This is a genomic window from Micromonospora sp. DT15 (assembly GCF_049841475.1).
GTDB lineage: Bacteria > Actinomycetota > Actinomycetes > Mycobacteriales > Micromonosporaceae > Micromonospora.
The window spans coordinates 115,344-172,865 of sequence record NZ_JBNCKJ010000006.1; the positions used below are offsets into that span (position 1 = coordinate 115,344).

Here is a 57,522-nt window from a genome sequence, read left to right on the forward strand (position 1 = left end):
CGGTCTGCTGGTCGACCGGCTGGCGGTGACCGAACACAGCGACTGGGACTTCCACTGGACCGACACGGCGCCGCCGGCGCCGCCGGACGAACAACCAGTGGTCCGCCTCACCGCCGCCGACCAGCCGGCGCTGGCGGCACTGGTCGAAGAGTCGTTCCCCACCAGCACCTCGCGGCCGGGCGACCCACGGGTGGTCGACTGGTACGGCATCTGGGCCGACAACCGGTTGGTGGCGTGCGGCGCGGACCGCAGCCAGGGGGACATCGGCTTCCTGGCCGGCCTGACCGTCGCCCCCGACCAACGTGGTCGGGGGCTGGGCGCGTCCCTGACCGCCGGGATGACCCGGGCGCTGCTGGCACGTCACGACCTGGTCGGGCTCGGCGTCTACACGCACAACGTCGGTGCGGGGAGGCTCTACCGTCGGCTCGGCTACACCAACACCCTCCCGCTCAGCTCGATCCGCCTCGCCTGACCGGCCCGCCGTCCGGCCAGGCGAGGGGGCTATCGCTAACGGTCGGTGGCGGGCACAGGGACCGCGGTCGGCTCGACGGCCGGGGCGGCCCGACGGCCGGCCAGCCAGGCGGGCAGGTAGAGCGGGGCGGCGACGGCCAACACCACAGCGCCGACCACCATCGCGGTGCTGACGCTGGTGGCGGCGGCGAGCGCGGTGAGCACCACCCCGCCGAGCGCGCCGGCCGGTTGCGCCATCATCGAGTTCAGCGAGAGCACGCTGGTCCGGTACGGACCGTCGACCTGCCGGTGCAGCAGCCCACTGTGCAACGGGTTGGACGCGCCGTGCACGGCGTAGCAGGCGAGGTAGGCCACCAGCACGCCGACCGGCCCGGCGAACAACCCCATCCCGACCACAGTCACGCCCTGCAGGACGCGGAGCAGGGCCGCACCCGGAGCGGCGCCGAACCAGCGCAGCAGCAGTGGGGTCAGTGCCGCGCCGGCGGCCGAGGCGAGCCAGGCGGCCGAGTTCGCCGGCCCGAGCAGCACCGCGGCGCGTTCCGGATCACCGATCACCTCGGCGAGTCGCACCGGCAGCAGCGACTCGAAGGTGACCATGCCGAAGCCCCAGAACAGCTCGACGGCCACCAACGCCAGCAGCACCCGGGAACGACGCAGCAGCCCGACGGCCTGACTGATCATCCGGGGCGCCTGGACCACCGAGGCCCGCAGCGCCGCGACCCCTGTGGCCGGCCGCTCCTCGACCAGCAGCACCACGAGCGCGACGAGCGCCGCCGCCTGCGCCACGATGGCGGCCAACACGGGCACCGTGAGCGCGGTGACCGGCCCGATCGGGCCGAGCGCGATGAGACCACCGCTGACCAGCGCGCCTCCGCCGATGGCGCCGCCGACGACGGTACCGGCGTAGCCGAGGCCACGCTCGTACTCGGCCTGCGGATCGGCGGCCAGGGTGGCGTCGACGTACCAGGACTCCAACGGGCCGCTGTCCAACGCCCGGTAGATGCCCTGCAGCGCCCAGACCACGAAGAACAGGGCGAACGAGTCGGCCACCGCGAACAGCGCGAGGGAGACAAGGTTGATCACCCCGGCGGCGAGCAGCACCGGTCGACGACCGAGAGCGTCGGCGAACCCGCCGGTGGGCAACTCCAGCGCCAGCACCAGCAGCCCCTGAGCCGTGCCGACCAGGCCGATCTGCGGCAGCGACAGGCCGCGCTCCTGCATCAGCAGGATCATCACCGGGATCATCAGACCCGTGGGCAGCCAGCGCAGGCCGTAGAGCGTGAGGTAACGACGCCGAACCTGACGTACGGTCAACGCGCTCACAGTGCCTCCTCGATTCGCGACTGCTGGGCCGGCCCGACCGGCGCGCTGCTCGCGTTCACCATCGCTGGTCCAGACGCGGGAAACCGGCCAGGAAGACGTGCACGGGCTTGACGTCCGGGGCGTCGCGGACGGCTTCGTCGCGGTAGCGAAGGAGCACCGCCAACAGGTCGTCGTTGAGCGCACGCAGTCGGGCAGGGTCGAGCGGCAGCACCATGTCGCCCATCCCCGCGGCGTCGCGCCAGGCGGAAGACTGAGTGTGCTCGACGGCCATCCACCGCTCGGCCAGCTCACCCATCAGCCGCACCTGGTCGGCCTGGATCCACTGCACCGCGGCGCGGGCGTCCGGGTCGTCGTCGAAGTCGGTGGGCTCGAAGTGGCTCATGTCGTGCGCGGCCTGCCACCATCGCTGCCGACCGGCGCCCCGGTCCGGATCCTCGGCCACCAGCCCCACCTCGGCGAGTTGCCGCAGGTGGTAGCTGGTCGCGCCGGTGTTGGTGCCCAGTTTCTCGGCGAGGGCCGTCGCGGTGGCCGGGCCGTCGATGCGCAGCGAGCCGAGCAGCCGCATCCGTAGTGGGTGGGCCAGCACCCGTACCTGCCGCGCGTCCAGATCGACGCGGCGGGGCTCGGCGCGCTTGTCGGGTGGGGAACTCTCCATGAGTGCACACTATCTCTGCACACTTCTTGTGCACAAGAGTTGTGCATAAGAAGTGTGCACAGGTGCTGGGTCGGCGGGAGTGCCGTTCTCAGTACGCCAGGAGTTCGCGCACCCCGCGCAGCCGGGTTCGCAGCAGGCCGGTCGCGCGAGAGGAGTCCAGGCGGACATCCAGCGGTCGGACCACCCCGGTGGCCGCGCTGGTGGCGGTCTTCAACCCGGCCGCGTCCAGGCCGTCCCGGCCGGCGACCAGCAGACCCAGCTCGGCCCGGCTCACCGCGTCGGGACCGGCCACGTTGAGCAGACCGGCGTACGACGAGACGACCAGCTCCAGCACGGCGTCAGCCAGGTCGGTGACGTCGATCGGGCAGCGCAGCTCGTCGCTGAACAGGGTGGCCCGGCCGGCGAGCGCGTCCCGGCAGAGCTGGATCTGTTTGCTGCCCTCCCCCAGGATCAGGGAGGTCCGCACCAGCGCCGCGCCCGGGTCGATCGCCCGTACGGCGGTCTCAGCCGCCGCCTTCGCGGCACCGTACGCATGCACCGGCGTGGGTGGTTCGTCGTCGGCGTACGGCACGGGTCGTCCGGCGTGCAGCGCATCGCTGGACACGTGCACCAGCCGGGCGCCCGCCTCGGCGGCGGCGACCGCCACGTTCGCTGCCCCGTCGGCGGTGACCGCCCAGTCGCCGTACCGATACGGGGTCCCGACCACGGCGTCCGGCCGCACCTCGGCGACCATTGCGCGCACGGCGGACCGGTCGGTCACGTCCAGCCGTCGTGCCGCGACCCCCGGCACCGCGATCTCACCGGAGTGGAACGTCCCGACAACGGAGAACCCGGCGCTCAGGCCCCGCCGACAGACCTCTCGCCCGAGTAACCCACTACCCCCGACAACAAGCACCCGCATCTGAGCCCACTCCCCCGTAGACGATCAAGAGGTTTGCGTCATCTCGCGGGGCGATGATGACGCAAACCTCTTGATCAACCAAGCGAAGGGCGAATGGGGGTGCGGTCAGACCGGGTCTGCCACCGGGGCTGCGGGGCCGGCCGTTCCGGTGTGGGCGGTTGCGGCGGGCTTGGGCTTGGCGTCGATGCCGGCCTCGGTGCGCTGCTGTGCGGTGATCGGGGTGGGCGCACTGGTCAGCGGGTCGAAGCCACCCCGGGTCTTCGGGAAGGCGATGACCTCGCGGATGGAGTCGGCACCGGCGAGCAGCATGCAGACCCGGTCCCAGCCGAACGCGATGCCGCCGTGCGGCGGGGCGCCGTACTTGAACGCCTCCAGCAGGAAGCCGAACTTGTCCTGCGCCTCCTCGGGGGTGATGCCGAGCAGGTCGAAGACCCGCTTCTGCACGTCACCCCGGTGGATACGGATCGACCCGCCGCCGATCTCGTTGCCGTTGCAGACGATGTCGTACGCGTACGCCAGGGCCCGGTCCGGAGCCTCCTCGAACCGGTCGACCCACTCCGAGTTCGGCGAGGTGAACGGGTGGTGCACGGCCGTCCAACCGCCCTCGTCCGTGCGCTCGAACATCGGCGCGTCGACCACCCAGCAGAACGCCCAGGCGCTCTCGTCGATCAGGCCGGACCGCTTGGCGATCTCGACGCGGGCCGCCCCGAGCAGCTCCTGTGCCTCCCGGGTGGTGGCGCTCGCGGCGAAGAAGACCGCGTCACCCGGCTTCGCGCCGACCGCGTCGGCGAGCCCGCCCAGGTGCTCGGCGGAGAGGTTCTTCGCCACCGGGCCACGTGCCTCGCCGGTCTCCGCGTCCAGCACCACGTACGCCAGACCGCGCGCGCCACGCGCCTTCGCCCAGTCCTGCCAGCCGTCCAGCTCCTTGCGGCTCTGCGCCGCGCCGCCCGGCATCACCACCGCGCCGACGTACCCGCCCGCGTCGATGGCCCCGGCGAAGACCCGGAACTCGGTGCCGCGCAGGTACTCGGTCAGCTCGGTCAGCTCGACGCCGTAGCGCAGGTCCGGCTTGTCCGAGCCGTACCGTGCCATCGCGTCGTGCCAGGTGATCCGCGGGATCGGACGGCTGATCTCGTGCCCGGCCAGGTCCTTCCACAGCGCCGAGACGATCGCCTCACCAAGGTCGATCACGTCGTCCTCGGTCACGAACGACATCTCGATGTCGAGCTGGGTGAACTCCGGCTGCCGGTCGGCGCGGAAGTCCTCGTCGCGGTAGCAGCGGGCGATCTGGTAGTACCGCTCCATGCCGCCCACCATCAGCAGCTGCTTGAACAGCTGCGGCGACTGCGGCAACGCGTACCAGCTGCCGGGCTGAAGCCGCACCGGCACCAGGAAGTCGCGGGCCCCCTCCGGCGTCGAGCGGGTCAGCGTCGGCGTCTCGATCTCCAGGAAGTCCCGCTCGTGCAGCACGCCCCGGGCCAGCTGGCTGGCGCGCGAGCGCAGCCGCAGCGCGTTCGCCGGGCCACTGCGGCGCAGGTCCAGGTAGCGGTACCGCAGTCGGATGTCGTCGCCGGCCTCGATCTGGTCGTCCACCGGCAGCGGCAGCGGCGCCGCCTCGGAGAGCACCTCCAGCTCGACGACGGTCACCTCGACCTCGCCGGTGGGCAGCTCCGGGTTCTCGTTGCCGGCCGGGCGGCGGGTCACCTCACCGACGACCTTCACGCAGAACTCGTTGCGCAGCGCGTGCGCGTCTTCCTCGCGGAACACCACCTGGACAACACCGGAACCGTCGCGCAGGTCGACGAAGATGACCCCGCCGTGGTCGCGGCGGCGGGCCACCCAGCCGGCGAGCGTCACCGTCGAGCCGGCGTCCGCGGCGCGCAGGCTTCCGGCATTGTGGGTACGGATCACGGCTGGCAACTCCTCATCGTGGAACAGTCCTCACCCGCATTCTGTCAGGGGTGGCCGCCCCGCCTCCGGGCACCCGGCAGGCCGGCACGATTCGCTGGTGGGGTGGACCCGCGAACCCGACTCCCCCGGCAGCCGAGCCGGTTAACGTGGCGAAATGCGGCCCGTACCGAACTGGGCCGTCGCCACGGCGGCGGCGGCACCCGTGCTGCTGGTGGCTGGTTGGACGGTGGCGGAGGCCCGACAGCCCGTCGGGTACGACCCGGTCCGGGACACCATCAGCGAGTTGGCAGGACAGGACGCCACCGACGCCTGGATCATGGTGGTGGCCCTGGTGCTGCTCGGCTGCTGCTACCTGTCGGTCGCCGCCGTCCTGCACGCAGCCGGGCTGCCCAGCCGTTTCCTGCTCGCGATCGGTGGGGTGGCCACCATCGCGCTCGTCGCCTTTCCCCGGCCGCCGGTAGGCGGTTCACTCAGCCACGGCGTCGCGGCGACGGTGGCCGTTCTCGCCCTGGTGCTCTGGCCGGCCGGCTCGGCACTGCGGCTGCCGCGCGGCCACGACACCGAGCACCCCACCCGATCGGAGCCGCCCTGGGCGTTCCGCCGGGCGGTCGGGCTGAGCGCCACGCTTGTGTTGCTCGCGCTCTTCGGCTGGTGCGCGTTCGAGGTGACCAGTGGCTCCCGCACGGGGTTGGCCGAGCGGGTGACGGCGGTGGCGGTCTCCCTCTGGCCGCTGCTGGCGGTTCTCTCCGCCCGGCGGGCGCACCTCGCCTGGTCGACCGGCGGCACCGTACGCGTCGGCCCGGACCTGCCGACCATCGGCGTCGTACCCCCGGATCCCCTCGGACCACCGAGCGGGCCTGCTTCCGGGCGCCCCGACCGGCTGCCGTGAGTCGGCGGCCCGTCTGATCTTTCCGTCGCCCGCGCCTGTTCGAGCGTCCGCACCGGCGGCCGGTCAGCCCGAGCATGCGGCCCGGAAGCGGCGCCGGTCTCGCATCGTTACGATCGCCCGATGTCCACCGTTCCCCGTTGGGCCCTGCTGTCAGCCGGCGGCGCACCACTGTTCCTTGTCGGCGGCTGGACTCTGGCGCAGGCCGCCCAGCCCGACGGGTTCGACCCGGTGCGGCAGACCATCAGCGCGCTCGCCGCGACGGGTGCGGACCATCGCTGGATCATGACGGTCGGGCTGGTCGGCCTGGGCCTCTGCCATCTGACGACCGCGCTCGGCCTGGTCAGCGCCGCACCGGCGGGCCGAGCGCTACTCGCATTGGGCGGGCTGGCGACCCTGGTCGTGGGCGCGTTCCCGCAGCACCCGACCGGTGACTCGACGACCCACGCCGTGGCCGCCGGTGTGGCGTTCGGGGCGTTGGCCGTCTGGCCGGCCCTGGCGGTGCCGCGTCGCGCGAGGCCGTCTCTCGACCGCGAGCACCGCCACGCTCCGGCTTTCGTACGCCGGCTGGCGCTCGCGGCGGCGGTGGTCCTCGTCGCGCTGGTGGGCTGGTTCGCCGCCGAGCTCTTCACCGACGGAGCATGGATCGGGCTGACCGAGCGGCTGGCTGCGGCCGCCGAGGCGGGCGTACCGCTGGCCGCCGTGCTGGTCTCCCGGGGCCGACCGGGACCGTCCGGGCCCGGCTGAGTGTCGTCGTGTTCGGTGGCTGTCAACGCGACGCGGGCCGCCGGAGAGTTCCGGCGGCCCGCGAGCGGTGCGTGGATCAGAAGACGCTGACGCCGTAACGGCTGAGCGCCTCGGTGACCGGCTGGAAGTAGGTCGTGCCACCGGTGCGGCAGTTGCCGCTACCACCGGAGGTCATACCCAGGGCGGTGCCGCCGGCGAAGAGCGAGCCGCCGCTGTCGCCCGGCTCGGCGCAGACGTTGGTGCGGATCAGACCGGAGACCGAACCCTCGGCGTAGTTCACCGTGGCGTTGGTCGCGTTCACCGAGCCGCTGCGCAGGCCGGTGGTGCTGCCGGAGCGCTGCACCGACTGGCCGACCGACGCGTTGCCCGAGCCGGTGATGTCGCGGAAGCTGCCGTTGTAGAGGGAGACGTTGCCGGCGGCGTTGGCCGAGTTGCTGTGCCGCACGATGCCGTAGTCGTTGCCCGGGAAGCTGGTGCCGGTACGGGTGCCGATCAGCGAGGTCTGGCCGGAGTTCGAGTACCAGCTGGCCGAGATGTTGGTGCAGTGCCCAGCCGTCACGAAGTAGTAGGTGCTGCCACTGCGCACGTTGAAGCCGAGCGAGCAGCGCCCGCCCCCGCCGGCGTAGATGGCCTGGCCGCCGGAGATTCGGGTGCTCAGCACGCCCGCCTCGGCCTCGACCCGGACCGCGCCGTTGGCGCGCGCGGCGGCGGCCTTGACCCGCTCCAGCTTGGCCCCGGTGACGGTGCTGTCGACGGAGACGACGACCTGGTTGGTGACCGGGTCACTCCACCAGGCGGTGCCTGGGATCTTGGCGGAGCGCTCCAGCTCGGCGGTGGCCCGGTTGAGCTCGGCGGCACCGCGGGTGACGTAGCGGACGACGGCGCCGGCCTTGCTCGCCTTACTGGCGGCGGCCGCGTCGGTCACCGTGACGACGGATTTGCCGCTGGCGTCGATGTACGAGCCGGCGGAGCGGTCGCCGAGTTCCGCGGAGATCGCGGCGGCGGCGTCGGGGGACGCGGCAGGAGCGGCCTGGGCGGGCGCGCCGATGAGCGAGCCGACGACCAGGGTTCCGGAAACGGCGACTGTGGCCGCAACGCGGAATGAGGACCTCGTGGGTCGCATGTAACAAACCTCCTGGGCGGGGGAGCGGGTCTGCCGGGGGCGACTGACCCGAGGGCAACGCGGCCGATCTGGGGAAACCGGCCGGCTGAGACTGAAGTATTCACATACTTAAGATCATTAACAAGGCTTGGATTCGCCCGAATTCGTCGACCTCGGCTGGTCGCACGGCCGCAACACCCCCGACACGCTGGTGAACAGCCACCGTCACACCCAATCGGCGACCGCCGCACTTTCAGCGCGTACGGTCATCGATGTCTGCTCTGAGTCGCCGCTCAGCGTGGGGCGCGCCCTCGTCGGGTCAGGGGGTACGGCGTCGGGCGCCGGGGCCCGGGCTGGGTACCACGTCACGTGGCCGCCCCACGTCGTGACCGTCGGCGCAGCGCAGGTCGGCGCGTACCTCGGCGCCGCAGTCGCGGTGCGTGACGCGCAGCGGTGGGCCCTCCGCGTCGGCGAGGTACCGGTCGCCCCAGGCGAGGACGGCGACCAGCACCGGCCACAGGTCCAGGCCCTTGTCCGTGAGCCGGTACTCGTGGCGCAGCCGACTGCCGGGCTCCCGGTACGGCTCGCGACTGAGCACGCCCTGCTCCACCAGGGTGGCGAGCCGGTTGGTCAGCACCTGACGCGGAATGCCGGTGCGTACCCGCATGTCGTCGAAGCGGCGTACGCCGGTGAACACCTCACGGAGGACCACCAGAGTCCACCGCTCACCGAGGACCTCCATCGCGCGGGCGATGGTGCAGTTCTCAACTGACCAGTCCAGAGCCGCGGGTCGCATCCGACCAGGCTAGATCTCGTTGACAGACTCAGCAACCGGCTGACAGGCTGCGTCCATGACGCAGACGCAGGAACCAGCGCGCAGCCGTACCTTCACGTGGGCGGACCCGGCGACCAACGCCGCCCAGGTCGGTCGGCGAAGCGGCCTCGACATGCTCCGGGCGATGATCGCCGGCGAGCTGGCCGCGCCGCCGGTGATGCACCTTCTCGACATGGCCAGGATGGAAGCCGACGAGGGCCGGGTCGTCGTCGAGCTGACTCCACAGGAGTTCCACTACAACCCGCTCGGCAGCGTCCACGGTGGCGTGCTCTCGACCCTGCTGGACACCGCCGCGGCGTGCGCCGTGCACACCACCCTGCCCCCCGGGGTGGGCTACACCTCGCTGGACCTCAACGTGAAGTTCCTCCGCCCGGTCACCGTCGACAGCGGCACCCTGCGCTGCGAGGGCACCGTGCTGCAACGCGGCCGCCGTACGGCCCTGGCCGAGGCTCGCATCACCGACGCCACCGACCGCCTGGTAGCCCACGCCACCAGCACCTGCCTCCTCCTCCCCCTCCCCTGACCCCACCTCCTTCCCAAGTTGATCATGAAGTTATTGCCCCGACACGCCGACGCGAGTGGCAACAACTTCATGATCAACAGGCTGGTGACAGGGGGACAGGGTGGGGTGGGTTAGCGGAGGGCTAGGCGGGCGGCTCGGGCGTCGCGCTTCTCCTCGAAGCGGCTCGCGGCGCGGTCCAGGTTCTCCAGCTGGGCGGCGAGCTGCTCGCGGGCGGCCTCACCGTCGGCGTTGAGGCCGGTCACGTTGAAGACGTCCCACTGACGCAGGACCGGCTGCAGCACCTCGTCGCGGTGCTGGCGCAGGTCGTAGATGCCGGCCAGGGCGATCGCCACCGACTTGCGGGCGAACCCGTCGATGCCGCTGCCCGGCATCTGGAAGTCGGCCACCACGTCGGCGACGGCCCGCATGGCCTGGCTCGGGGCCAGCTCGAACGCCGCAGCGAGCAGGTTGCGGTAGAAGACCATGTGCAGGTTCTCGTCGGCGGCCACCCGGGCCAGCAGCGCCTCGCAGGTGGGGTCGCCGGTGGCCTTGCCGGTGTTGCGGTGCGAGATCCGGGTGGCCAGCTCCTGGAACGAGACGTACGCCAGCGAGTGCAGCACCTCGTCGCCGTGGGCGTTGGTGTAGCCCTCCGACATGTGCGTCATCCGGGCCCGCTCCAACGCCACCGGGTCGACCGCCCGACTGACGGTCAGGTAGTCGCGGATCGCGACGCCGTGCCGACCCTCCTCGGCGGTCCACCGGTGCACCCAGGTGCCCCACGCGCCGTCGCGACCGAACAGGGTGGCGATCTCGTGGTGGTACGAGGGCAGGTTGTCCTCGGTCAGCAGGTTCACGATCAGCGCGGTGCGGGCCACGTCCGGGATGGTGGAGTCGGTCGGTGACCACGCCTCGCCGCCGAGCGGGCCGTCGAAGGTCCGCCCCTCGCTCCACGGCACGTACTCGTGCGGGAACCACTCCTTGGCGAGCGAGAGGTGGCGGTCCAGGTTGCGGGCGACAACCGGCTCCAACTCGACGAGCAGCGCGGTCTGGCTCACTGTGGTGCTGACGGTCACGAGAAACTCCCTACGGTGGCGTAACTTACGCTACCGTAGGTCCCCGCGGCCGTCAGCGCCAGTGGGGGCGCTCAACCGACAGTGGGTTTGAGGTCTCCCGGGGGTGGCGTCCACTCCCCCGCACCGGCCGTGACCTGCTCACCGGAGCGGATGTCCTTCACCTCGTCCGGCGCTCCCTCGGCACCGGGGAACCACACGTACGGGATACCGCGCCGCTCGGCGTAACGGATCTGCTTGCCGAACTTCGCCGCACTCGGCGACACCTCGGTAGGCACCCCGCGCCGCCGCAGCGCCTCGGCCACCCGGTTGCTGGCCGTACGGTGCTCCTCGCTGGTCACCGCGACGAGCACGGCGGTCGGCACCTCCCGCGAGACCGACAGCTCCCCCGCGCCGAAGAGCAGACCGAGCAGCCGGGTCACACCGATCGAGATCCCCACCCCCGGGTACGAGACAGCGCCGGCGCTGGCCAGATTGTCGTACCGGCCGCCGGAGCAGATGGAGCCGAAGCGCTCGTAGCCGCGCAGCTGGGTCTCGTAGACGGTGCCCGTGTAGTAATCCAGCCCGCGGGCGATGCGCAGGTCCGCCACGCAGAGGCCGGGCGAGTGCTCGGCGGCGGTGTCCACCACCCGGACCAGCTCCTCGATGCCCTCGTCGAGCAGCGGGTCGCTCACCCCGAGCGCCCGGACGGCGTCGGCGAACGAGGCGTCCGGGGCGGAGATCTCGGCCAGCGCCAGGCACGCCTTGGCCTGCGCCTCGCTCGCCCCGGCAGTCTGGGCCAGCAGCTCGGCCACCTTCGCCGGGCCGATCTTGTCGAGCTTGTCCACGGCCCGCAGCGCCGCCTCCGGGTCGGTCAGCCCGATGCCCCGGTAGAAACCCTCGCAGATCTTGCGGTTGTTGACCTGGATCGTCACCGGTGGGATCGGCAACGACCGCAACGCGTCCCCGATCACCAGCGGCATCTCCGCCTCGTGGTGCGCGGCCAGGGTGTCCCGGTCGACGATGTCGATGTCGGCCTGGACGAACTCCCGGTAGCGGCCCTCCTGCGGCCGCTCGCCCCGCCACACCTTTTGGATCTGGTAGCGGCGGAACGGGAAGCTCAGCTTGCCGGCGTTCTCCAACACGTACCGGGCGAACGGCACTGTCAGGTCGAAGTGCAGGCCGAGCTGGTCGTCACCACCGGCACCCTCGGCGTCGGCGTGCAGCCGCCGGATCACGTAGACCTCCTTCGAGGTCTCGCCCTTGCGCAGCAGCTGGTCCAGCGGCTCCACGGCGCGGGTCTCCAGCGGCGCGAAGCCGTACAGCTCGAAGGTGGCCCGGATCCTGTCGAGCACGAACTGCTCGATCATTCGCTGTCCGGGAGTCCACTCCGGGAAGCCGGAGATGGGCGTGGGCTTGCTCATCGGCGTACTCCTTGCGGTCCCGCGCCGGTGGCGCGGTGGTGTCGTGGGTCCGCGCGCGGCGCGGACAGAAGATCTAGAGGCCCCGGGTGGGAGCGGCCGGCGACGTGCCAGCCACCTCGATGAGGTACGGGTTGCTGGCGCGCTCGCGGCCGATGGTGGTGCTGGGGCCGTGGCCGGGCAGCACGACGGTGTCGTCGGCCAGCGGGAGGATCTTGTCGCGCAGGCTGGTGAGCATGGCCGGCATGCTCCCGCCCGGCAGGTCGGTGCGGCCGATCGACCCGGCGAAGAGGACGTCACCGGAGAGGCACAGCTCGTCAGCCTCCCAGCCCGACCCGGCGCCCGGCAGCCGGAACAGCACCGACCCGCCGGTATGGCCCGGGGCATGGTCGACGGCGATCTCCAGGCCGGCGAGTGTGAGGGTGGCGCCGTCGGTCAACTCCGCCACGTCCTCCGGCTCGGTGTAGCTCAGCCGGCCGCCGAAGAGCGATGTCAGGTCGGTCGAGAGGCCCTTCGACGGGTCGGCCAGCATCTCCCGGTCACCGGGGTGCACGTACGCCGTGATGCCGCGTGCGCCGCAGACAGGCGCGACCGAGAAGGTGTGGTCGAGGTGGCCGTGGGTGAGCAGCACGGCGGCCGGATGCAGGCGGTGCTCGGCGAGCAGCGCGTCGAGCTGGTCGAGCACCCCGATGCCCGGGTCGACCACCACGCACTGCTCCCCCGGCGCGGTGGCAACCACGTAGCAGTTGGTGCCGAAGGCGTCCGCGGGAAAGCCGGCCACGAGCACAGGCGCTGTCCTTTCCGTCGAGCATCTGTCGTCCTGCACAGCAGCCTATCGGGCGGGCCGAGCGAGTTTGCCGCGTCCGTCCCACACGTCCCGCCAGGCACAGTGACAACCTCCGATAAGCGCTGCTCGGGATGGGGTGGACCTCGTACACCACATTCCCAGTCACTAGCCGTACACTCTGGCGGGCGTGTGGCGCGGCACACGTGACGCCCGGACGGGCCGGGGCGACCGGCCGCCGGCGACGACCAGGTAGAGGAAAGGGGAGCACCGGTGGCTTCCAGCAGGGACCGGCAGCGCAAACTGGCGCGGGCCAAGCTCGACCGGCAGTTGGCTCGCCGGGCCGCCTCGACGCGGCGCCGACGGCAGATCCAGGCCGGAGTTGGCGCCGCTCTGATCCTCGTGCTGGTCGTGGCCGGCTCAGCCTGGGCGCTCGGGGCGTTCGACTCCGACCCGAAGCAGAACACGGCCGCGGAGGACACCTGCCTCTGGACGCCGCAGGACGCGACGGCCAACACCAACCTCAAGGACGTCGGCACGCCGGCCACCAAGGATCTGCCCACCGACGGCACCCGGGCGATGACCGTGACCACCAACCAGGGCGCGCCGATCACCGCGGAACTGAACCTGACCAACTCTCCGTGCGCGGCGGCGAGCATCGCCCACCTGGCGAGCCGGTCGTTCTACGACAACACCAAGTGCCACGAGATCACCGCCGAGGGCGCGCTGCGCTGCGGCGACCCCAGCGGCACGGGTCTTGGTGGGCCGACCTACTCGTTCTACGACGAAGAGGTGCCGACCGTGCCGTCGGCGTCGCCGTCGGCCAGTCCGGCCCCCGGCCAGCCGCCGACGTACCCGAAGGGCACGGTGACGATGGTCTCCAACCCGCCGGGCAGCAACGGCAGCCAGTTCCTGATCTTCTTCAAGGACTTCACCACCGCCGACCCGAAGTACCCGGTCATCGGCCGGGTGACCGGCGGGCTTGACGTGGTGGAGAAGATCGGCGCCCTCCCGACCGTGGACAATGGGACCGGGGCGAAGGTCAAGCCCAGCACCGATGTGACGATCCAGAGCCTCACGGTCGGTGAGCCGGTCACCGGTGCGGCACCGGCTCCGTCGGCCTCCGGCACCCCGGCCAGCAGCCCGAGCGCCGGCTGACCGGGCGCCACCAACAACCCAAGCGGCACCCAGCAGCAGACAGCCAGGAGGATCCAGGCGTGACGTCCACCAGAGAGCGGCAGCGCGCGGCGGCACGCGCCCGGCTCGAGAAGGAGATGGCCGAGCGCGCGGCCAAGGCCCGCAAGCGCCGGCAGACGACGGCGATCGTCAGCGCGGCTGCCGCGCTGGTGCTCGTGGTCGCCGGCACCGTCTGGCTGGCGGTGAGCCTCGGCGGCGACGACGACGACAAGAGCGACACCGCCGCGCCGGCGGCCGGTGCGGCCGAGTGCGCGTACAACGCGCTGCCCACCGACCAGCGGCCCCCGCAGATCAAGGACGTGGGGGTGCCGAGCAACGAGCAGTCCGCCACGGGCGTGCAGACCATGACGATCGACACCAACCTCGGCCCGATCACGGCCAAGGTCGACCGGTCGTTGGTGCCGTGCACGGCGGGCAGCTTCACCTACCTCGCGGAGAAGAACTTCTTCGACAACACCAAGTGCCACCGCCTCGTGAGCGAGGGCATCAAGGTGTTGCAGTGCGGTGACCCCAGCGCCACCGGCAACGGCTGGCGGGACACCGACGGCCAGGGCGGCCCGAGCTACCGCATGGCCGAGGAGAACCTGCCCACCGACAAGCGCCCGCCGTACCCGGAGGGCGTCATCGCGATGGCCAAGTCGCAGGATCCGGGGAGCACCGGCAGCCAGTTCTTCATCGTCTACGGCGACTCGCCGCTGGACCCGGCGTACACGGTGCTGGGCACCATCACCGGCGGCATGGACCTGGTCAAGGACGTGGCCAAGGCCGGCGACGACGGGGCGTTCGCCCAGCAGGCCGGCGGCGGCCACCCGAAGAAGGAGGTCATCATCAAGGACCTCACGATGAGCAACCCGCAGGGCTGACCCCACGCGCACGACGAAGCGCCCGCCGGCTGAGCCGGCGGGCGCTGTCGTATTCCCAGGGTACGGAGTACGGGCCGCTCAGGCCCCGGAGGTGACCCGGTAGGCGTCGAAGACGCCGTCGACCTTGCGAACCGTGGCCAGCAGGTGGCCCAGGTGCTTCGGGTCGGCCATCTCAAAGCTGAACCGGCTCACCGCCACCCGGTCACGGGTGGTGGTGACGGTAGCGGAGAGGATGTTGACCCGTTCGTCGGAGAGCACCCTTGTGACGTCGGCCAGCAGCTTGTGTCGGTCCAGGGCCTCGACCTGGATGGCGACCAGGAACGTCGACGCGGAGGTGAGCTTCCAACTCACCTCGACGACCCGCTCGCTCTGCGCGCGCAGGTCCTCGGCGTTGGCGCAGTCGTCGCGGTGCACGCTCACCCCGCCGGAGCGGGTGACGAAGCCGAACACCGAGTCCGGTGGGACCGGTGTGCAGCAGCGGGCCAGCTTGATCCAGACGTCGCTGACGCCCCGGACCACCACGCCCGGGTCGCTGCTGCTCTGCCGGCTGCGGGGAGGCCGGGTGGCGACGGCGGTCTCGGCGATGTCCTCCGCCGCGCCCTCCTCGCCCCCGTACGCGGCCATCAGCTTCTGCACCACCGACTGCGCGGAGACCTGACTGTCGCCGACCGCCGCGTAGAGCGACGCCACATCGGCCAGGTGCAGGTCCCGCGCGATCGACATGAGCGCGTCGGAGGTGAGCATCCGCTGCAACGGCATGCCCTGCTTGCGCATCGCCTTGACGATCGCGTCCTTGCCGGCCTCGATCGCCTCCTCGCGCCGCTCCTTGTTGAAGTACTGGCGGATCTTCGTCCGGGCGCGAGGGCTCTTGACGAAGCCCAACCAGTCCTGCGTCGGGCCGGCCGTCTCGGACTTCGACGTGAAGATCTCGATCACGTCGCCGTTGGACAGCGTCGATTCCAGCGGCACCAGCTTGCCGTTGACCCGCGCGCCGATGCACTTGTGCCCCACCTCGGTGTGCACCGCGTACGCGAAGTCCACTGGCGTCGACCCGGTCGGCAGCGGGATGACGTCACCCTTCGGGGTGAAGACGTACACCTCCTGGCTGGACAGGTCGAAGCGCAGCGCGTCCAGGAACTCGCTCGGGTCGGCCGCCTCACGCTGCCAGTCGAGCAACTGCCGCAGCCAGGTCATCTCGTCGATGTGCGCGGGCGGGCCGACGATCTGGGTGCCCTTGTGCTCCTTGTACTTCCAGTGCGCGGCGATGCCGAACTCCGCGGTGCGGTGCATCGCGTACGTGCGGATCTGCATCTCCACCGGCTTGCCGGTGGGCCCGATGACAGTCGTGTGCAACGACTGGTACATGTTGAACTTGGGCATCGCGATGTAGTCCTTGAACCGGCCCGGCACCGGCTGCCAGTTGGCGTGGATGACCCCCAGCGCCGCGTAGCAGTCGCGAACCGTGTCGACCAGGATCCGCACACCGACCAGGTCGTAGATGTCGTTGAAGTCGCGACCCCGCACGATCATCTTCTGGTAGATCGAGTAGAGGTGCTTCGGCCGCCCGGTGGTCTCCGCCTTGATCTTGGCGGCCTTCAGGTCCGTCTGCACCTTCTGCGTCACCTGCCGCAGCAGCGCCTCGCGCTGCGGCTGGTGCTCCCCGATCAGCCGGTTGATCTCCTCGTAGCGCTTCGGGAACAGCGTGCCGAAGGACAGGTCCTCCAGCTCCCACTTGATCGTGTTCATACCGAGCCGGTGCGCCAGCGGCGCCAGGATCTCCAGGGTCTCCTTGGCCTTCTGCTCCTGCTTGGGGCGGGGCAGGAAGGTCAGGGTGCGCATGTTGTGCAGCCGGTCGGCCAGCTTGATCACCAGCACCCGCGGGTCCTTGGCCATGGCCACGACCATCTTGCGGATCGTCTCGGCCTTGGCCGCGTCACCCAGCTTGACCTTGTCGAGCTTGGTGACGCCGTCGACCAGCAGGGCGACCTCGCCACCGAAGTCGGCGCGCATCTGGTCGAGGGTGTACTCGGTGTCCTCGATGGTGTCGTGCAGCAGCGCGGCGACCAGCGTGGTGGTGTCCATCCCCAGGTTGCCGAGGATCGTCGCCACGGCGAGGGGATGGGTGATGTAGGGGTCACCGGACTTGCGGTACTGCCCGGAGTGCCACCGCGCGGCCGTGTCGAAGGCGCGCTGGAGCAGCCGGGCGTCCGCCTTGGGGTGGTTGTCCCGATGGCTGGCGATGAGCGGCTCCAGCACCTCGCTGACCTGGGAGGTCTGCCAGGGCGCGTTGAACCGGGCCAGCCGGGCCCGGACCCGCCGACCGGTGGGCGCGTTGGACAGCCCGAACCCGCCGCTGGGCGACGGGTCGATGCCGGCGTCGGTCGGGAACGGCACCACGACGCCATCGGCGCCAGGGGACGCCTCGACGCTCGGCGGGCCGCTGGTCGGCTTCACCGCGCTCTCGCCGGGAGCCCGGCCGGAGCCGTTGCCGTTGCCCGTCACCCGGGCCGGCGCGTCGCCTGTCGGGTCGGTCACCGAGCCGTCAGCGTCGCCTGTCGGGTGCACCGTGCCCTCCGCCGGAGGGACGACATCGTGGGACACCGGCCTCCTCACCGCTCGCCGGAAACACGCCGGCCGAAGATCGGCCGACCTGGTCTCGCCCGCCGGACGGGATACCGCCGGCGTCAGCAAAGGGCAATGCTACCCGCACGGACGGCCCCCTGCCGCTCCGCCGGACGGTCGGCGCCGCGTCCATCCGACCGGTCCGGGACCAAACGGTCAGCAGAGTACCGACCGGCTCAAACAGTCAACAGGGCGTGGACGGGACGCGGCGCCAGTCGCTCGCGCCCACCCAGGAAGCCGAGTTCCAGCAGCACAGTGAAGCCGGCGACGGTGCCACCGGCCCGCTCGACCAGGTCCAGCGTCGCCTCGGCCGTGCCACCGGTGGCCAGCACGTCGTCGACCACCAGCACCCGGTGCCCGGCGGTGAAGGCGTCCTCGTGCACTTCGAGGGTGGCTTCGCCGTACTCCAACTCGTAGGAGACCGAGTGCGCGGGGCGCGGCAGCTTGCCGGCCTTGCGCACCGGCACCACGCCCATCCCGGTCGCGTACGCGATGGCCGCCGCGACGACGAACCCGCGCGCCTCGATGCCGACCACCACGTCGAAGGTGTCCCGCCCGTGGTGGGCAACGATGCCGTCGATCACCTCACGGAAGACCGTGCCGTCGGCGAACAGTGGCATCAGGTCCTTGAACATGACGCCGGGCTTGGGAAAGTCGGGCACGTCCAGCACCCGACTGGCGACCAGTCGGGCCACCTCCGGGCCACTGTCCCCGTGCGCTACGGCGCTGTGGGTCTCCGTCACGGCTGTTTCGCTCTCCTTCGACGACGAACGGCGTCCGGCAACAGCATGCCGGACGCCGTTCGGGTGTTTCCTGTCGGGTCAGCGCCGCTTGGCGCCACCCGGCCGGTTGCCGCCACCACCCGGGCGACCGCCCCGGGCACCGGTGGACCGCTTGCCCGCCGGCCGAGCGCCCACCTTGGGGGCGGCACCGGCCAGCGCGGCGGCGTCCTGGTCGACCGGCTCGTCGGTCGCGTCGGCCTGGGCCACCGGGCTCGCGGCAGCACCCTTACCGGTGACCTCGCCGCGGCTGATGGCGCCCCGCCGGGTCAGGACGCGCTTGTTGTGCGCCTGGATCCGCGGGTCGTAGTTCTTCAACAGCGCCAGCAGCGGGGTGGCCACCAGGATGGAGGTCAGGAACGCCACCGCCATACCGACGAACAGCACCAGACCCAGGTCCTTCAGCGTGCCGGCACCGAGCAGGCCGGCACCGATGAAGAGCAGACCACCGACCGGCAGCAGGGCGACCACCGAGGTGTTCAACGACCGCATCAGGCTCTGGTTGACGGCCAGGTTGGACGCCTCGGCGTACGTCTGGTTGTTGTTGGCGGTGATGCCCCGGGTGTTCTCCTGGACCTTGTCGAAGACCACCACCACGTCGTAGAGCGCGAAGCCCAGAATGGTGAGGAAGCCGATGATCGTCGACGGGGTGACCTCGAAGCCGACCAGTGAGTAGATGCCGGCGGTGAGGATCAGGTTCGTGATCAGCGAGGCGACGGCGGCCACGGCCATCCGCCACTCGAAACGCAGGATCAGGTAGACCATCACCAGCGCGATGAAGATGACCAGACCGAGTACGGCCCGCTCGGTCACCTGGCTGCCCCAGGCCTCACTGACCTGGTTGTCGCTGATCTGGTCGGCGCTGATGCCGAGGTCCTCGGCGATCTGGGCCTTGACCGCGGTGGCCTGGTCGGCGCTGAGCTGCGGCGTGCGGAGCTCGTAGGAGTCGCCGCCCGGACCGCCGACCTTCTGCGTGGTGGCCACCGTGACGCCGGTGTTCTCGGCGGCGAGGGCCGAGTTGACCTCCCGCTCGGCGTCGTCCAGGGTGCCGACGCTCGCCGGGACCTGGAACGAGTTGCCGCCGGCGAACTCGATGCCCAGGCTGAACCCACGGATCGAGAAGCTGAGGATCGCGATCAGGACCAGGAGCCCGGCGACGCCGAACCAGAGCTTGCGTCGACCGACGATGTTGAGACCGGCCTCGCCGTTGTAGAGGCGGCTCGCCAGACCGTTTTGAGCCATCTCAGGCCTCCTTGGCGCGCGGGTTGCGGGGCTGAGTCGGCTGGTTGCGAGCCGGCAGTGCTCGGCCCAGACCGCTGACCCGCGGGGACAGGAACGCCTGGGTCCGGGCGAACATCGTCATGATCGGGTGCCGGAAGAGGAAGACCACGACCAGGTCCAGCACGGTGGCGAGGCCGAGCGCGAACGCGAAGCCCTTGACGGTGCCGACCGAGACCACGTAGAGCACCACAGCGGAGAGCAGGGTGATCGCGTTGGCCGAGATGATCGTCCGACGGGCCCGGATCCAGGCGCGGGGCACCGCGCTACGCGGGCTGCGCCCCTCCCGGATCTCGTCTTTCAGTCGTTCGAAGTAGATGACGAACGAGTCCGCCGCCACACCGAGCGAGACGATCATTCCGGCGATGCCGGCGAGGGTGAGCGTGAAGCCGATCTGCCGGCCGAGCACCACCAGCGCGCCGAAGACCAGCAGCGCGGAGAGGATGAGGCTCAGGAAGATCACCGAGCCGAGCAGCCGGTAGTAGAAGAACGCGTAGATGATGACCAGCAGCATGCCGATGCCGGCAGCGAGCAGACCGGCGCGCAGGTGGCTGGCACCCAGCGTCGCGGTGACGTTCTGCGCTTCCTGCTGCTCGAAGGTCACCGGCAGCGCGCCGTAGCGGAGCTGACCGGCAAGGGTGCTGGCGTCCTTCTGGGTGAAGGTGCCGGTGATCTGGGAGTTGCCGGTCAGCACGCCCTGGATCTCCGGGGAGGAGACGATCTTGTTGTCCAGCACGACGGCCACCCGGCACTTGCCGTCCTGGCCCAGGGCGGTCGCGTCGCAGGCCTGGCCCTCGTTGTTGAACGCCTCACGGGTCAGCGAGGTCCACTTGCCCTGACCGTCACCGGTGAAGTCCAGGCTGACCACCCAGGCGTTGGTCTGGTCGAGCACCGCGTCGGCGTCGGACACGTCGGTGCCCAGCACCTTGGCCTGGTCGAGCAGGTACTTCGACGCGCCGTCCTCGCAGGAGACCACCTGCTGCTTCGCGTCGGAGATCGACGCCGGGGGGCGCTGGTCGAGCTGCGCGCAGCCGATCGTCGGCACGTTGAACTGCATCTGCGCCGGCAGCACCGCGACCTCCTGCGGAGACAGCGTGCCAAACGGCTTGAGCTTCTCGGCCAGCGACGGGTCGGCGGTCAGATCGGCCGGGGCCTGCAACCCGTTGGCGGCCTGCCACGCGGCGGCGCCGACCTTCTGCTCGACGGCCTTGCGCTGCTCCTCGACGCTGGCCGGCACCGGCTCGGCACTGGCGCTGGCGCTGGGCGCGGCGGCGCTCGGCGAGGCCGTGGCGGACGCGGAGGGGGTCGGCGTGGCGCTGGGCGACGCCGGGGCCATTCCGCCCTGACCGCCGCTGGGCGACGAGGTCACCTTCGGCGAGGCGCTGCCGGACGGGGTCGCGGCACCGGACGGGGTCGCGCTGCCGGTCGGGGCGGCGCTGCCGGACGGGGTCGGCGCGGCGGCGGGCGGCGCCTCGGCCACCCCGCTGCCGGACGCGGCCTTGAGCACCTTGCGGAAGCGCAGCTCGGCCGCTTCGCCCACGTCGTCGAGGTTCCGGTTCTCACCGGGCAGGGAGATGACGATGTTGCGGTTGCCCTCGGTGACCACCTCGGCCTCGGCCACGCCGAACGCGTTGACCCGACTCTCGATGATCTCGCGGGCCTCCTCGAGGTTCTCCGCCGTCGGGGGCTTGCCGTCGACGCTGTTGGTCGCCTCCAGTGTCACCCGCGTGCCGCCGATGAGGTCCAGGCCGAGCTTGGGCTCGAGCCGGTCCTTCCAGCTGCCGCTGGCGCCGGCGAAGAACACCAGAAGATAGAGGACCACGAAGATGAACCCGAGCACGGCGAGCTGCCGCCCGGGGCGCATCTGTCCCTGAGGTGGTGCCACGGCTGTCCTGTCTCCCTGTACGGTCGCGCCGCTGTCACAGCGGCGGCGGTGTCGGGCCGGGGGTCCCGCCCGACGGGTCTGCCTTGAGCCGACGGAATGCCGACACGAGGACCGGGCGCCCCCGGCGCGGAACGCCGACGGTCACGGGAACGTGCCGACGCCCGGCGTCGACCCAACTATCCAGTTTTCACGTCTCGCCCGCTGCCCCGTCCGGGCGCGACGACCCCGGAAGCCGGCCGACCGGCCGTACGCCGCAATCGCCGCTCCCCGAGGGAAGGGGTCACTCCTTGACGGTGTCCGCGTCCTCGGTGACCGGCTCGCTCGGCAGCTCCGCGCGGGTGACGACCCGCGCGATGGCCGGGCGGGCGTACCGGGTCTGCACGCCCGGGGCGACCTCGATCAGGACGGTGTCGTCCTCGATGCCGGTGACAGTGCCGTAGAGCCCACCGATGGTCACGACCTCGTCGCCGGGGCCGAGGTTGGACTGCATCGCCTCTGCCTCTTTGCGGCGCTTCTGCTGCGGCCGGATCATCATGAAGTACATGACACCGAAGAGCAGGGCGATCATCAGGATCGGCGTGAAACCGCCGGCCCCGCCACCCGCTGCTGCCAATTGCACGGTTACTGACCTTCCCATTGGCCACCTGCCCGGCACCGGGGTGCCGGAGCGGAGGCGGATTCTCACGTCCTGTACAGACCGCGGCGAAGTCTAAACCCTGCACCTGGGAACGCCGAATGCGGCACAGATCACGTTCACATCACGGCTGATCGACGTCCAAGGAGAACAAGTCGGGCACAGGTGGACTATCCACACCAAATGTACCATTCGGTGGAGTGCGTCCCAGATGCCGCCAAGCGGCCTCGGTCGCCACCCGACCCCTGGGCGTACGGGCCAACAACCCGGCCCGCACCAGGAACGGCTCGCAGACCTCCTCGACCGTGTCCGGCTGCTCCCCCACCGCCACCGCGAGGGTGGACAACCCGACCGGGCCGCCCCGGAACGAGTCGACCAACGCGGTCAACACCGCCCGGTCCAGCCGGTCCAGGCCGAGCGCGTCCACGTCGTACACGATCAGGGCCGCACGCGCGGTGTCGAGATCGACCACCCCGTCCGCCCGGACCTCGGCGTAGTCGCGCACCCGGCGCAGCAACCGGTTCGCGATCCGGGGCGTGCCCCGGGACCGACCGGCGATCTCGATGGCGCCCTCCGGGGTGATCGGCACCCCCAGGATTCGCGCCGAACGGTGCAGCAGCGTCTCCAGATCCGCCGGCGCGTAGAAGTCGAGATGCGCCACGAAGCCGAACCGGTCCCGCATCGGCCCGGTCAACAGACCCGAACGGGTCGTCGCGCCGACCAGGGTGAACGGCTCGACGTCCAGCGGGATCGCCGTCGCACCGGGCCCCTTGCCCACCACCACGTCGACCCGGAAGTCCTCCATCGCGCTGTACAGCAACTCCTCGGCTGGCCGCGCGATCCGATGGATCTCGTCGATGAAGAGCACGTCGCCCTCGGCGAGGCTGGTCAGGATCGCCGCCAGATCGCCGGAACGCTCGATCGCCGGGCCGCTGGTCACCCGGATGCCCGCGCCCAGCTCGGCGGCGACGATGTTGGCCAGACTCGTCTTGCCCAACCCGGGTGGGCCGGAGAGCAGAATGTGATCCGGCGGCGACCCCCGCCGCATCGCGCCCTGCAACAACAGGTCGAGCTGGTCGCGTACCCGGTCCTGGGCGATGAACTCGGCCAGCCGCCTCGGCCGCACCGTGGCCTCCGCGTCCCGATCGGCGTCGCTGACGTACGCCGAGACGAGCCCTTCGGTCTCACTCATCGAGCCGCCTTCATTCGCGACTGCGGGGCTCGCAAACCCGGCTCACTCCTCGCGCTCATCGTGCCGCCCGGGCGGTCATCGGGTGCGGCCCAGCAGTCGGATGGCCTGCTTGAGCAGGACCGGCACCGGCGGGGTCTCACCCTCGATCGACTCCGCCACCGCGGCCACCGCCTGATCGGCCTGCCCGGCCGTCCAACCCAGCCCCACCAGCGCCTGCCGGACCTGGTCGGGCCAGCTGCCGCGGGTCACCCCGGCCGCCCCGTCGGCGCCGATCGGCACCGGGCCGATCCGGTCCCGTAGCTCCAGCACCAGACGTTCCGCGCCCTTCTTGCCGATCCCGGGTACGCGGGTCAGGGCGGCCGTGTCCGCGTTGGCGATCGCCTTGCGTACCGCGTCCGGGGTGTGCACCGCCAGCACCGCCTGGGCCAGTCGCGGGCCGACGCCACTCGCGGTCTGGAGCAGCTCGAACAGGGACTTGGCGTCATCGTCCGCGAAGCCGTAAAGAGTCAGCGAGTCTTCCCGCACGATCAAACTGGTGGCGAGCCGGGCGACCTGGCCGACCCGCAGCTCCGCGAGGGTCCCCGGGGCGCAGTGCACGGCGAGCCCGACCCCGCCGACCTCGATCACCGCCTGGTCCGGACCCGTCGCGGTCACCGTGCCGCGCACGCTGGCGATCATCGTGCTCCTCCTCGTCGTGCCCGGTCCGCCGCGGCGGCCAGCTTGGAGCGGGTCCCGCCGCGCCACACATGGCAGATGGCCAGGGCCAGCGCGTCGGCGGCGTCCGCCGGCTTCGGCGGCTCGGCCAGCCGCAACAGCCGGGTCACCATCGCGGTCATCTGCGCCTTGTCGGCCTGGCCGGACCCGGTCACGGCGGCCTTCACCTCGCTCGGGGTGTACGTCTGCACCGGCAGCCCGGCCCGCGCCCCGGCCAGCACGGCGATGCCACTGGCCTGCGCGGTGCCCATCACGGTACGAACGTTGTGCTGACTGAACACGCGCTCGACGGCGACGCTCTCCGGTTGATGCTCGGCCACCAGCTTGTTCAGCGACCGGTCCAGGTGCAACAGGCGCAACGCCAGGTCGTCGGCCGGGTCTGTGTAGACCACGTAGTAGGCGACCAGGGTGCAGGGCCGGCCGGGCACACCCTCGACCACACCCACCCCGCACCGGGTCAACCCCGGGTCCACACCGAGCACGCGCACGCCGCCCCCTCCCCAGCCGTCAGCAGTACGTGTGTTCGACACCCTAACCGGCGCCCTTCCCACCAGCCCCACGGGACACGCCCTCCCACACCCCCACGCCCCCAACGCCCCCAACGCCCCCACGCCCTATCCCCCGCGCCCCGCGCGCCCGCCCCCACGCCCCACGCCCCACGCCCCACGCCCCACGCCCCCAACGCCCCCGCCCTATCCCCCGCGCCCCGCGCGCCCGCCCCCGCGCCCCGCGCGCCCCGCGCCCCGCGCCCCGCGCGCCCCGCGCCCCGCGCGCCCCGCGCCCCGCGCGCCCCGCGCCCCGCGCGCCCCGCGCCCCGCGCGCCCCGCGCGCCCCGCGCCCTCGCGCCCTCGCGCCCTCGCGCCAAGATCTGCGCAACATGCTGGATGTTGCTGCCTCCGGCGCGCGAGAGACAGCAACATCCCTGATATTGCGCGGATCTTGACGACAAACGCCGCTCCGACTGACCGGGGGGGTCTGCGGGGCGGCCACCCCTCGTCAAGGTCACGCTCGATCCAGGATTTAGTGGCAACGGCGCGCCTGGATGCCACTACATCCAGGATGTTGCGCGATCTTGCGGCGCGCGGCGTGGCGGGGTGTGGCAGAGGCCGGGCCCGGCAGCGGGAGGCCCGGCATGGGCGGCGCGAGGCCCGGCAGGCCCGGAGAGACGGGCGGCGCGGGGCGGCGCGGGGCGGGGCGGCGCGCGGGGCGGGGCGCGGGGCGGGGCGGGGCGGCGAGACGGGCGGCGCGGCGCGGGATCGGGTGGAAGGGGGCGGTGGGTGGGGGCGGTGGGTGGGGGCGGTGGGTGGGGGCGGTGGGTGGGGGCGGTGGGTGGGAGCGGGTAGTAGGGGGCGGGTGGGGCCACACAGCTTTGGTACGGAGTATGTGTCGCTGGCCCATGTGCCGGGGAGCACACAGCTCGTAACTTCTTGCGCCATGACGGCAGAACCCGTGGTGGTCCCCCACGTCGTACAGCTCGACCTCTCCGGTCGGACCGCCCTGGTCACCGGGGGTGGCGGCGGTATCGGGCGGGCGTGCGCCCTGCGGCTGGGCGCGGCCGGCGCCAAGGTGCTCGTGGTGGACCGCAACCTGGAGGCGGCCAAGGCGGTGGCCGCCGAGGTCGGTGGCCGGGCCGAGGGCGTGGACCTGTCCGACGCCGCGGCGGTGGATTCGCTCGACGTGGACGTGGACATCGTGGTGAACAACGCCGGGCTCCAGCACGTCGCACCGTTGCAGGACTTTCCCGTCGAGCGGTTCGAGTACATCCAGCGGGTGATGGTGGAGGCGCCGTTCCTGCTGATCCGCCGGGCGCTGCCGCACATGTACGCGCGGGGCTGGGGGCGGATCGTCAACATCTCCTCGGTGCACGGGTTGCGCGCCTCGCCGTACAAGGCGGCCTACGTCTCGGCCAAGCACGCCCTGGAGGGGCTGTCGAAGGTGGTCGCGTTGGAGGGGGCCGCGCACGGCGTCACCGCCAACTGCATCAATCCGGCGTACGTGCGTACCGCGCTGGTGGAGAGCCAGATCGCCGACCAGGCGGCCAGTCACGGCATCGACGAGGCCGAGGTGATCGAGAAGATCATGCTGGCCCGGGCCGCGATCAAACGGTTGATCGAGCCGGAGGAGGTGGCCGAGCTGCTGGCGTACCTCTGCTCGCCGCCGGCGGCGTTCATCACCGGGGCGTCGATCGCCCTCGACGGGGGCTGGACGGCCAACTAGTGGGGCTGAGCACAATGTCGACCATGTCTTCGCCGGTGGAGTTCCTGGAGCTGCTCGCCCGAGAGGCCGCGGCGGTCGAGTTCGAGGGACCGCTGGTGGCCGCGCGGGCCGCCGGGCTACCGCCGGACCGGCTGGCCGAGCTGGAGCAGGCCAAGTCGGTGGCGTTGCGGGTCCGCGCGCTGCTGGAGCGTCGCCGCCGCCGGGAGAGCGAGCTGTCCGGCCTGTACGACACGGTCAGCGACCTGGCGGGGCTGCGCGATCTGGACGACGTGTTGCGGGCGATCGTGCACCGGGCCCGTCATCTGCTGGGCGCGGACGTGGCGTACATGACGCTCAACGACGACGAACGTGGCGACACCTACATGCGGGTGACCGACGGGTCGGTCTCGGCCCGTTTCCAGCGGCTGCGTCTGCCGATGGGTGCCGGTCTCGGTGGCCTGGTGGCCCAGTCCGGTGCCCCGTACGTGACCGCCAACTACGGCGAGGACGCGCGCTTCCACCACACCGGCGAGATCGACGCCGGGGTGGGCGAGGAGGGTCTGGTGGCGATCCTGGGGGTGCCGCTGCGGCTCGGTTCGACCTCCATCGGCGTGCTCTACGCGGCCAATCGTTCGGCCCGGCCGTTCGTTCGGGAGGAGGTGGCGCTGCTGGTGTCGCTGGCCGCGCACGCCGCGGTGGCCATCGACACCGCCCGGCTGCTGACCGAGACCCGTTCGGCGTTGGCCGAGTTGTCGGCGGCGAACACCACCATTCGGGCGCACAGCAGCTCGGTGGAGCGGGCCGCCGCGGCACACGACCGGATGACCGCGCTGGTGCTGCGCGGCGGCGGCGTGGAGGACGTGGCGGCCGCGGTGACCGAGGTGCTGGGCGGCGCGCTGCTGGCGCTGGACGCCGAGGGCCGCCTGCTGGCCCGGGTGGGTGAGATCGAGGAGCCGGACCGCGCGGACATCGTCGAGGCGGTGGCCGCGTCCCGGACCGAGGGGCGCAGCGTACGTCGGGGTCCGCTCTGGTACGCGGCGGTGGTGGCGGGCGCGGAGAACCTGGGCGCCCTGGTGCTGCGCCCGGACGACGAGTTGGTCGACGCCGACCAGCGCATCCTGGAGCGGGCCGCCTTGGTGACCGCGCTGCTGCTGCTGTTCCGCCGCACGGTCGCGGAGGCGGAGGGACGGGTGCGTGGCGAGTTGCTGGACGACCTGATCGCCCGCCCGCTGCGCGACACCGACGCGCTGCGCAGTCGGGCCCGTCGGCTCGGGGTGGACCTGGACGCGCCGCACGTGCTGGTGGCGGTGGGCGACGACGCGATCGCCGCGACCGGCTCGGCTCGGCAGCGGGTGCTGTCCTGGGCCACCACGTACGCGTCGGCGCGCGGCGGGCTGGCCGCGGCGCGCGACGGCCGGGTGGTGCTGATGCTGCCGGGGCTGGACGCGGGCGGCAGCGCCCGCGCAGTGGCCCGGGACCTGTCCCGGGTGACCGGTCGACCGGTGACCGCCGGGGCGAGTGGCCCGTCGAACACGCCGTCGGCGCTGGCCCTGACGTTTCAGGAGGCGGACCGGTGCCTGACGGCGCTGGGCGCGCTGGGCCGCGCCGGGCAGGGCGCGAGCACCGTGGAGTTGGGCTTCGTCGGGTTGTTGCTGGGCACTGTCGGGGACCGGGGCGAGAAGGACGTGACCGAGTTTCTCACCGCCACCGTCGGGCCGGTGCTCGACTACGACGCCCGGCGCGGTACGGCTCTGGTGAAGACGCTGGAGGCGTACTTCGGTGTGGGCGGCAGCCTGGCCCGGGCCGCCGAGCAACTGCACGTGCACGTCAACACGGTGACCCAGCGGTTGGAGCGGGTCGGGCAGTTGCTCGGTGTCGACTGGCAGCGGCCCGAGCGGGCGCTGGAGGTGCAGCTCGCGCTGCGCCTGCACCGACTGCGCACACCAGCCGGCTGACCGACGCCGGCCGGCGGCAGGAACGCCGCCGACCGAGCAACCAGCGTCGGCGGACAACAGCCGCCGACCGAGCACCCGGTGTCAGCGGGCGGGCAGCCTCAGCCGGGCACGAACGCGCCGACCGAGCGCCCGGCGTCAGCGGGCCCGGATGCCCTCCAGCACGGCGTCGACGACCCGTTCGGGCAGGGTCTGCTCGTCCAGGTCCGGGTTCCACTGGAGCACCCGCTGGATCAGCATCGGCCCGGTGAGCAGCGCCATCGTCACCTCGACGTCGATGTCGGCGCGCAGCACCCCCTCGTCGATGCCGCGCCGCAGCACCTCGCGCATCAGCTGCCGTCGGGGCGAGATGATGTTCTGGTAAAGCTGGAACTGGTCGGCGCTGCGGTTCACCGCGGGTGCCAGGCAGGGCATGATCTTGGCTGCTCGCGGGTCGACGTTCTTGCCGATCGCGCCGACCAGCAGCACCAGGTCGTCGCGGACGGAGTGGCCCGCCGGCTGGGCCATGACGCCCTTGAGGCGGCGCAACGCGTCCAGCAGCAACGCGTCCTTGCCGGCCCAGCGGCGGTAGATGGTGGCCTTGCCGACCCCGGCGCGGGCGGCGATCGCCTCGATCGAGAGCGCCTCGATGGTGCTGCCCTCGGCGAGCAGGTCGAGGGTGGCCTCGATGATGGCCTCGTCGGCGCGGATGCTCCGCGGTCGACCGGGCGACCGCGGAGCATCAGCAGTGGACGTCATTTCCGTCATTCTTCCCGGACCTATGCCGTGCCGGCCAACTCGGGCTCGGCGACCGGCGCCGCCGGGGCGACGCTCGCGTCCTCCTTGCCCGGCATCCAGCGCAGCACCACGATCATCCCGAGTGCGGCGATCACCGCGGACAGCCCGGCCGCCCAGTGCATGGCGGTGACGAAGGCGTCGTTGGCCGCCGAGATCAGCCCCGGCGCCGCCGGGCCGAGCTGGCCCGCCGCCGCGTACGCCCCGGAGATCGACTCGTTGGCCGCGTCCTGGGCCTGGGTGGGCAGACCGGTCAGGGCGTCACCGATGTCGCTGCGGTAGACCGCTGAGAGCACCGAGCCGAGGACGGCAACGCCGAGCGCACCGGCCACCTGGCGGATGGTGTTGCTGACCGCGGAGCCCACACCGGCCTTCTCCCGGGGCAGCGCCGACATGATCGACTCGGTGGCCGGCGGCATGATGTTGGCCATCCCGGCGCCCTGAATGAGGAAGACCAGCAGCACGATCCAGATCGGGGTGGAGGCGCCGATGAAGACGAAGGCGGCGAGGGACACCACCGTCAACCCCAACCCGACGGCGGCGACGGCCTTACCGCCGTAGCGGCGGACCATCGCGGCGCTGCGCGGCGCGAAGACCAGCTGGGCGCCGGCGAACGGCAGGAAGAGCAGGCCGGTCTGCAACGGGCTGTAGTCGCGTACGAGTTGCAGGTAGAACGAGCCGAAGAACATCGAGCCCATCGCGGCGAAGAAGACCAGGCCGACGATGGCGACCGGCGCGGCGAACCGGGGCACCTTGAACAGTCGGACGTCCAGCGACGGGTGGTCGCTGCGCCGCTCGTGCTGCACGAACCACGCCAGTACCGCGATGCCCACCAGGATCGAGCCCCAGGCCACCGGGCGGTCGAAGCCGTGCTCGCCGCCGTCGATGATGCCGTAGGAGAGGGCGACCAGGCCGACCACGGAGAGCAGCACGCCGAGTACGTCGATCCGGCCGGGCCGCGGGTCACGCGACTCGGGGACCAGCAGCGCCACCAGGACCACGCCGGCGGCGACCACCGGCACGTTGATCAGGAAGACCGAGCCCCACCAGAAGTGCTCCAGCAGCGCGCCGCCGAGGATCGGGCCGATCGCCACGGCGAGACCGACCGCGCCGGCCCAGACACCGATGGCCCGACCACGCTCGCGGGGGTCGAAGACGTTGGAGATGATCGACAGTGTCACCGGCATGATGGCCGCGCCGCCGACCCCCATCAGGGCGCGGGCCGCGATGAGCTGTCCGGGGCTCTGGGCGTACGCGGAGAGCAGCGACGCCAGGCCGAACAGCACCAGACCGATCATCAGGAAGCGCTTGCGGCCGGCGCGGTCGCCGAGGACCCCGAAGGTGAACAGCAGCCCGGCGAAGACGAGCGTGTAGGAGTTGATGGACCACTCCAGCTCGCCCTGGCTGGCGCCGAGACCGTGCACCGGGTCGGCCAGGGTGCGCAGGGCGACGTTGAGGATCGTGTTGTCGAGGACGACCACGAGGAGGCTGATCACCAGCACCCCCAGGATCGCCCACCGCCTCGGGTGTCCGGTGTTGTTGTGCAGCTCCATGCCTGGCTTTCCCCCCACGCTTGTCACCCGAGACGCAATACGATACGGGTCAGACTCGTAACGCGGATCAGCCTACGACGCGCATTAACGATACGGCACCGATCCGTATCGTATGTGGTGGGCATCACGCCCGGTCGCGACCGACAGGCAGGCGTCGACGGCCTCCGTCAACGTGCCGAGACGCACCGCCGGACCGCTGAGCGGCTCGATCCAGCCCGGCCCCGCGCCGTACACCCGAAGGCGCGGAAAGTCCCGGGCGAAGCGCACCAGGCGGTACGCGCGGCCGGTCAGCGGCGTCTGCGACCAGAGCACGACGGTGCGCGGACGGGCCCGGTACACCGCACTGGTGAGCGCGGACCAGGGCAGCGCGGGGCCAAGGTTCAGACAGCCGCGACCCTGCTCGCGCAACGCGGCGGCGAGCGCCAGCAGACCCAGGCTGTGCGCCTCCTTCTCGGCACCGGCCAGCAGCACCCCGCCGGTGCGCAGTGACCGGCCCGGCTCCCGGCGGTACGCGTCCAACCCGACCCGGACACCCTCGCAGAGGGCGTGCTCGACGACGACCTCGACGGCGGTACGCCCCGACAGCCGGGCCAGCAACGGACGACAGACCTGCTCCCAGAGCGCCGGCACGCCCCAGGCCTCGGCCAACTCCAGCACCAGCGTCGCGACGGCGGTGGCGTCCAGCTCCTCGGCCGCCAGCGACACCTGCTTGTGCGCGATCTCCACGGCCTCCGCCGGCATCGGATCGGTCAGCACCAGACGTACCCCCGGGTAGACGTTCTCTACCCGGGGGTTCGCTCGGCGGGCACCTGGTGGATGCGCCGTCGCGGAATTTCAGCGGCGGCGGGCCGCCAGCCGGTGGGCCAGCGCGGCGACGCTGCCCCAGATTCCACGCCGGAACAGCACCACGACCAGGACGAAGATGCCGCCGGTGACCAGGCCGATCGCCTCGAACCCGGAGAACGACAACCAGTCCTCCAGCCGGACCACGAGGGCGGCGCCGAGCACCCCACCCCAGAGGGTGCCGATCCCGCCGAGCACCACCACGATGACCGCCTTGCCGGAGGTGGTCCAGTGCAGCACGTCCAGCGAGACGAACCGGTGGCTGACCGCGAACAACCCGCCACCGAGGCCGGCGATGAACCCGGAGAGCACGAACGCGGTGAGCTTGTAGCGGTGCACCGGGTAGCCCAGCGCCCGCGCCCGCGCCGGGTTGTCCCGGATGCCGACCAGCACCCGACCGAACGGTGAGTGCACGATCCGCCAGGCGGCGGCGAGCCCGAGCAGCACGATCGGCAGGATCGCGTAGTAGAAGAAGTAGTCGTCGGTGAGGTCGACGCCGAACAGCTCGCGGGGCACCCCCTGGAGGCCGTTCTCGCCCTGCGTCACCGAGCGCCACTCGTTGGCGACGTAGTAGACCATCTGCGCGAAGGCCAGGGTCACCATGGCGAAGTAGATGCCGGTCCGCTTGACCGCCAGGTACCCGATCGGCACCGCCAGCACGGCCGCGGCGAGGGCCCCGGCCAGCACCGCGAGGGGAAACGGCAGGCCGACGTGGATGGCCACCAGCCCGGTGACGTACGCGGAGGTGCCCCAGAACGCGGCGTGGCCGAAGGACATCAGCCCGGTGAAGCCGAGCAGCAGGTCCACCGCCACGGCGAAGAGCGCCCAGCAGAGGATGTCCACCGCGACCGCCGGGTAGAGGCCGTTGGGCAGCCACGCCGCGACGGCCAGGCCGACGGCGAGCAGCGCGTACCGGACCCAGCCGGGGGCCCGGGCCACGGCGATCAGCCCGGACGGTGGCGTCGAACGGGACGCGTCGGTAGGAGTGTGCACGGTGTTGGTCATGCGGGGGCCTCCTCCCGACCGAACAGGCCGGCCGGGCGCCAGAGCAGCACGCCGGCCATCACGACGAAGACGATCGTCTGCGAGACGAGCGGGAAACTGGAGAGGTACGCCTCACCCCACGCCTGCACGAGTCCGATGCCGAAGCCTGCGGCGACCGACCCGAAGATCGAGCCCAGCCCGCCGATCACCACCACCGCGAACACCACGATGATCAGGTCGGCGCCCATCAGCGGGTTGACCGCGCGCATCGGCGCGGCCAGCACACCGGCGAGGCCGGCCAGCCCGATGCCGAAGCCGAAGACCGGGGTCACCCACCGTCCGACGTCGATGCCGAACGCACGGGTCAGGTCCGGCCGCTCGGTGGCCGCACGGACCACCATGCCGATCCGGGTCCGGGTCAGCACCCACCACACCGCCACGCAGAGCAGCACCGCGAAGCCGAGGATGAACACCCGGTACGTCGGGAAGTCGAACAGCCCGAAGTCGACCGACCCGCTCAACAGCGACGGCGTCTCGTACGGGCTGGACTGCACGCCGTAGCGCAGTTTCACCAGGTCCTGAAGGATCAGCGTCAGACCGAAGGTGAGCAGGAAGTTGTAGAGCGGGTCCAGTTTGGTCAGGCGGTGGATCACCGCGCGTTCCAGCGCCATGCCGAGCAGACCCAGCCCCACCGGCATGATCACCAGGGCGGCCCAGAACGGCACGCCCGCCTCGCTGAGCAGCACGTACGCCCCGAACGCGCCGAGCATGTAGAACGCGCCGTGGGCGAAGTTGACGACTCGCAGCATTCCGAAGATGACCGCGAGCCCGAGGGCGAGCAGGGCGTAGAACGCCCCACTCACCAGCCCGTTGAACGTGTTCTGCGCGAATCCGCTCACCGCGTCACATCCGCTCGTGACCGCGGGGCTCGCACAACCCGCTCACTCCTCGCACTCACAGCTTGCAGTCCGCCGAGGGCGCGCGGAACGCCTCCGCGGCGGGGATCGTCTTGAGCACCTTCACGTAGTCCCACGGCTCGGCGACCTCGGACTGCGACTTCACCTGGGCCAGGTACGCGTCGTGCACCACCCGGTGGTCCTCGGCGCGGATCTTCCCGTTGCGCAGGAAGACGTCCTCGACCGTCTTGCCCTCCAGGCCCTTGACCACAGCGTCCGCGTCGTCGGTGCCGGCGGCCTGCACCGCCTCCAGGTACTGAAGGGCCGCGGAGTAGTTGGCGGCGTGCGCGAAGGTCGGCCGGGTGCCGGCCTTCTGCTGGAAGCGGTCGGCGAACTCCCGGTTCTTCGCGTCGAAGTTCCAGTACCAGGCGTCGGTGTACGTGGTGCCGGCCAGCGCCGCCGGGGTGAGCGAGTGGATGTCGGTGAGGAACATCAGCCCCACCGCCAGGCCGACGCCCTTGTCCCGCAGCTTGAACTCGTTGTACTGCTTCACCACGTTGACCAGCTCCGCGCCGGCCTGCATGGTGCCCAGCACGTCCGGCTTCGGGTTCAGGTTCGGCGCCTTGAGCAGGAAGGTGGAGAAGTCACCGCTGGTGTTCGGGAACGGCGCCCCGTCCTTGCCGACGACAGTGCCGCCGGCCGCCGTGATCGCGGTGGAGAAGCTCTTCTCCATGTCCTGACCGAAGGCGTAGTTCGGGTAGAGGATGTACCAGTTCTTGCCGATCTGCTCGGTGGTGGTCTTTCCGGTGCCGTTGGCCAGCATGTACGTGTCGTACGCGTAGTGGAAGGTGTACTTGTTGCAGCTCTTGCCGGTCAGGTCGGTGGTCGCCGCCCCGATGTTGAAGTAGAGCTTCTTCTTCTCCTTCGCCACGTCGGCGACCTTCAGCGCGGCCGACGAGGTGGGCACGTCCAGGATCAGGTCGACGCCCTTGCGGTCGTACATCTCCTGGGCCTTGGAGTTGGCCACGTCCGGCTTGTTCTGGTGGTCCGCGGTCTCCACGGTGATGTCCTTGGTCACCGCCTTGTCGCCGTACTTCGCGGTGAAGTCGGCGATGGCCATCTCCACCGCCGCCACCGAGTTCTTTCCGGACAACTCCGAGTACGCCCCGGACTGGTCGTTGAGCACGCCCAGCACGATCTTGTCGCCGGTCAGCTTCTGGTCGCCACTCGACTGGGGGCCACCGCCACCGCACCCGGCGGCCAGCACCACCACGGCCGACGCCGCGGCCACACCCATCGTCCTACGCATGCCCACTCCATCCATTCCGCGCGGCGTCGCGCGGGTCGTCGTTGAGAACATTCAGATCCCGAGGTACGCGAGCAGTTCGCGTTCGCGCGAACGCACCTCGGAGTTGTCCATCGCCTCGGCGACCCGGCCCTCGGCCAGCAGGTAGTGCCGGTCGGCGACACCGGTGGCGAAGTGAAGGTTCTGCTCGACCAGCAGCACTGTCACCCCGTGCCGTTTGGCCTCGCGCAGCAGGTCGCCGACCTGCTGCACCAGCAGTGGCGACAGCCCTTCGGTGGGCTCGTCGCAGAGCAGCAGCCGGGCGCCCATCCGCAGCACCCGGGCCAGCGCGAGCATCTGCTGCTCGCCGCCGGAGAGCATGGTGGCCGCCGAGTCCCGTCGCGTGTACAGGGCCGGGAACGCCTCGTACACCCGCTCCAGCGACCACGGGTCGGGGCCGACGGTGGGTGGCAGCGTGAGGTTCTCGGTGACGGTCAACGTGGCGTAGCTGCCCCGGTCGTCGGGCACCCAGCCCAGCCCCAGGCGGGCCCGCTTGTGCGCCGCCAACCCGGTGATGTCCCGCCCGTCCAGCTCCACCGTGCCGCGCTGACCGGGGTGCAGCCCCATGACGCAGCGCAGCAGAGTGGACTTGCCGGCACCGTTGCGGCCGACCAGGGTGACCACCTCGCCAGCGGAGACCTCGAGGCTGACCTCGCGCAGCACCTGTGCCTCGCCGTAGAAGGCGGACAGGTTCTCAATGCGCAGCATCGGCGGCTCCCAGGTAGGCGGTGATCACGCGCTCGTCGGCGCGGACCTGCTCGTACGGGCCCTCGACGAGGACCTTGCCGGCCTGGAGCACGGTGACGGTGTCGGCGAGGCGGCCGACCACGCTCATGTTGTGCTCGACCATCACCACGGTCCGGCCCTGCCGGACCCGACCGATCAGGTCGACGGTGCGGTCGACGTCCTCCAGGCCCATGCCCGCGGTCGGCTCGTCGAGCAGCAGCACCTTCGGGTCCAGCGCCAGGGCGATGGCCAGCTCCAGGGCTCGTTTCCGGCCGTACGCCAGGGACGCCGAGGGGGCGTGCGCCAACTCGGCCAGTCCCACCATCGCCAACAGTTCGTCGGCCCGTTCGGTGTAGCGGCCCATCAGCTTCGCCGACCGCCAGAACCGCCAGCCCAGCCCGCTGGACGACTGCAACGCCAGCGCGACGTGTTCGCGCGCGGACAGTTGGGGAAAAAGACTGGTGATCTGGAACGAACGGGCCACGCCGAGCCGTGCCACCTGCTCGGGGGGCAGCCCGGTGACGTCCCGCCCGGCCAGCTCGATCCGGCCGCCACTGGGGCGCAGGAAGCCGGTGAGCAGGTTGAACAGGGTGGTCTTGCCCGCGCCGTTCGGGCCGACCAGCGCGTGCACGCTGTCCGACGCCACGTCGAGGTCGACGTCGTCGACCGCCCGGAAGCCCCGGAAGTCGCGGGTCAGCCCACGGGCCGACAGGAGCGCTTGCCCGGCCATCGCCTCATCCTCCGCACGTCGCGGCGACGGTCGGTTCGGTGACCGCGGTCACAGGCCCGTCGCGTGGACGAAACCTACGGCGGGCCTCCGGAGTCGAACCATGTCGATGGGATCCATATTCGACCCGCAGTTGACGTGCCTGAACTCCACTCCCCCGCGCCGTCGACTTGACCGGACCCCCTAGGTTGATGATCCACACAGCCCACCGGAAGGTCCCCACCCCATGCCCGTCGGCTTCACCATGGCGATCGTCTTCGCCGTCGCCCTGGCGGTCAGCGCCGTCGTCGCTCTCGTCGCTCCCGCACGGCCGCTCAAGCGGATGGCCGCCCTCGCGGCGCTCGGCTTCCTCGCCCTCACGCTGGTGGTCGGCGTCGCCTCGAGCGCCCATTCCGTGCCCATCCGCTCGGTCGGCATCGTCACCAGCTTCGGCAAGCCCACCGGGCAGGTGACCGGCTCGGGCCTGAAGTGGGTGGCGCCCTGGCAGAAGGTCGGCGAGTGGGACGCGGGCCGCCAGAAGTACGACCACATCGGCGGCAACAACTGCGTACGCGTGCGCACCGGCACCCTCGCCGACGCCTGCGTCGAGGTGCTTGTCGAATGGCAGGTCAAGCCGGAGAACGCGCCGAAGCAGTTCATGGACTACAAGGGCGACTTCGGCAGCTTCCGGGGTCAGCGGGTGGGTGTGCAGCTGGACAGCGCGGTCAACGACGCCTTCGCCGCGTACAACCCGCTGGAGAAGATCGACGCCCAGACCGGCGACCTCAACGTCGACCTGAAGCCGTTCGCCGCGAACATCAAGACCAGCGCGGAGACGCGCCTCGCCACCGACGTGGACATCCTTTCGGTGACCATCACTCGGGTGAACCACGACGACAAGACCGAGGGCAACATCAAGGCGTTCCAGGACAAGCTGGCGCAGACCCGCAACCTGGAGCAGGACCGCAAGAACGCCGAGATCTCCAAGCAGATCACCGAGACCAACGCGAAGGTCGACAAGGTGACCCGTTGTCTGGAGATCGCGGAGAAGAACGGTGCGAACCCGGGGCTCTGCATCAACCCGGGCATCGTCACCGGCAAGTGACCCGAGGCCGGCCCACCCCTGGCGGGGTGGGCCAGAGGTCGACCGAATCGCCGCCACCGGCAACTGTGGTACCGCGAACGGCGTTGTCCGGGTTAGCCTTTGCGCATATGGCTACCTTTCGCAGCGCCTCAGTGCTCCTTTCCGCAGACGGCACCAGGACCCCCGGCACCGCCGCGCTCTTCGCCGAGCCGGCCCGTAGGGGCGGAATTCCGCCCTGGGCAGGCGACTTCCGACCCGCCAACAGCGCCGGAAACGGCCCCAAGAACGCGGTCGGAAAGACCTTCACCCTGGAGCTGCCCGACGGCAGCACCGGCAAGGTCGTGGTCCAGGGCCTCAAGAGCGGCAAGGGTGGCGTCGTGCTGGCGCTGATGGGCGAGGACGCCCCACCCTTCTGACCGGTCGCCCGGCTCTCGTCGCCAGGGTGCCCAGGGTTGGCCCTTCCCGGGCCGACCCCAGGCTCCCTGGCCAGACACGCCAGTCGCCCCGACAAATCGCTGGGATGTCGATGGTCGCGTCGCGGCGGCGGTTACCAGCGTCAGTCCAGCGTGACCACCCAGCGAGCGCCCTCACCCCGCGCCAACCGGTCGAACGCCGCGGGCGCCTCGTCCAACGGAATCGTCCCACTGACCAGCACACCCAGATCCAGTGCGCGGTCGGCGAGCTCGGCGGCCAGCACCGGCACCTCCCGGTCCGGATCGGACGAGCCGTACACCGAGGAGCGCAGGGTGCGGGCGGAGTGGAAGATGTCCAGCGCGCCCAGGCTGACCATGTCGTCCTTGGCGCCCATGCCGACCACTGTCACCGCTCCCCCGCGCCGGGTCAGCCGCCAGGCGGCGCGGATGGTCGCGGCCCGACCGACGCACTCGAAGGCGTGGTCGACGCCCCGGCTCTCGGTGCGCGCCCGTACCTCCTTGGAGAGCCGGTCGTCGGAGAGCAGGAAGTCGGTCGCCCCGGCGGCGAGCGCCAGGTCCCGTTTCGCCTCGGCGACGTCGATGGCCAGGATCGTCGTGGCACCGGCCCGGCGGGCCGCGCTGAGCACGGCGAGCCCGACGCCACCGAGCCCGACGACCGCGACCGACTCGCCGGGTGCCACCCGGGCGGTGTTCCGGACCGCACCGACGCCGGTGAGCACCGCACAGCCGAGCAGTGCGGCCTGCTCGGGCGGCAACCCGGCGGGGATCGGAATGACGGCACGCTCGGGTACCACCACCGCCTCGGCGAGCGCGCCGAGGCCGAGGGTCAGGTGCAACGGGACCCCGTCGTCGGTCTCGCCGCGCGACACGGTCGGAGCCGTGGTGTCGGCGCAGAGCCACGGCTCGCCACGCCGACACCACCAGCAGGCCCGGCACGCCGGCGCCCAGTTGAGCACCACCGGTGTGCCGACGGTCAGCTGACTGCCCGGCCCGACCTCGGCCACCACACCGGTCGCCTCGTGCCCGAGCACCAGCGGGAACCTCGCGGCGAGGGTGCCGTTGACCATGGACAGGTCGGAGTGGCAGACACCGGCCGCCCTGATCGTCACCCGCACCTCGCCGGGGCCGGGCGCGGGCAGGCGTACCCGCTCGACCCGCAGCTCGGCGCCGGAGCCGCGCGCGACCAGCGCGCGAACGATGACCGGCGCGGACGCCGGCCCGGTGCCGCCACCCGGCGCGGCCGGGGACAGCTCGGGCCGGTCTGCGGGCACGGCCGGGGACAGCTCGGGATCGGTCATCGCTGGATCGCCTTCAGCTCGCAGAACTCGGCCAGCCCGTGCACGCCCAACTCCCGGCCCAGGCCGGACTGCTTGTAGCCACCGAACGGGGCGAGCGGGTTGAACGGGGCGCCGTTGATGTCGACAGCGCCGGTACGCAACCGCCGGGCCACCGCGAGCGCCGCGTCGGTGTCGGCGGACCAGACCGCGCCGGCCAGCCCGTACTTCGAGTTGTTGGCGATGGCGACCGCCTCGTCGGTGTCGGCGAACGGGATGACGGCGAGCACCGGGCCGAAGACCTCCTCCTGGGCCAGCGCGCTGTCGGGGTGCACGTCGGCGAAGACGGTCGGGGCGACGAAGTGCCCCCGGGACGGCACCGGGGCGTCGGGCCCGCCGGCGACCAGCCGGGCGCCGTCGGCGAGGGCCCGGTCGATGTGGCCACGCACCCGCTGGGCCTGGGCTGCGGAGACCAGCGGGCCGAGCCGGGTCGCCGGGTCGAACGGGTCGCCGAGTCGGTAGCCGGCCACCGCCGCGGCGATCAGGTCGAGGGCTTCGTCGTACCGGTCGCGGTGCACCAGCATCCTGGTCCAGGCGGTACAGGTCTGCCCGGAGTTGAGCAGGGCGTTGCCGACGCCCACCTTGACGGCGGTGGCCAGGTCGGCGTCGGGGAGGACCACGTTGGCGGACTTGCCGCCCAGCTCCAGCGCGACCCGGGCGATCCGGTCGGCGGCGAGCCGCATGATTCGCGCGCCGGTGGCGGTGGAGCCGGTGAAGGAGACCAGGTCGACGTCGGGGTGCCCGGCGAGCGCCTCACCTACCACCGGCCCGGTGCCGGGAACCAGGTTGAGCACGCCCGGCGGCAGGCCGGCCTCGGTGACCGCGTCGAAGAGCAGGTACGCGGTCAACGGGGTCAGCTCGCTGGGTTTGAGCACCACGGTGCAGCCGGCGGCCAGGGCGGGTGCGAGCTTCGCCATCACCTGGTGCAGTGGGTAGTTCCACGGGGTGATCGCGCCGACCACGCCGATCGGCTCCCGGACGACGAGGGAGTTGCCGATGCTCTCCTCGACCGGCGCGCGGGCGGCGAGCGCGACGTGGTCGCGCAGCACGGTCAGTGGGAGCCCGACCTGCACCCGGGTGGCGAGCTTGAGCGGAGAGCCCAGCTCGACGGCGATGGTGCGGGCGAGGTCGTCGGCGCGGGCGGTGAGCGCCGCGTGCAGCCGGTCGAGGTGGGCGGAGCGCTCGGCGGGGGTGGCGGCCGACCAGCCGGGAAACGCGGACCTTGCCGCGGCAACGGCGCGATCCACGTCGGCCGAGGTGCCGGCCGGCACCTGCCCGATCAGGTCCCCGGTGCTCGGGTTCTCCACGTCGATGAGGCCGGAGTCGGCGGGAGGGGTCCACTCCCCGCCGACGTGCAGGTGACGCCGCAGGCGCAGGGAGTCGGGCAACAGCGACGGCGGGGCGGCGAGGTCCATGTCGTCCCTTCGAGGGGGTGGGCGATGGGGTCGCGACGGGCGATGAAACTAGCGCTGGGAGTTTGGACGTTACCCGTCGGGCCGGGCGGACTCCACCGTGTCGACGCTGCGGGTGTACTCGGCGGCCAGACCGTGCAGCAGGGCGTCCAGGCCGAGGGCGAAGGCTCCCTCGTCCACGCTCTGCTGGTGCTCGGCGAGCCGGTGGGCCTGTCGCAGGTGCGGGTAGTGCGCCGCGTACAGCTCGGGGTCCTCGACGAAACCGCGGGCGAACGAGCCGAGCGCCGACCCGGCCACGAAGTACCGCAGCGCCGCGCCGATGTGGGTGGCCCGGGCCGGCGGCCAACCGGCCCGGACCAGCCCTCCGTAGACCGCGTCCGCCATGGCGAGGGCCGCCGGTCGACGACCCGGGCCCTGCGCCAGGTACGGCACGACGTTCGGGTGCGCGGTGAGCGCCCGCCGGTACGACCACGCCCAGTCCCGCAGCGCGGCGAGCCAGTCCCGGCTGGCGAAGCCGCTGGTGTCGACGGCACCGGTGACCGTGTCGGCGACCGCGTCGAGGATCTCGTCCTTGGTGGCGAAGTGGTTGTAGAGCGAGGGACCCTGCACGCCGAGCGCGGCGGCGAGTCGGCGGGTGGAGAGCGCGTCGAGCCCGTCGGCGTCGATCAGCGCGAGCGCCGTCTCGACGATCCGGTCGCGGGTGAGCAGAGGCCGTCGAGGTCGGGGCACGTCAGAACTCCTCGGTCTGCGGTGTCCCTCCCCGTGGGAACCACCTGTTCACGCACCCTATCGGGGACCGCCTGCGGGCGGGCGTCACCACGTCGGCCGGAGAAGGGGTCTGGACGAATGAAAACTTACACCGCTAGTTTATGAGGGACCGCTACGCCCGTGGCGGCGCACCACCACGCCGACCGAGGGGGAACCGTGGACTTCGCACTGTCCGACGAGGAACGCGCCGTCCGGGACACCGTGCGCGCGTTCATCACCCGTGAGGTGATGCCCCTGGAAGCGGAGGTGCTCCGCCGGGAACGGGCGCACCAACCGGGCCTCGACCACTCCGAGGTGCGCGAACTGCAACTCAAGGCGCGCAAGTTCGGCTTCTGGGGCCTGGCCACCCCGGAGGAGTACGGCGGGATGAACCTGCCAGCCGTACTCCAGTCGTTGATCTGGACCGAGCTGGGCCGCACGTTCGTGCCGTTCCGCTTCGGCGGCGAGGCGGACAACATCCTGTTCCACGCCACCGAGGAGCAGAAGCGGGAGTTCCTCATCCCGACCATCGAGGGCGAACGACGCTCCTGCTTCGCGATCACCGAGCCGGGCGCCGGATCCGACGCGGCCAACATCCGGCTGTCCGCCCGCCGGGACGGCGACGACTGGATCCTCGACGGCGAGAAGACCTTCATCACCGGCGGTCACGACGCCGACTTCGCCATCGTGGTCGCCGTGACCGACCGGGAGAAGGGCGCCCGCAACGGCGGTGCCACCGCGTTCCTGGTGGACCGGTCGATGGGCTGGCGCTCGGAGTTCATCCAGACGATGGGTGAGGGCGGGCCGGCGTCACTCATCTTCGACGGCGTACGCGTGCCGCACCGCAACATCCTCGGTGAGATCGGGCAGGGCTTCACGCTCGGCATGGAGTGGATCGGCAAGGGGCGCTACACCATCCCGTCGCACGCCATCGGCATCGCCGAGCGGGTGTTGCAGATGGCCATCGAGTACGCCAACACCCGGGAAACCTTCGGCACGAAGATCGGCACCAACCAGGCCATCCAGTGGATGATCGCCGACTCCGAGACGGAGCTGGAGGCGGCCCGCTGGCTGGTGCTGCGCTCGGCGTGGACGGTCGACGCGGGCCTGGACCCCCGGCACGCCTCGTCGATGGGCAAGCTCTACGGCGCCGGCATGGTCAACCGGGTGGTCGACCGGGTGCTCCAGATCCACGGCGGCATGGGCTACACCCGGGAGCTGCCGATCGAACGCTGGTACCGGCAGGTCCGGCTCTACCGGATCTTCGAGGGCACCGACGAGATGCAGCGGCTGATCATCTCGCGTGACCTGCTGCGCGGCTACACGAAGATCGGTGGCCACCTGGCCTGACGCACGGCCGTCCTCGGTGCCAGGTTCAGCCGGTCAACGCCGTCAGCGCGGCGTCCACGTCGGCCTCGGTGGAGTAGATGTGGAACGAGGCCCGGACCCGTCCGGCCCGCACCGCCGCCCGGATACCGGCCGCCGCCAGACGCTGCTCCGCGTCCGGCACGTCCACGCTGACGATGGCGCTCTCCCCCGGCTCCCGGCCCAGCCCGGTCAGGAACCGGTTGGCCAACGCCACGTTGTGCGCCCCGATCGCCGGCACGCCGATCTCGGCGACCACCTCCAGGGCGGGCGCCGCACCGACCCAGCTGAACCAGGCCGGTGAGATGTCGAACCGGCGGGCGTCGTCGGCCAGCCGCAGCGGCGGGCCGTAGTAGGAGGCGTGCGGGTCGCGGCCCGCGTACCAACCGGCCGCGTCGGGGCGCAGCCGCTCGCGCAACCCGGGGGCCAGATAGGCGTACCCGGTCCCGCGCGGATTCATCAGCCACTTGTAGCCGCCCACCGCCACCACGTCGGCCCGGCTGCCGTCGAACGGCAGCCAGCCGCACGCCTGGGTCGCGTCCACCGCCACCAGCGCGTCGTGCGCGCGGGCCGCGGCCACGATCTCGTCGTACGGCGCGACCGCCCCGTCGGCCGACTGCACCAGGCTGAACGCCACCAGATCGGTATCGGCGTCGATGGCGTCGACCAGAGACCCCAGCGGCACCGTGCGGACCTTGACGCCACGTTCCTCCTGCACCAGCCAGGGGAAGAGATTCGAGGTGAACTCGACCTCGGGAACCACCACAGTGGCACCGGCCGGCAGCGCCGCCGCGACCGGCGCGAGGAGCTGGGACACCGCCGCGCCGACGGCCACGTCAGCGACCGGCACCCCGATAAGGCCGGCGAAGGTTGCCCGAGCCCGGCTCGTCGACTCGCCCCAGCCCTCCCACGACGTACGACCGACCCGCCAGACCGCGAGAGCCTCGTGCAACGCCGCCCACGCCGGCTCCGGCGGCAACCCGTAGCTGGCGGTGTTCAACCAGCCCGGTTCCGGCTCCCACAGCTTCTGCGCCTGCTCGATCTCCATGCTCTCGACGCTAGGCCGAACGACGCGCGACGGGCACTACCAATCGGCGATCGGCGGCCCGTCCGGTGGCGGGCTGGGAGCCGGCTCATCGGCGGCGGGCGGGCGGGTGGATCCGGGCGAGACTGTCGGCGAGGCTGGCGAGCCACCTGTCGACCTCCACCAGGTGCCGGACCGACTGATGGTCGGCCCCGTCGAGGAGCGGACGGATCCGGTCCAACTGGTCGACGCAGGTGGTCGAGACGGGCTCCCGGTCCGATGCCCGGCCGTGGGCGACGTCATCGGCGAGGGCGTCGTACGCCGATCGCAGGCGCCCGGCGGAGTTTCGCAGGAGCGTCGCCGCACCGGGCCAACCGGCGAGGCAGCCGGGCGGGTTGCGCCGCAGCAGCGACTCCGCCCCGGGCACGACGTGGTGCCCGGCGCTCAGCACGGCGTCCCAGTTCACCTGTTGCCGGTGCGGATCGTGCCGCTCCGAGTGGTACTGGCAGTACGACGAGTCGATGAGGACCATCCGGCGACGGACCCGGTCGAGGGCGCCCGCGGGCGGCGGAGCGTCACCGAGGATCGCCTGGACCGTCTGTTCGACAGCGTCCGCGCTGGCCGCCAGGTAGCGGGTGGCATTGCGCCGCAGGTCGTGGCCCGCGCCGCGCGGCCAGATCGCCACCCCGGCGAGCACGCCGATCACCGCGCCGAGCAGCACGTCGACGAGGCGTGCCTCGGCGAGCCGCCAACCCTCCGGGCTGAGCTGGGCGACTGTCAGCAGCACTGTGAACAGCGCCTGCTGCCACACCGGGCCGAGCAGCCGGCCGACGCCGAAGGCCAGCAGCAGGGTGACCGGCAGGACGACGGCGTACACGATCGGCTCGTCGACGACGAGCATCACCCCGCCGCTGACGGCCGCACCGACGATGGTCCCCAGCACGGCTGGTCGCAGCGCCGTGCGGGTGTCGGCGGCGGACGTGCGCAGGACCGTGAGGGTGGCCAGCAGCACCCAGAACCCGTGGGTCAGCTCCAACACCCCGGCGGCCACCCGGGCGATGGCGAGCGCCACGGCCAGCCGCAGCGAGCTGTGCAGGTGGGCCGAGCGCGGCGCCAGGTGTGAGCGGAACTGCCACCAGTACAGCGTCCACGGGCTGCGCCGGGCGTACGCGAACAGCTCCGAGGAGTCGTCGTCGCCGGGCCGCGCCCCGGTCGCCACCCGGGAACCGACGACGAAGACCCGCACCTGGTCCGCGAGGGCCAGCGCCGTCGCGTCCCGGCACAACCGGGGTACGTCCGGCGCGTCGCGGACCTGGCCGGAACCCACCGGGTACGCCGCCTCGACCCGTCCGACCGCCACGTCCAGGTCGGCCGGGGCCACCGCCGGGGCACCCGGCGACAGGCTCCGGCCGGCCGCGCGGGTGGTGTCCGCGCACGAGCGCAGCAGACGCGCCGCTGCCAGGTCCGGGATCGGCTCCGGCGGGGCGTCCGCCGCCAATCGGTCCGCGTCGGCGAGCACCTCCCGTAACGCTGCCCCGCAGATGCGCAACGCCCGATCCTGAGCGCCCGCCGCGGTGGGCGCCCACGCCGGAGGGCTGCGGTTCAGCGCGATCGCCGCCACCACGTCGTGCGCCCGCTCGCGTCGCGCGTTCCGGTCGCCCACGGCGGCGTGCGGGTCGGTCAGCCGCTCGGCGGTGGCGTCGAGGAAGGCGGCGATGCCGTCGGCCGCCTCGGCCAGGCGCTGCCGGTAGGAGACCGGCACCGGGTCGGGCCAGAGGAACACCTCGGCCACGGCGAGCAGCACGACGGCGAGGGTCACCCCACCGAGTCGCTCCGGCAGGGTGTCCGGTTGGTACGGCGGGAACGACGCCAGGATGTAGAAGAGCTGAAACGCGCTGGCCAACCCCACCAGGCGCGGGTTGCCGACCCCGGCGAACGCCACCACGAACCCGACGACCAGCATGCCACCGGCGGCCGCCCAGGTGCTCCACGCCAACAGCGAGCCCGCCGCGATCAGCGCCCACACCACCGGCAGCGACAGCACGAGGATCCGCGCCCGTTGCGGCGCCGGACCAGGGAGCTGCGCGAACGACCCGGCGGCGATCGTGCCGAACAACCCGTACGTGGCGAGCGTCGAGCTGCCCGCGCCGTACCGGCAGCCGTAGAAGACGACGGACGCGACGAGCGTCAGCCGGACCGCCCGCCGCAGGACGGCGTCACCCGGGTCACGGCGGCGAAGCCGGCCAAGGAGGCTGGTTGCGAGCACTACCGCTCCCCCGGTTCGTCGCGGCACCTCTCCCCGGCCCACCATTCTTCACCGCGCCTCGCGACCGACGGCGGGTTTGGCGACGAATCACCGCCGGGAGCCGCCGAGCAGGCCGAGCCGCAGGGCCCGGAACAGGGTGCCGGGGCGGCTCAGGGCGGCCGGGTGGTCGAGCATGGTGGTGACCCGGCCCAGCCGGGCGTTGAGCACCGGGTCGGTCAGCGACGCCCGGAAGAGCAGGTCCCCGAACCACTTGGTGACCTTGTAGCCGGGCGGGTACGGCCCGTCGACGTGCGGCAGCTCGATGTCGGCGGTGGTGGAGATCTGCCAGGCGGCGTCGACCACCACGCGGACCTGGTCGAAGTACGCCCGCGCGGGCTCGTCGTGCGGCCTCGGGCCGGAGCGCAGGTACTTCGACAGGCAGGAGGCGTGCAGCGTCGCGGAGGTCATGCCCTGGCCGTACACCGGGTTGAAGGAGGCGACCGCGTCGCCGGCGGCGACCAACCCGGCGGGCAGACGGTCGAGCTTGTGGAAGTCTCGGCGTCGGCTGTCCGCCTGGTGGTACGTGACCACCCCGCCGAGCATCTCCCCGTTTTCGGCGATGTCGCCGAACATCTGCGGGTAGTGCTCCCGGCAACGGGCGGTGAAGTCGGCGACGTCACGGCTGGGCCGGTCCCCGTCGTAGCCGGCCACCAGCATGATCCAGCGGTCCCCCTCGACCGAGTTGATCCCACCGATCCGGGCGGTACGCCCCTTGCCCGCCATGGTGTGGAAGACCGCCACCCAGGCGTCGCTGACTTCCTCGTCGCGCTTGAAGAGCGCTGTGGCGTAGTTCAGCTTGATCGGCATGCGGTGCAGCGGCGGGCGCGGCCACCCGTGCTCGGCCAGCCAGTCGCTCAACCGGCTGGACCGCCCCATCGCGTCGACCACCAGGTCCGCCGCTTCGACGACGGGCTCGGTGCCGCCCTCGGGCACGTACCGGGCGCCATTGACCCGCCGCTCGTCGAAGAGCAGACCCTCGGCCCGGCCGTACACCATGCGGATGTTGTCGGTGGCGAGGGTACGTCGGCGGACCAGCGCCTCCAGGAACGGACGCGTGGTGATCAGCGCCGGCCCGGTGCCGGTCGCCGCGGGCGGCAGACCCAACATGCCGTTCACGAAGACCTTCGCCGTGCCCGGGTCGTTCGGTGGTGGCGGGGCGCCGAGCGCGAGCGCCTCGTCGGCGATGCCGGGAAACCAGCGCTCCAACTGGACCTGACCGGCGGGCAGCAGCGCGTGGACCTGGCTGCCCTGGGGCACGCCCGGCCGTGGACCGGCGTCGACATCGGACGGATCCCGTTCGATGATCAGCACTTCCTCGGCGTGGTCGCTCAGCACCCGGGCCGCCAGCAACCCGGCCATGCTGCCACCGAGCACCACCGCCCGTCGCATGACCACTCTGGTCTCGGCGGGTGGTTCGGCCGTCGCTATCTCGGCGAAGAGCCGGGACGGAGAGGCGGGCATGCGATCACTCCTCGAACGGTCGGGAAACCTCGGCATTCACGACCGTAACCATCGCGACGCCAGCCGTCAGCGCTGAGTTGGCCCGCCACTTCGAGTTCGCGCCCCGGATGCGGTGGTCAGATGGGCGGCGAGCCCTCCCGGCCAGGACCGCGCCGGGTCCGGCGACCAGCTATGAATGTCTGATGAGTGCCCATGCCGGTGCGACCCGGCCCCCGCGTGCCCCGGCCCTTCCAGATCCCGGGGCGGGCAGCCGGAACAGGCCGATCGCCTGGTGGGGCTTCCTGAGCCTGGTGGTGGCCCTGGCCGCCTGCACGCCCGCGGGTGACTCGCGCCGGCACGCCACCCCGCCGGCCACCGGTGCGGCGCCGTCGACGGACGCCAGTGGTGGTGGGCCACCCTGCACGACATCGGTCGACACGCTGCCAGCACCGCCGGCGGGCTACCGGTTGGTGGGCGAAGACGTGGCGGTGCCCGACGCCCCCGTGATGTCGGCCGAGACTTCCGGGGAGGCCGATCCGGCGGCACGACTGTTCGCCAAGTGGGGGCTCGTCGTCCGCGCCGGCACGGTCGTCGACCTGCGGGTGGCACCGGGCTGGCAGGACAAGGCACGGCTCGGCTGGGGCGGCACCGGCACGCCCGCTGCGGCCGTCACCGTGCACGCCTGCGCGCCGGAGGGTGGGCAGGCTCAGTGGATGGCCTTCGTCGGCGGCACCTGGGTCGCGCAGGCCGCCTGCGTACCGCTCATCGTGACGTCGAACGGCCAGACCGACCGCGTCAACGTCGGCATCGGCGTCCCCTGCGAGAAACCCACCGCCCCCTAGCCCACCGCGCACGCCCACCCCACCCACCTCAGCCCCGGTTGATCAAGAGGTTTGCGTCACCCATCCCGGGGTGTCGTGACGCAAACCTCTTGATCACCGGGGGTACGGGGTCGCGGCGGCCTGCGCTGCGACCCCGGGTCCACGCCTCGACTCAGGCCGGGGCTCCGGCGGGCGTGGCCTCCTTCTCGTCGGGGCGGGACGCTGCCTCGTCGTCGTGCTCGTCGACCATGGTGGCCTCGTCGAACGGGTCGTTGCCGCTCAGCACCGCGGTCGCCCGCTCCCGGTCGAACTCGCCGGTCCAGGTTCCCACCAGTACCGTCGCCACCGCGTTGCCGGCGAAGTTGGTCAGCGCCCGAGCCTCCGACATGAACCGGTCGATGCCGACGATCAGCCCGACCCCGTCGACGAGGTCCGGGCGGTGCGACTGGAGGCCGCCGGCCAGCGTGGCCAGCCCGGCGCCGGTGACACCGGCGGCACCCTTCGACGCGATGATCATGAACAGCAGCAGCGAGATCTGCTCGCCGATGGCCAACGGCTTGCCCAGCGCGTCGGCGATGAACAGCGACGCCATGGTCAGGTAGATCGCCGTACCGTCCAGGTTGAACGAGTAGCCGGTCGGCACCGTGATGCCGACGACCGGCTTGCTCACACCGAAGTGCTCCATCTTGGCGATCAGCCGCGGCAGCGCCGACTCCGACGACGAGGTCGACAGGATCAGCAGGAACTCCCGGCCCAGGTAGCGCAGCAGCGAGAAGATCGAGATCCGGGCCACGAACCACAGCAGCGCGCCCAGGAACACCAGCACGAAGATCAGACAGGTGGCGTAGAAGCCCACCATGATCTGGGCGAGGCTCTTGAGGGCGTCCACGCCGGTCGCGCCGACCACGGCGGCCATCGCGCCGAAGGCGCCGATCGGCGCCAGCCACATGATCATGGCAAGGACCTTGAAGACGACCCGCTGGATGACGGTGATGGCACTGAGCACCGGCTCACCCCGCCGGCCCATGGCCTGCACGGCGAAGCCGACCAGCAGTGCGACCAGCAGCGTCTGGAGCACCTTGCCCTCGGTGAGCGAGGAGAGCAGCGTCGTCGGGATGATCCCGAGCAGGAAGTCGGCCGTACCGGCGGCCTCGTCACCAGCGGCGGCCTTGCCGGAGCCGACCAGGTCCGGGCCGAGGTTCAGGCCCGAACCGGGGTGGATGAGGTTGCCGACGACCAGGCCGATGGCGAGCGCGACCGTCGACATGGTCAGGAAGTAGCCGAGGGCCAGCCCGCCGACCTTGCCGACCTTCGCGGCCTGCCGTACGGAGCCGACGCCGAGCACGATGGTGCAGAAGATGACCGGGCTGATCATCATCTTGATCAGGTTGACGAAGCCGGTGCCGATCGGCTTGAGTTCCTTGCCGAAATCGGGGGCGACCAGGCCGACCACGATGCCGGCGACCACGGCCACGATGACGGCCAGATACAGGTAACGGGTACGGTCCCGGCGGACCGCCGGTGCCGGGGTGGTGGCGGATGCGGTGGTGTCCATGTCGACAATGTGAAGCGCGTCTCACCCGTTGACAGCCTTGCGGTCATTCTGTTCACCGCGTTGGCGGAAACGGTGGCGCGACTGAGGAGGGTGGTGAAGGTGGCCCGACGCCAGTGGAGCATCGCGGGGCAACTCTTCGCCCTCCAGGCGATGGTGGTGACGCTGCTCGTGCTGGCCGGCGCGGCGGGCGCCGTCTGGCTGGCCCGCAGCGACTCCCGCCAGGCCGCGCAGGAGGAGGTGCTCGCGGTGGCGCAGACAGTGGCCGGCTCCCCCGACGTCCGCGAGGCCCTCACGACCGTCGACCCCGCGAAGGTCCTCCAGCCGTACGCCGAATCGACAAGGCAGGCCACGGGCACCGACTTCGTGGTGGTGATGGCCCCCGACCGCACCCGTTTCTCGCACCCGACCAAGGACCGGATCGGCGAGCCGTTCGTCGGCGAGATCGGGCCCGCTCTGGCGGGCCGCGCGTTCACCACCACCAACGTCGGGACGCTCGGTGAGTCGGTGCGCGCGGTCGTTCCGGTGTACGACGAGCAGCGACGCCTCGTCGGTCTGGTCTCGGTGGGCATCACCACCCGCGCGATCGACAAGAAGCTGCTCGGCCAGTTGCCGGTGCTGTTCGGTGTGGTCGCGCCGGCTCTGGCCCTCGCCGCGACGGGCTCCTGGCTGCTCAGCCGCCGGCTCCGCCGCCAGACACACGGTCTGGGGCCGGCCCAGATGACCCGGATGTACGAGTACTACGACGCCGTTCTGCACTCGGTGCGGGAAGGTCTCGTCGTGCTCACCACCGATCGTCGGGTGGCGCTCGTCAACGACGAGGGCCGCCGGCTGCTGGGGCTCGACGCGGACGCGCCAGTGATCGACCAGCCGGTGGCCGGGATCGACCTGCCGCCCGCGGCGGCGGAGCTGCTCGGCTCCGGCCGCGACGCCCGCGACGAGCCGATCGTCGCCGGTGACCGGGTGCTCGTCGCCAACCAGCGGACCACCCGCTTCGAGGGCGCGGTGCTCGGCACCGTGCTGACCCTGCGCGACCAGACCGAGCTGCGCACCCTGGCCAGCGAGCTGGATTCGGTGCGCGCGTTGACCGAGGCGTTGCAGGCGCAGACCCACGAGTCGGCCAACCGGCTGCACACCGTGCTGACGCTGGTGGAGCTGGGTCGCGCCGACGAGGCCGTCCGGCTCGGCACCCGGGACCTGGCCCTCGCCCAACAGTTGACCGACCGGGTGGTCGGCGCGGTGACCGAGCCGGCGTTGGCGGCGCTGTTGCTCGGCAAGTCCGCCCAGGCCGGCGAGCGCGGAGTGGATCTGGTCATCGAGCCGGACTGCCGCCTCGACGACAGCCCGCTGCCGACCGGAGATCTCCTCACAGTTGTCGGCAACCTCGTCGACAACGCCCTGGAGGCGGTGGCCGGTACGCCGGCGCCGCGCCGGGTGCGGGTCTTCGTCGGCGCTACCGGTGACGAGCTGGTGGTTCGGGTAGCCGACAGCGGCCCCGGTCTGGCACCTGAACGGGTCGCCGACGCGTTCCGGCGCGGCTGGTCCACCAAGAGCACCGGCCGGGGGCTCGGCCTGGCGCTGGTCGGCCAGGTGGTACGCCGACACGGCGGTAGCGCCGAGGTCTGTCGCTCCGACGACGGTGGCAGCCTGTTCACCGTTCGGCTGCCGGCCAGAATCGGGCGGTCATGAGCGCCATCCGGGTACTCGTCGTCGAGGACGAGCCGCTGCTGGCCGAGGCGCACAGCGCGTACACCGAACGGGTTCCCGGTTTCGTGGTGGTCGGGGTGGCGCACACCGCGCGGGCGGCGATGGCGGCCCTGCGCGCCAACGACGGCGGCGACGTGGACCTCGTACTCCTGGATTTTCGGCTGCCCGACCTGCACGGCCTGGACGTCTGCCGGGCGCTGCGCGCGGCCGGCAGCAGCGTCGACGTGCTCGCGGTGACGTCCGCGCGGGACCTGGCGGTGGTGCGCACCGCGGTGTCCCTCGGCGTGACCCACTACCTGCTCAAGCCGTTCACGTTCGCCGCGTTCCGCGACAAGCTGGAGCGGTACGCCGACTACCGCGCCCAGGCGCTCGCCGACGGCGAGGTCGCCGCCCAGCACGAGGTGGACCAAATGTTCGCCACCCTGCGCGGCACCGCCGGGCACAGCCTGCCCAAGGGGCTCGACGCGCAGACCCTCGATCGGGTACGCGCCGCGCTCACCGACGGCACCCGCACGGAGGTCGGGCTGTCCGCGACCGAGGTGAGTGCGCTGACCGGCATCTCCCGGGTGACCGCCCGCCGCTACCTGGAGTACCTGGTGACCGTCGACCGGGCCGCCCGCACCCCGCGCTACGGCACTCCCGGCCGCCCCGAGGTCGAGTACCGACCCCGTTGAGCAATCCGTCGATCTTGCACTTTCTGTCGGGACCATTGACCGCAATAGCGGTATTCCGAGCGCTGCGCCCTATTGCGCTGGCGGACTGAAGATCCGTTGTTAGACTCGGCGGAGTTGGGCTAGTGACACGACCAGGGAGACCAGACATGGCGGGTGACGACGACATCTCCGGGTGAGACCGGATGTGTTCGGCCATCGGTTCGGCGCGCGTTCGGCGCAGCCGCCGGGGCCATGTCGTCGTTCCACCGGTTCCCGTTGTCGTCGGGCGGCTGAGGCGCGCTCACCCCACCCTTTGAGGTCACTCGCATGTCTGATGCGTTCATTGTCTGTTCGAACCTTTCCTTCTCCTGGCCGGATGACACCCCGGTCTTCTCGGAGCTGTCCTTCACCGTCCCGGGCGGTCGCACCGGCCTGGTCGCGCCCAACGGCGCTGGAAAGAGCACCCTGCTGCGGCTGATCGCCGGGGAGTTGCCGCCCAGCGGCGGCAGCGTCACCGTCGACGGTGTGCTCGGCTACCTCCCGCAGACGTTGCCGCTGGTCGGCGATCTGAGCGTGGCGCAGGTGCTGGGCGTCGCCGAGCGGATCGCGGCGTTGCACGCCATTGAGGCCGGCGACGCCGCCGAGGCGCACTTCGCCACCATCGGCGACGACTGGGACATCGAGGAGCGCACCCGCTCGGAGCTGGACCGCCTCGGCCTGGGTGAGCTGTCGCTCGACCGCCGGCTGCACACCCTCAGCGGCGGCCAGGTGGTCTCCCTCGGTCTGGCGGCGCAACTGCTGCGCCGCCCGGACGTGCTGCTGCTCGACGAGCCGACGAACAACCTGGACCTGGAGGCCCGGCACAAGCTCTACGACGTCCTCACCGAGTGGTCCGGGTGCCTGCTGCTGGTCAGCCACGACCGGGAACTGTTGGACCGGATGGACCGCATCGCCGAACTGGACCAGGGTGAGATCCGTTGGTACGGGGGCAACTTCACCGCGTACACGGAGGCGGTGCAGGCGGCGCGGGAGGTGGCCGAGAGCAACCTGCGCAACGCCGAGCAGGAGGTGAAGCGGGAGAAGCGGGAGATGCAGCAGGCCCGCGAACGGGCCGACCGGCGGGCCAGCAACGCCTCGAAGAACCTGAAGAACGCCGGCCTGGCCCGGATCGTCGCCGGTGGGCTCAAGCGCAGCGCGCAGGAGTCGGCGGGCAAGGCGCAGGAAACGCACTCGTCCCGGCTCGGTCAGGCCAAGGCCCGACTCGACGAGGCGGGCCGGGCGGTACGCGACGAGGACCGGATCGTCGTGGACCTGCCGGACACCACAGTCCCGGGCGGGCGCACCGTCTTCTCCGGCCAGGGGATGCGGGCCCACTTCGACGACCGGGAGTTGTTCGGCGGCGACGGCGCCGACCTGGTGATCCGGGGGCCGGAACGGATCGCGCTGACCGGGGCGAACGGCGTCGGCAAGTCGACCCTGCTGCGCCTGGTCAACGGTGACCTGCAACCGTCCGGCGGTGAGCTGAAGCGCGGCGAGGGACGGATCGCGTACCTGTCGCAGCGGCTGGACCTGCTGGACCTCGACCGCACGGTGGCGGATAACTTCGCCGCGTACGCGCCGAGCCTGCCGGACGCCAAGCGGATGAACCTGCTCGCCCGGTTCCTGTTCCGGGGGGCCCGGGTCAACCTGCCGGTCGGGGTGCTCTCCGGTGGTGAACGACTGCGCGCCACCCTCGCCTGTGTGCTCTGCGCCGAGCCGGCGCCGCAACTGCTGCTGCTCGACGAGCCGACAAACAACCTGGACCTGGTCAGCGTGGGTCAGCTGGAGAGCGCGCTGTCGGCGTACCAGGGGGCGTTCGTGGTGGTCAGCCACGACGAACGGTTCCTCGCCGAGATCGGCGTGCAGCGTTGGTTGCGGTTGGCCGACGGCCAACTGCGGGAGATCAGCGCCCCCGAGCGGGTCTGAGCCCGGCGGTCCGGCCGGCGCAGGCCGGCCGGACCGATGCGGCTCAGCTCACGTTGGCCGGGCCGAGGACGCTCTTCAGGTCACCCATCAGCGCGGTCGTCGCCGCCACCCGGAACGGACCCAGCCGCAGGGTGGTGGTGCGCCCGCCGTTCTGGAGTTTGACGTGCACCTCGGTGTCGCCGGGGTGCAGCACCAGGGTTTCCTTGAGTTTCTCCACCAGCGGTGGTGTGCAGCGGTGCACCGGGATGGTGAGGGTGACCGGCTTGTTCGTGGCGCTGGTGCTGACGTCCGGCATGGACATGTCCATCGCCATGATCCGTGGGGTGTCGTCGCGGCGGTCCACCCGACCCTTGACCACCACGATGGCGTCCTCGGCGATGTACTGCCCGATCACCTCGTAGGTGTTGGGGAAGAACAGCGCCTCCACCCCACCGGCCAGGTCCTCCAGGGTGGCCGATGCCCAGGCACGGCCCTGCTTGGTGACCCGGCGCTGCACCCCGGAGAGGATGCCGGCGAGGGTGACGACCGCACCGTCGGGCACCCCGCCCTCCTCGGCCAGGGAGGCGATGGTGGTGTCGGCCGCCGCGTTGAGGATGTGCTCCAGACCGAACAGCGGGTGGTCGGAGACGTACAGGCCGAGCATCTCCCGCTCGAAGGCCAGCTTGTCGCGCTTGTCCCACTCGCTGTCGCCGATGGTCGGCATCACAGTGGTGCTGCCGGTGTCGGCGTCACCGAACCCGGCGCCGAACAGGTCGTACTGGCCGACGGCCTCCTTGCGCTTGACGTCGGCGTACGCGTCGATCGCGTCGGCGTGCACAGCGAGCAGGCCCTTGCGGGGATGGTCGAGGGAGTCGAACGCACCCGCCTTGATCAGCGATTCGATCGTCTTCTTGTTGCAGACCACCGCGTCCACCTTGGACAGGAAGTCGTAGAAGTCGGCGTACTCGCCCTTCTCCTCCCGGCAGCGCATGATCGAGGCGACCACGTTCGCCCCGACGTTGCGGACGGCGGCCAGGCCGAAGCGAATGTCCTTGCCGACCGGGGTGAACGGCCCGGCCGAGGTGTTCACGTCCGGCGGCAGCACCTGGATGCGCATCCGACGACACTCGGCCAGGTAGAGCGCCATCTTGTCCTTGTCGTCGCCGACGCTGGTCAGCAACCCGGCCATGTACTCGGCCGGGTAGTGCGCCTTGAGGTACGCGGTCCAGTAGGAGACCAGGCCGTACGCGGCGGAGTGCGCCTTGTTGAAGGCGTACCCGGCGAACGGCACCAGGACGTCCCACACCGCCTGGATCGCCTCGTCGGAGTAGCCGCGCTCGCGGCAGCCGTCCCGGAACGGGATGAACTCCTTGTCGAGGATCTCCTTCTTCTTCTTACCCATGGCCCGGCGCAGCAGGTCCGCCTGACCGAGGGTGTAGCCGGCGAGGATCTGCGCGGCGCGCTGCACCTGCTCCTGGTAGACGATCAGGCCGTGGGTGGGCGCCAGGATCTCCCGCAGCGGCTCCTCCAGCTCCGGGTGGATCGGCGTGATCTCCTGGAGGCCGTTCTTGCGCAGCGCGTAGTTGGTGTGCGAGTCGACGCCCATCGGGCCGGGTCGGTACAGGGCCAGGACGGCGGAGATGTCCTCGAAGTTGTCCGGCTTCATCAACCGCAGCAGTGACCGCATCGGCCCGCCGTCGAGCTGGAACACGCCCAGGGTGTCACCCCGGGCCAGCAGCTCGTACGCGGCCTTGTCGTCCAGCGGCAGGCCCAGCAGGTCGAGCTTGCGGCCGTGGTTCAGCTCGATGTTCTTGACCGCGTCATCGATGATCGTCAGGTTGCGCAGGCCGAGGAAGTCCATCTTCAGCAGCCCGAGCGACTCGCAGGTCGGGTAGTCGAACTGCGTGATGATCGCCCCGTCGGCGTCGCGGCGCGTCAACGGGATGTGCTCGATGATCGGCTCGGCGGACATGATGACGCCGGCGGCGTGCACACCGGTCTGCCGGATCAGCCCCTCGATGCCCTTGGCCGTGTCGATCACCTTGCGGACGTCCGGGTCGGAGTCGTACAGGCCGCGGATCTCGCCCGCCTCGGCGTAGCGGGGGTGCTTGTTGTCGAAGATGCCGGTGAGCGGGATGTCCTTGCCCATCACCGCCGGTGGCATCGCCTTGGTGATCCGGTCGCCGACCGCGTACGGGAAACCGAGGACCCGAGCCGAGTCCTTGATCGCGGCCTTCGCCTTGATCGTGCCGAAGGTGGCGATCTGGGCGACCTTGTCCTCGCCCCACTTGTCGGTGACGTACTTGATGACCTCACCGCGCCGACGCTCGTCGAAGTCGATGTCGACATCCGGCATCGAGACCCGCTCGGGGTTGAGGAACCGCTCGAAGATCAGGCCGTGCTGGATCGGGTCCAGGTCGGTGATGCCCAGCGCGTACGCGACGAGCGACCCGGCGGCCGAGCCACGGCCCGGCCCCACGGCGATGCCCTGGTTCTTCGCCCACTGGATGAAGTCGGCGACCACCAGGAAGTAGGACGGAAAGCCCATCTGGTTGATGACGCCCAGCTCGTACTCCGCCTGGACGACGTGCCCCTCGGGGATGCCGTTCGGGTAGCGGCGACCCAGGCCGGCGAAGGTCTCCTTGCGGAACCAGGACTCCTCGGTCTCCCCCTCGGGCACCGGGAAGCGCGGCATCAGGTTGTGGAACTCGAACATGCCCTTCGGGTCGACCTTCTCGGCGACCAGCAGGGTGTTGCGGCAGCCCTCCTGCCACAGCTCGGACGAGTCCACAGCGCGCATCTGGTCGGCGCTCTTGATGAAGTAGCCGCCACCCTCGAACCGGAACCGGTTGGGGTCGTCGATGTTGCTGCCGGTCTGCACGCAGAGCAGCACGTCGTGGGCGGTGGCCTGCGCCTCGTGGGTGTAGTGGGAGTCGTTCGTGACCACCGGCGGGATGTCCAGCTTGCGGGCGATCTCGGTGAGCCCCTCGCGGACCCGGCTCTCGATGGAGAGGCCGTGATCCATGATCTCCAGGAAGTAGTTGTCCTTGCCGAAGATGTCCTGGTAGCTGGCGGCGACCTTGAGTGCCTCGTCGAACTGGCCCAGCCGCAGCCGGGTCTGCACCGCGCCGGACGGGCAGCCGGTGGTGGCCATGATCCCCTCGGCGTGCTCGGCGATCAGCTCCATGTCCATCCGGGGCCACTTGACGTAGTGCCCCTCCATGGAGGCGCGCGAGTTGAGGGTGAAGAGGTTCTTCAGGCCCTTCGCGTCCTTCGCCCACATGGTCTTGTGGGTGATCGCGCCGTTACCCGAGATGTCGTCGCTCTTCTGCTCCGGGCGACCCCACTTGACCCGCGCCTTGTGATAGCGCGACTCCGGCGCCACGTACGCCTCGACGCCCAGGATCGGGGTCACCCCGGCGGCCATCGCCTGGTTGTAGAAGTCGTTCGCGCCGTGCATGTTGCCGTGGTCGGTGATCGCCACGGCGGACATGCCCAGCCGCTTGGCCTCGGCGAACAGGTCCTTCAGTCGGGCCGCTCCGTCGAGCATCGAGTACTCGGTGTGCACGTGCAGATGCGCGAACGAATCAGCCATGCGTGGCGCCCCCCGGCGGTGTGGATCTTGTTGGTCGGAGCCGACCGGGACCTACCCTACCGAGGTGATCTCGGCGGCTCCACCGTCCGCGCCGAGGGTGGCCCTCGTCTCCTGATCCTCCCCGCGTGCGCCTAGTCTCGGAGGATGGCGAGGTACTACGACGTGCACCCGGAGAACCCACAGCCCCGGGTCATCGGCCAGGTCGCCGACCTGATCCGCGGTGGTGGGCTGGTCGCCTATCCGACGGACTCCTGCTACGCGCTCGGCACCCAACTGGGCAACCAGGACGGGCTGGACCGGATCCGGCAGATCCGACACCTCGACGACCGGCACCACTTCACGCTGGTCTGCCACGACTTCGCGCAGCTCGGTCAGTTCG

Annotated in this window: 49 protein-coding genes (2 of these 49 running past the window's edge); 16 read left to right on the forward strand and 33 right to left on the reverse strand. The window is 71.3% G+C overall.

The genetic code is table 11. The features are described 5' to 3' along the window. Positions 1–472: the 3' portion of a GNAT family N-acetyltransferase gene (locus tag ACLQ3F_RS15180; RefSeq protein ID WP_425849448.1), read on the forward strand. It extends 269 nt beyond the left edge of the window; only the last 472 of its 741 coding nucleotides appear in the window; its start codon lies off the left edge, out of view; it ends in the stop codon at positions 470–472. 35 nt (positions 473–507) lie between these two features. On the opposite strand, the gene ACLQ3F_RS15185 is transcribed toward ACLQ3F_RS15180, so the two are convergent. From ACLQ3F_RS15185 to aspS, 4 genes are all read right to left on the reverse strand, one after another. Next, positions 508–1,794 carry an MFS transporter gene (locus tag ACLQ3F_RS15185; RefSeq protein ID WP_425849449.1) on the reverse strand — a complete coding sequence of 429 codons (1,287 nt, stop codon included), beginning with the start codon at positions 1,792–1,794 and terminating at the stop codon, positions 508–510. Positions 1,795–1,849: 55 nt separating this feature from the next. Beyond that, positions 1,850–2,449, reverse strand: a complete 600-nt coding sequence (locus ACLQ3F_RS15190) for an ArsR/SmtB family transcription factor (protein WP_425849451.1) — start codon at positions 2,447–2,449, stop codon at positions 1,850–1,852. An 88-nt stretch (positions 2,450–2,537) separates the two neighbouring features. Continuing rightward, positions 2,538–3,350, reverse strand: a complete 813-nt coding sequence (locus ACLQ3F_RS15195; protein ID WP_425849453.1) for a sugar nucleotide-binding protein — start codon at positions 3,348–3,350, stop codon at positions 2,538–2,540. 105 nt (positions 3,351–3,455) lie between these two features. After that, positions 3,456–5,261: an aspartate--tRNA ligase gene (gene aspS / locus ACLQ3F_RS15200; RefSeq protein ID WP_355009226.1), complete on the reverse strand. Its 1,806-nt coding sequence runs from the start codon at positions 5,259–5,261 to the stop codon at positions 3,456–3,458. Between the two features lie 154 nt (positions 5,262–5,415). Between aspS and ACLQ3F_RS15205 the strand changes: the two genes are divergently transcribed. Next, positions 5,416–6,150 (forward strand): DUF998 domain-containing protein, encoded by a 735-nt coding sequence (locus tag ACLQ3F_RS15205; RefSeq protein ID WP_425849455.1) that lies wholly within the window; start codon positions 5,416–5,418, stop codon positions 6,148–6,150. A gap of 120 nt (positions 6,151–6,270) precedes the next feature. Next, positions 6,271–6,894 carry a DUF998 domain-containing protein gene (locus tag ACLQ3F_RS15210; RefSeq protein WP_425849457.1) on the forward strand — a complete coding sequence of 208 codons (624 nt, stop codon included), beginning with the start codon at positions 6,271–6,273 and terminating at the stop codon, positions 6,892–6,894. A gap of 76 nt (positions 6,895–6,970) precedes the next feature. On the opposite strand, the gene ACLQ3F_RS15215 is transcribed toward ACLQ3F_RS15210, so the two are convergent. Both ACLQ3F_RS15215 and ACLQ3F_RS15220 read right to left on the reverse strand, forming a co-directional pair. Next, a complete protein-coding gene (locus ACLQ3F_RS15215) occupies positions 6,971–8,017 on the reverse strand; it encodes a S1 family peptidase (protein ID WP_357206823.1) in 1,047 nt (348 codons plus the stop codon). Positions 8,018–8,315: 298 nt separating this feature from the next. Beyond that, complete coding sequence (locus ACLQ3F_RS15220) at positions 8,316–8,792, reverse strand: winged helix-turn-helix transcriptional regulator (RefSeq protein WP_425849460.1); 477 nt, start codon at positions 8,790–8,792, stop codon at positions 8,316–8,318. 55 nt (positions 8,793–8,847) lie between these two features. Between ACLQ3F_RS15220 and ACLQ3F_RS15225 the strand changes: the two genes are divergently transcribed. Beyond that, positions 8,848–9,354: a PaaI family thioesterase gene (locus tag ACLQ3F_RS15225; RefSeq protein ID WP_425849461.1), complete on the forward strand. Its 507-nt coding sequence runs from the start codon at positions 8,848–8,850 to the stop codon at positions 9,352–9,354. Between the two features lie 110 nt (positions 9,355–9,464). On the opposite strand, the gene ACLQ3F_RS15230 is transcribed toward ACLQ3F_RS15225, so the two are convergent. The 3 genes from ACLQ3F_RS15230 to ACLQ3F_RS15240 all read right to left on the reverse strand — a co-directional run bounded on the left by ACLQ3F_RS15230 (position 9,465) and on the right by ACLQ3F_RS15240 (position 12,590). Further along, positions 9,465–10,406, reverse strand: a complete 942-nt coding sequence (locus tag ACLQ3F_RS15230) for an acyl-ACP desaturase (RefSeq protein WP_181518646.1) — start codon at positions 10,404–10,406, stop codon at positions 9,465–9,467. 71 nt (positions 10,407–10,477) lie between these two features. Then, positions 10,478–11,806, reverse strand: a complete 1,329-nt coding sequence (gene hisS, locus ACLQ3F_RS15235) for a histidine--tRNA ligase (RefSeq protein WP_396794562.1) — start codon at positions 11,804–11,806, stop codon at positions 10,478–10,480. 73 nt (positions 11,807–11,879) lie between these two features. Continuing rightward, positions 11,880–12,590, reverse strand: coding sequence for an MBL fold metallo-hydrolase (locus ACLQ3F_RS15240; protein ID WP_238659786.1), 711 nt, complete (start codon positions 12,588–12,590; stop codon positions 11,880–11,882). Positions 12,591–12,860: 270 nt separating this feature from the next. On the opposite strand from ACLQ3F_RS15240, the gene ACLQ3F_RS15245 reads away from it, so the two are divergent. Next, entirely contained in the window at positions 12,861–13,745 is an 885-nt protein-coding gene (locus ACLQ3F_RS15245) for a peptidylprolyl isomerase (RefSeq protein WP_357206832.1), read from the forward strand. A 59-nt stretch (positions 13,746–13,804) separates the two neighbouring features. Continuing rightward, positions 13,805–14,647: a peptidylprolyl isomerase gene (locus ACLQ3F_RS15250; protein WP_357206834.1), complete on the forward strand. Its 843-nt coding sequence runs from the start codon at positions 13,805–13,807 to the stop codon at positions 14,645–14,647. A 78-nt stretch (positions 14,648–14,725) separates the two neighbouring features. Here the strand turns inward: ACLQ3F_RS15250 and ACLQ3F_RS15255 are convergent, their stop codons facing one another. The 8 genes from ACLQ3F_RS15255 to ruvC form a co-directional block, all read right to left on the reverse strand. Next, the gene (locus ACLQ3F_RS15255) at positions 14,726–17,248 is read right to left on the reverse strand and encodes a RelA/SpoT family protein (RefSeq protein WP_425849464.1); all 2,523 of its coding nucleotides are present in this window, start codon (positions 17,246–17,248) and stop codon (positions 14,726–14,728) included. Between the two features lie 197 nt (positions 17,249–17,445). Beyond that, on the reverse strand, positions 17,446–18,012 hold the full coding sequence (locus tag ACLQ3F_RS15260; RefSeq protein WP_357260364.1) for an adenine phosphoribosyltransferase: 567 nt from the start codon (positions 18,010–18,012) through the stop codon (positions 17,446–17,448). Positions 18,013–18,090: 78 nt separating this feature from the next. Further along, a complete protein-coding gene (gene secF / locus ACLQ3F_RS15265; RefSeq protein ID WP_357199599.1) occupies positions 18,091–19,290 on the reverse strand; it encodes a protein translocase subunit SecF in 1,200 nt (399 codons plus the stop codon). A 1-nt stretch (position 19,291) separates the two neighbouring features. After that, entirely contained in the window at positions 19,292–21,211 is a 1,920-nt protein-coding gene (gene secD / locus ACLQ3F_RS15270) for a protein translocase subunit SecD (protein ID WP_425849467.1), read from the reverse strand. Between the two features lie 280 nt (positions 21,212–21,491). After that, a complete protein-coding gene (yajC, locus tag ACLQ3F_RS15275; RefSeq protein ID WP_357199605.1) occupies positions 21,492–21,830 on the reverse strand; it encodes a preprotein translocase subunit YajC in 339 nt (112 codons plus the stop codon). Positions 21,831–21,969: 139 nt separating this feature from the next. After that, positions 21,970–23,037, reverse strand: a complete 1,068-nt coding sequence (gene ruvB, locus ACLQ3F_RS15280) for a Holliday junction branch migration DNA helicase RuvB (RefSeq protein WP_357199608.1) — start codon at positions 23,035–23,037, stop codon at positions 21,970–21,972. Positions 23,038–23,112: 75 nt separating this feature from the next. Continuing rightward, positions 23,113–23,715, reverse strand: coding sequence for a Holliday junction branch migration protein RuvA (gene ruvA, locus ACLQ3F_RS15285; protein WP_210784947.1), 603 nt, complete (start codon positions 23,713–23,715; stop codon positions 23,113–23,115). Further along, positions 23,712–24,239, reverse strand: a complete 528-nt coding sequence (ruvC, locus tag ACLQ3F_RS15290) for a crossover junction endodeoxyribonuclease RuvC (RefSeq protein ID WP_112584546.1) — start codon at positions 24,237–24,239, stop codon at positions 23,712–23,714. The genes ruvA and ruvC overlap by 4 nt, the downstream gene beginning before the upstream one ends. Positions 24,240–25,185: 946 nt before the next feature. Here ruvC and ACLQ3F_RS15295 point away from each other — a divergent pair. Continuing rightward, on the forward strand, positions 25,186–25,968 hold the full coding sequence (locus tag ACLQ3F_RS15295; RefSeq protein WP_425849468.1) for a 3-hydroxybutyrate dehydrogenase: 783 nt from the start codon (positions 25,186–25,188) through the stop codon (positions 25,966–25,968). Positions 25,969–25,982: 14 nt separating this feature from the next. Then, entirely contained in the window at positions 25,983–27,902 is a 1,920-nt protein-coding gene (locus tag ACLQ3F_RS15300; RefSeq protein WP_357199615.1) for a helix-turn-helix domain-containing protein, read from the forward strand. 135 nt (positions 27,903–28,037) lie between these two features. On the opposite strand, the gene ACLQ3F_RS15305 is transcribed toward ACLQ3F_RS15300, so the two are convergent. From ACLQ3F_RS15305 to ACLQ3F_RS15340, 8 genes are all read right to left on the reverse strand, one after another. After that, positions 28,038–28,646, reverse strand: coding sequence for a TetR/AcrR family transcriptional regulator (locus tag ACLQ3F_RS15305; RefSeq protein WP_357233019.1), 609 nt, complete (start codon positions 28,644–28,646; stop codon positions 28,038–28,040). Positions 28,647–28,657: 11 nt separating this feature from the next. Continuing rightward, the gene (locus ACLQ3F_RS15310) at positions 28,658–30,226 is read right to left on the reverse strand and encodes an MFS transporter (protein ID WP_425849472.1); all 1,569 of its coding nucleotides are present in this window, start codon (positions 30,224–30,226) and stop codon (positions 28,658–28,660) included. Positions 30,227–30,310: 84 nt separating this feature from the next. Next, entirely contained in the window at positions 30,311–30,982 is a 672-nt protein-coding gene (locus ACLQ3F_RS15315; RefSeq protein WP_425849474.1) for a transcriptional regulator, read from the reverse strand. Positions 30,983–31,060: 78 nt separating this feature from the next. After that, positions 31,061–32,074 carry a branched-chain amino acid ABC transporter permease gene (locus tag ACLQ3F_RS15320; protein WP_425849476.1) on the reverse strand — a complete coding sequence of 338 codons (1,014 nt, stop codon included), beginning with the start codon at positions 32,072–32,074 and terminating at the stop codon, positions 31,061–31,063. Then, on the reverse strand, positions 32,071–32,952 hold the full coding sequence (locus ACLQ3F_RS15325) for a branched-chain amino acid ABC transporter permease (protein ID WP_355007305.1): 882 nt from the start codon (positions 32,950–32,952) through the stop codon (positions 32,071–32,073). The genes ACLQ3F_RS15320 and ACLQ3F_RS15325 overlap by 4 nt, the downstream gene beginning before the upstream one ends. A gap of 55 nt (positions 32,953–33,007) precedes the next feature. Continuing rightward, positions 33,008–34,258 (reverse strand): ABC transporter substrate-binding protein, encoded by a 1,251-nt coding sequence (locus ACLQ3F_RS15330; RefSeq protein ID WP_387353311.1) that lies wholly within the window; start codon positions 34,256–34,258, stop codon positions 33,008–33,010. A 51-nt stretch (positions 34,259–34,309) separates the two neighbouring features. Beyond that, the gene (locus tag ACLQ3F_RS15335) at positions 34,310–35,002 is read right to left on the reverse strand and encodes an ABC transporter ATP-binding protein (RefSeq protein ID WP_357199633.1); all 693 of its coding nucleotides are present in this window, start codon (positions 35,000–35,002) and stop codon (positions 34,310–34,312) included. Next, a complete protein-coding gene (locus ACLQ3F_RS15340) occupies positions 34,989–35,750 on the reverse strand; it encodes an ABC transporter ATP-binding protein (protein WP_425849480.1) in 762 nt (253 codons plus the stop codon). Before ACLQ3F_RS15340 ends, ACLQ3F_RS15335 begins: the two co-directional genes overlap by 14 nt. Before the next feature lie 223 nt (positions 35,751–35,973). On the opposite strand from ACLQ3F_RS15340, the gene ACLQ3F_RS15345 reads away from it, so the two are divergent. Together ACLQ3F_RS15345 and ACLQ3F_RS15350 are read left to right on the forward strand one after the other, a co-directional pair. Beyond that, positions 35,974–36,831 carry an SPFH domain-containing protein gene (locus tag ACLQ3F_RS15345; protein ID WP_425849482.1) on the forward strand — a complete coding sequence of 286 codons (858 nt, stop codon included), beginning with the start codon at positions 35,974–35,976 and terminating at the stop codon, positions 36,829–36,831. 107 nt (positions 36,832–36,938) lie between these two features. After that, complete coding sequence (locus ACLQ3F_RS15350; RefSeq protein ID WP_357199639.1) at positions 36,939–37,226, forward strand: hypothetical protein; 288 nt, start codon at positions 36,939–36,941, stop codon at positions 37,224–37,226. Positions 37,227–37,366: 140 nt separating this feature from the next. On the opposite strand, the gene ACLQ3F_RS15355 is transcribed toward ACLQ3F_RS15350, so the two are convergent. The 3 genes from ACLQ3F_RS15355 to ACLQ3F_RS15365 all read right to left on the reverse strand — a co-directional run bounded on the left by ACLQ3F_RS15355 (position 37,367) and on the right by ACLQ3F_RS15365 (position 40,719). Then, on the reverse strand, positions 37,367–38,542 hold the full coding sequence (locus ACLQ3F_RS15355) for an alcohol dehydrogenase catalytic domain-containing protein (RefSeq protein WP_425849483.1): 1,176 nt from the start codon (positions 38,540–38,542) through the stop codon (positions 37,367–37,369). Continuing rightward, positions 38,539–39,993, reverse strand: a complete 1,455-nt coding sequence (locus tag ACLQ3F_RS15360) for an aldehyde dehydrogenase family protein (RefSeq protein WP_425849484.1) — start codon at positions 39,991–39,993, stop codon at positions 38,539–38,541. Before ACLQ3F_RS15360 ends, ACLQ3F_RS15355 begins: the two co-directional genes overlap by 4 nt. Positions 39,994–40,062: 69 nt before the next feature. Beyond that, on the reverse strand, positions 40,063–40,719 hold the full coding sequence (locus ACLQ3F_RS15365) for a TetR/AcrR family transcriptional regulator C-terminal domain-containing protein (RefSeq protein WP_357234854.1): 657 nt from the start codon (positions 40,717–40,719) through the stop codon (positions 40,063–40,065). A gap of 195 nt (positions 40,720–40,914) precedes the next feature. Between ACLQ3F_RS15365 and ACLQ3F_RS15370 the strand changes: the two genes are divergently transcribed. Then, complete coding sequence (locus tag ACLQ3F_RS15370) at positions 40,915–42,087, forward strand: acyl-CoA dehydrogenase family protein (protein ID WP_238670770.1); 1,173 nt, start codon at positions 40,915–40,917, stop codon at positions 42,085–42,087. A gap of 25 nt (positions 42,088–42,112) precedes the next feature. On the opposite strand, the gene ACLQ3F_RS15375 is transcribed toward ACLQ3F_RS15370, so the two are convergent. The 3 genes from ACLQ3F_RS15375 to ACLQ3F_RS15385 form a co-directional block, all read right to left on the reverse strand. After that, on the reverse strand, positions 42,113–43,150 hold the full coding sequence (locus tag ACLQ3F_RS15375; RefSeq protein ID WP_425849486.1) for an aminotransferase class V-fold PLP-dependent enzyme: 1,038 nt from the start codon (positions 43,148–43,150) through the stop codon (positions 42,113–42,115). Between the two features lie 85 nt (positions 43,151–43,235). Further along, positions 43,236–45,392: an FUSC family protein gene (locus ACLQ3F_RS15380; RefSeq protein ID WP_425849488.1), complete on the reverse strand. Its 2,157-nt coding sequence runs from the start codon at positions 45,390–45,392 to the stop codon at positions 43,236–43,238. 87 nt (positions 45,393–45,479) lie between these two features. Further along, positions 45,480–46,892 (reverse strand): FAD-dependent oxidoreductase, encoded by a 1,413-nt coding sequence (locus tag ACLQ3F_RS15385; RefSeq protein WP_425849491.1) that lies wholly within the window; start codon positions 46,890–46,892, stop codon positions 45,480–45,482. 182 nt (positions 46,893–47,074) lie between these two features. Here ACLQ3F_RS15385 and ACLQ3F_RS15390 point away from each other — a divergent pair, with 182 nt between their 5' ends. Then, positions 47,075–47,713: a hypothetical protein gene (locus ACLQ3F_RS15390; RefSeq protein WP_425849493.1), complete on the forward strand. Its 639-nt coding sequence runs from the start codon at positions 47,075–47,077 to the stop codon at positions 47,711–47,713. Between the two features lie 151 nt (positions 47,714–47,864). Here ACLQ3F_RS15390 and ACLQ3F_RS15395 read toward each other — a convergent pair whose 3' ends face one another. After that, entirely contained in the window at positions 47,865–49,247 is a 1,383-nt protein-coding gene (locus tag ACLQ3F_RS15395) for a cation:dicarboxylate symporter family transporter (protein ID WP_357206784.1), read from the reverse strand. A gap of 93 nt (positions 49,248–49,340) precedes the next feature. Between ACLQ3F_RS15395 and ACLQ3F_RS15400 the strand changes: the two genes are divergently transcribed. From ACLQ3F_RS15400 to abc-f, 3 genes are all read left to right on the forward strand, one after another. Beyond that, positions 49,341–50,933: an ATP-binding protein gene (locus ACLQ3F_RS15400; protein ID WP_425849495.1), complete on the forward strand. Its 1,593-nt coding sequence runs from the start codon at positions 49,341–49,343 to the stop codon at positions 50,931–50,933. Then, positions 50,930–51,625, forward strand: a complete 696-nt coding sequence (locus ACLQ3F_RS15405) for a response regulator (protein WP_355007291.1) — start codon at positions 50,930–50,932, stop codon at positions 51,623–51,625. The genes ACLQ3F_RS15400 and ACLQ3F_RS15405 overlap by 4 nt, the downstream gene beginning before the upstream one ends. Positions 51,626–51,931: 306 nt before the next feature. After that, positions 51,932–53,569: a ribosomal protection-like ABC-F family protein gene (gene abc-f / locus ACLQ3F_RS15410; protein WP_425849498.1), complete on the forward strand. Its 1,638-nt coding sequence runs from the start codon at positions 51,932–51,934 to the stop codon at positions 53,567–53,569. A 43-nt stretch (positions 53,570–53,612) separates the two neighbouring features. Here the strand turns inward: abc-f and dnaE are convergent, their stop codons facing one another. Beyond that, a complete protein-coding gene (gene dnaE / locus ACLQ3F_RS15415; RefSeq protein ID WP_357206790.1) occupies positions 53,613–57,143 on the reverse strand; it encodes a DNA polymerase III subunit alpha in 3,531 nt (1,176 codons plus the stop codon). Positions 57,144–57,287: 144 nt separating this feature from the next. Here dnaE and ACLQ3F_RS15420 point away from each other — a divergent pair, with 144 nt between their 5' ends. Beyond that, positions 57,288–57,522: the 5' end (the start) of an L-threonylcarbamoyladenylate synthase gene (locus ACLQ3F_RS15420; RefSeq protein ID WP_355007286.1), read on the forward strand. It continues 386 nt past the right edge of the window; only the first 235 of its 621 coding nucleotides appear in the window; it begins with the start codon at positions 57,288–57,290; the stop codon falls past the right edge of the window.

Bases quoted from the DNA above. Each gene is read 5' to 3' on its own strand.
- ACLQ3F_RS15190 (WP_425849451.1), bottom strand. From the start codon at position 2,449: ATGGAGAGTTCCCCACCCGACAAGCGCGCCGAGCCCCGCCGCGTCGAT.
- ACLQ3F_RS15195 (WP_425849453.1), bottom strand. From the start codon at position 3,350: ATGCGGGTGCTTGTTGTCGGGGGTAGTGGGTTACTCGGGCGAGAGGTC.
- ACLQ3F_RS15205 (WP_425849455.1), top strand. From the start codon at position 5,416: ATGCGGCCCGTACCGAACTGGGCCGTCGCCACGGCGGCGGCGGCACCC.
- ACLQ3F_RS15210 (WP_425849457.1), top strand. From the start codon at position 6,271: ATGTCCACCGTTCCCCGTTGGGCCCTGCTGTCAGCCGGCGGCGCACCA.
- ACLQ3F_RS15215 (WP_357206823.1), bottom strand. From the start codon at position 8,017: ATGCGACCCACGAGGTCCTCATTCCGCGTTGCGGCCACAGTCGCCGTT.
- ACLQ3F_RS15220 (WP_425849460.1), bottom strand. From the start codon at position 8,792: ATGCGACCCGCGGCTCTGGACTGGTCAGTTGAGAACTGCACCATCGCC.
- ACLQ3F_RS15225 (WP_425849461.1), top strand. From the start codon at position 8,848: ATGACGCAGACGCAGGAACCAGCGCGCAGCCGTACCTTCACGTGGGCG.
- hisS (WP_396794562.1), bottom strand. From the start codon at position 11,806: ATGAGCAAGCCCACGCCCATCTCCGGCTTCCCGGAGTGGACTCCCGGA.
- secF (WP_357199599.1), bottom strand. From the start codon at position 19,290: ATGGCTCAAAACGGTCTGGCGAGCCGCCTCTACAACGGCGAGGCCGGT.
- ruvB (WP_357199608.1), bottom strand. From the start codon at position 23,037: ATGAGTGAGACCGAAGGGCTCGTCTCGGCGTACGTCAGCGACGCCGAT.
- ruvA (WP_210784947.1), bottom strand. From the start codon at position 23,715: ATGATCGCCAGCGTGCGCGGCACGGTGACCGCGACGGGTCCGGACCAG.
- ACLQ3F_RS15295 (WP_425849468.1), top strand. From the start codon at position 25,186: ATGACGGCAGAACCCGTGGTGGTCCCCCACGTCGTACAGCTCGACCTC.
- ACLQ3F_RS15300 (WP_357199615.1), top strand. From the start codon at position 25,983: ATGTCGACCATGTCTTCGCCGGTGGAGTTCCTGGAGCTGCTCGCCCGA.
- ACLQ3F_RS15305 (WP_357233019.1), bottom strand. From the start codon at position 28,646: ATGACGGAAATGACGTCCACTGCTGATGCTCCGCGGTCGCCCGGTCGA.
- ACLQ3F_RS15310 (WP_425849472.1), bottom strand. From the start codon at position 30,226: ATGGAGCTGCACAACAACACCGGACACCCGAGGCGGTGGGCGATCCTG.
- ACLQ3F_RS15320 (WP_425849476.1), bottom strand. From the start codon at position 32,074: ATGACCAACACCGTGCACACTCCTACCGACGCGTCCCGTTCGACGCCA.
- ACLQ3F_RS15330 (WP_387353311.1), bottom strand. From the start codon at position 34,258: ATGCGTAGGACGATGGGTGTGGCCGCGGCGTCGGCCGTGGTGGTGCTG.
- ACLQ3F_RS15335 (WP_357199633.1), bottom strand. From the start codon at position 35,002: ATGCTGCGCATTGAGAACCTGTCCGCCTTCTACGGCGAGGCACAGGTG.
- ACLQ3F_RS15340 (WP_425849480.1), bottom strand. From the start codon at position 35,750: ATGGCCGGGCAAGCGCTCCTGTCGGCCCGTGGGCTGACCCGCGACTTC.
- ACLQ3F_RS15345 (WP_425849482.1), top strand. From the start codon at position 35,974: ATGCCCGTCGGCTTCACCATGGCGATCGTCTTCGCCGTCGCCCTGGCG.
- ACLQ3F_RS15350 (WP_357199639.1), top strand. From the start codon at position 36,939: ATGGCTACCTTTCGCAGCGCCTCAGTGCTCCTTTCCGCAGACGGCACC.
- ACLQ3F_RS15355 (WP_425849483.1), bottom strand. From the start codon at position 38,542: ATGACCGATCCCGAGCTGTCCCCGGCCGTGCCCGCAGACCGGCCCGAG.
- ACLQ3F_RS15360 (WP_425849484.1), bottom strand. From the start codon at position 39,993: ATGGACCTCGCCGCCCCGCCGTCGCTGTTGCCCGACTCCCTGCGCCTG.
- ACLQ3F_RS15375 (WP_425849486.1), bottom strand. From the start codon at position 43,150: ATGGAGATCGAGCAGGCGCAGAAGCTGTGGGAGCCGGAACCGGGCTGG.
- ACLQ3F_RS15385 (WP_425849491.1), bottom strand. From the start codon at position 46,892: ATGCCCGCCTCTCCGTCCCGGCTCTTCGCCGAGATAGCGACGGCCGAA.
- ACLQ3F_RS15390 (WP_425849493.1), top strand. From the start codon at position 47,075: ATGAGTGCCCATGCCGGTGCGACCCGGCCCCCGCGTGCCCCGGCCCTT.
- ACLQ3F_RS15395 (WP_357206784.1), bottom strand. From the start codon at position 49,247: ATGGACACCACCGCATCCGCCACCACCCCGGCACCGGCGGTCCGCCGG.
- ACLQ3F_RS15405 (WP_355007291.1), top strand. From the start codon at position 50,930: ATGAGCGCCATCCGGGTACTCGTCGTCGAGGACGAGCCGCTGCTGGCC.
- abc-f (WP_425849498.1), top strand. From the start codon at position 51,932: ATGTCTGATGCGTTCATTGTCTGTTCGAACCTTTCCTTCTCCTGGCCG.
- dnaE (WP_357206790.1), bottom strand. From the start codon at position 57,143: ATGGCTGATTCGTTCGCGCATCTGCACGTGCACACCGAGTACTCGATG.